This is a genomic window from Methylocaldum sp. RMAD-M (genome assembly GCF_017832375.1).
Lineage (GTDB): Bacteria > Pseudomonadota > Gammaproteobacteria > Methylococcales > Methylococcaceae > Methylocaldum.
The window spans coordinates 1-57,671 of record NZ_JAFIBZ010000028.1; the positions used below are offsets into that span (position 1 = coordinate 1).

General features: G+C 60.7%; 54 protein-coding genes, 1 tRNA gene and 3 pseudogenes (1 of these 58 running past the window's edge). 31 read left to right on the forward strand and 27 right to left on the reverse strand.

The genetic code is table 11. The annotated features are described in order from the left end of the window. Positions 1-124 precede the first annotated feature (124 nt). From JOD69_RS19780 to JOD69_RS19810, 9 genes are all read right to left on the reverse strand, one after another. Positions 125-628 (reverse strand): hypothetical protein, encoded by a 504-nt coding sequence (locus tag JOD69_RS19780; RefSeq protein WP_086132737.1) that lies wholly within the window; start codon positions 626-628, stop codon positions 125-127. Between the two features lie 167 nt (positions 629-795). Next, positions 796-1,074: a diguanylate cyclase gene (locus tag JOD69_RS24840; protein ID WP_240506734.1), complete on the reverse strand. Its 279-nt coding sequence runs from the start codon at positions 1,072-1,074 to the stop codon at positions 796-798. After that, positions 1,074-1,256, reverse strand: coding sequence for a hypothetical protein (locus JOD69_RS24845; RefSeq protein WP_245245695.1), 183 nt, complete (start codon positions 1,254-1,256; stop codon positions 1,074-1,076). Before JOD69_RS24845 ends, JOD69_RS24840 begins: the two co-directional genes overlap by 1 nt. Continuing rightward, positions 1,253-1,519 carry a hypothetical protein gene (locus tag JOD69_RS24850; protein ID WP_240506733.1) on the reverse strand — a complete coding sequence of 89 codons (267 nt, stop codon included), beginning with the start codon at positions 1,517-1,519 and terminating at the stop codon, positions 1,253-1,255. Before JOD69_RS24850 ends, JOD69_RS24845 begins: the two co-directional genes overlap by 4 nt. A 63-nt stretch (positions 1,520-1,582) precedes the next feature. Next, positions 1,583-2,146, reverse strand: a complete 564-nt coding sequence (locus JOD69_RS19790; protein WP_210024166.1) for a DUF1566 domain-containing protein — start codon at positions 2,144-2,146, stop codon at positions 1,583-1,585. A gap of 230 nt (positions 2,147-2,376) precedes the next feature. After that, positions 2,377-5,139, reverse strand: a complete 2,763-nt coding sequence (locus tag JOD69_RS19795; protein WP_210024167.1) for an endonuclease/exonuclease/phosphatase family protein — start codon at positions 5,137-5,139, stop codon at positions 2,377-2,379. A gap of 592 nt (positions 5,140-5,731) precedes the next feature. Further along, positions 5,732-6,382 carry a hypothetical protein gene (locus JOD69_RS19800; RefSeq protein ID WP_077732726.1) on the reverse strand — a complete coding sequence of 217 codons (651 nt, stop codon included), beginning with the start codon at positions 6,380-6,382 and terminating at the stop codon, positions 5,732-5,734. 12 nt (positions 6,383-6,394) lie between these two features. Continuing rightward, complete coding sequence (locus tag JOD69_RS19805; protein ID WP_086132733.1) at positions 6,395-7,393, reverse strand: UbiA family prenyltransferase; 999 nt, start codon at positions 7,391-7,393, stop codon at positions 6,395-6,397. A gap of 278 nt (positions 7,394-7,671) precedes the next feature. After that, positions 7,672-8,046: a VOC family protein gene (locus tag JOD69_RS19810; RefSeq protein WP_077732723.1), complete on the reverse strand. Its 375-nt coding sequence runs from the start codon at positions 8,044-8,046 to the stop codon at positions 7,672-7,674. Between the two features lie 145 nt (positions 8,047-8,191). Between JOD69_RS19810 and glyQ the strand changes: the two genes are divergently transcribed. The 4 genes from glyQ to JOD69_RS19830 are packed head-to-tail and all read left to right on the forward strand — an operon-like array spanning position 8,192 to position 12,508. After that, a complete protein-coding gene (gene glyQ / locus JOD69_RS19815) occupies positions 8,192-9,124 on the forward strand; it encodes a glycine--tRNA ligase subunit alpha (protein ID WP_240506732.1) in 933 nt (310 codons plus the stop codon). Then, positions 9,117-11,192, forward strand: coding sequence for a glycine--tRNA ligase subunit beta (gene glyS, locus JOD69_RS19820; RefSeq protein WP_086132732.1), 2,076 nt, complete (start codon positions 9,117-9,119; stop codon positions 11,190-11,192). The genes glyQ and glyS overlap by 8 nt, the downstream gene beginning before the upstream one ends. A 13-nt stretch (positions 11,193-11,205) precedes the next feature. Beyond that, positions 11,206-11,748 (forward strand): D-glycero-beta-D-manno-heptose 1,7-bisphosphate 7-phosphatase, encoded by a 543-nt coding sequence (gene gmhB / locus JOD69_RS19825; RefSeq protein ID WP_077732721.1) that lies wholly within the window; start codon positions 11,206-11,208, stop codon positions 11,746-11,748. A 7-nt stretch (positions 11,749-11,755) separates the two neighbouring features. After that, a complete protein-coding gene (locus JOD69_RS19830; RefSeq protein WP_240506731.1) occupies positions 11,756-12,508 on the forward strand; it encodes a lysophospholipid acyltransferase family protein in 753 nt (250 codons plus the stop codon). A gap of 298 nt (positions 12,509-12,806) precedes the next feature. On the opposite strand, the gene JOD69_RS19835 is transcribed toward JOD69_RS19830, so the two are convergent. Then, complete coding sequence (locus JOD69_RS19835; RefSeq protein ID WP_077732719.1) at positions 12,807-13,985, reverse strand: glycoside hydrolase family 57; 1,179 nt, start codon at positions 13,983-13,985, stop codon at positions 12,807-12,809. Positions 13,986-14,118: 133 nt separating this feature from the next. Next, complete coding sequence (locus JOD69_RS19840) at positions 14,119-14,304, reverse strand: hypothetical protein (protein ID WP_139840956.1); 186 nt, start codon at positions 14,302-14,304, stop codon at positions 14,119-14,121. A gap of 283 nt (positions 14,305-14,587) precedes the next feature. Here JOD69_RS19840 and JOD69_RS19845 point away from each other — a divergent pair. The 9 genes from JOD69_RS19845 to JOD69_RS19885 all read left to right on the forward strand — a co-directional run bounded on the left by JOD69_RS19845 (position 14,588) and on the right by JOD69_RS19885 (position 22,592). Further along, positions 14,588-14,663 (forward strand) — tRNA-Thr (locus JOD69_RS19845). A 96-nt stretch (positions 14,664-14,759) separates the two neighbouring features. Beyond that, a complete protein-coding gene (locus tag JOD69_RS19850; RefSeq protein ID WP_086132909.1) occupies positions 14,760-15,569 on the forward strand; it encodes a ParA family protein in 810 nt (269 codons plus the stop codon). Between the two features lie 5 nt (positions 15,570-15,574). Continuing rightward, positions 15,575-17,134, forward strand: a complete 1,560-nt coding sequence (locus JOD69_RS19855) for a ParB family protein (protein WP_086132908.1) — start codon at positions 15,575-15,577, stop codon at positions 17,132-17,134. A 15-nt stretch (positions 17,135-17,149) separates the two neighbouring features. After that, positions 17,150-17,752 (forward strand): STY4526/YPO1902 family pathogenicity island replication protein, encoded by a 603-nt coding sequence (locus JOD69_RS19860; protein WP_086132907.1) that lies wholly within the window; start codon positions 17,150-17,152, stop codon positions 17,750-17,752. Between the two features lie 12 nt (positions 17,753-17,764). Continuing rightward, complete coding sequence (locus JOD69_RS19865) at positions 17,765-18,943, forward strand: hypothetical protein (protein ID WP_086132906.1); 1,179 nt, start codon at positions 17,765-17,767, stop codon at positions 18,941-18,943. A gap of 111 nt (positions 18,944-19,054) precedes the next feature. Continuing rightward, positions 19,055-19,918 (forward strand): PFL_4669 family integrating conjugative element protein, encoded by an 864-nt coding sequence (locus tag JOD69_RS19870; RefSeq protein WP_168183694.1) that lies wholly within the window; start codon positions 19,055-19,057, stop codon positions 19,916-19,918. A 275-nt stretch (positions 19,919-20,193) separates the two neighbouring features. Further along, positions 20,194-20,733, forward strand: a complete 540-nt coding sequence (locus tag JOD69_RS19875) for a sugar transferase (RefSeq protein ID WP_086132904.1) — start codon at positions 20,194-20,196, stop codon at positions 20,731-20,733. A gap of 277 nt (positions 20,734-21,010) precedes the next feature. Beyond that, the gene (locus JOD69_RS19880) at positions 21,011-21,175 is read left to right on the forward strand and encodes a hypothetical protein (RefSeq protein ID WP_205780943.1); all 165 of its coding nucleotides are present in this window, start codon (positions 21,011-21,013) and stop codon (positions 21,173-21,175) included. A 223-nt stretch (positions 21,176-21,398) separates the two neighbouring features. After that, on the forward strand, positions 21,399-22,592 hold the full coding sequence (locus JOD69_RS19885; protein ID WP_168183693.1) for a PAS domain-containing sensor histidine kinase: 1,194 nt from the start codon (positions 21,399-21,401) through the stop codon (positions 22,590-22,592). A 67-nt stretch (positions 22,593-22,659) separates the two neighbouring features. Here the strand turns inward: JOD69_RS19885 and JOD69_RS19890 are convergent, their stop codons facing one another. Further along, a complete protein-coding gene (locus tag JOD69_RS19890; protein WP_086132902.1) occupies positions 22,660-23,319 on the reverse strand; it encodes a response regulator transcription factor in 660 nt (219 codons plus the stop codon). Positions 23,320-23,520: 201 nt separating this feature from the next. Here JOD69_RS19890 and JOD69_RS19895 point away from each other — a divergent pair, with 201 nt between their 5' ends. The 10 genes from JOD69_RS19895 to JOD69_RS19940 all read left to right on the forward strand — a co-directional run bounded on the left by JOD69_RS19895 (position 23,521) and on the right by JOD69_RS19940 (position 39,878). Next, on the forward strand, positions 23,521-23,907 hold the full coding sequence (locus JOD69_RS19895; RefSeq protein WP_168183692.1) for a response regulator: 387 nt from the start codon (positions 23,521-23,523) through the stop codon (positions 23,905-23,907). Between the two features lie 368 nt (positions 23,908-24,275). After that, positions 24,276-29,273 (forward strand): hypothetical protein, encoded by a 4,998-nt coding sequence (locus JOD69_RS19900; protein ID WP_086132900.1) that lies wholly within the window; start codon positions 24,276-24,278, stop codon positions 29,271-29,273. A 66-nt stretch (positions 29,274-29,339) separates the two neighbouring features. Further along, positions 29,340-30,563 carry a multicopper oxidase domain-containing protein gene (locus JOD69_RS19905; protein ID WP_168183691.1) on the forward strand — a complete coding sequence of 408 codons (1,224 nt, stop codon included), beginning with the start codon at positions 29,340-29,342 and terminating at the stop codon, positions 30,561-30,563. Positions 30,564-30,579: 16 nt separating this feature from the next. Next, positions 30,580-31,893, forward strand: coding sequence for a multicopper oxidase domain-containing protein (locus JOD69_RS19910; protein ID WP_086132898.1), 1,314 nt, complete (start codon positions 30,580-30,582; stop codon positions 31,891-31,893). Positions 31,894-31,909: 16 nt separating this feature from the next. Then, positions 31,910-33,793, forward strand: coding sequence for an Ig-like domain-containing protein (locus JOD69_RS19915; protein WP_086132897.1), 1,884 nt, complete (start codon positions 31,910-31,912; stop codon positions 33,791-33,793). A 24-nt stretch (positions 33,794-33,817) separates the two neighbouring features. Further along, positions 33,818-34,321: a hypothetical protein gene (locus tag JOD69_RS19920; protein ID WP_139840968.1), complete on the forward strand. Its 504-nt coding sequence runs from the start codon at positions 33,818-33,820 to the stop codon at positions 34,319-34,321. A 5-nt stretch (positions 34,322-34,326) separates the two neighbouring features. Beyond that, positions 34,327-36,558 carry an Ig-like domain-containing protein gene (locus JOD69_RS19925; protein WP_077732151.1) on the forward strand — a complete coding sequence of 744 codons (2,232 nt, stop codon included), beginning with the start codon at positions 34,327-34,329 and terminating at the stop codon, positions 36,556-36,558. A gap of 13 nt (positions 36,559-36,571) precedes the next feature. Continuing rightward, positions 36,572-37,183, forward strand: a complete 612-nt coding sequence (locus tag JOD69_RS19930; RefSeq protein ID WP_086132895.1) for an SCO family protein — start codon at positions 36,572-36,574, stop codon at positions 37,181-37,183. Between the two features lie 128 nt (positions 37,184-37,311). Then, entirely contained in the window at positions 37,312-38,883 is a 1,572-nt protein-coding gene (locus tag JOD69_RS19935; protein ID WP_086132894.1) for a c-type cytochrome, read from the forward strand. A 119-nt stretch (positions 38,884-39,002) separates the two neighbouring features. Beyond that, positions 39,003-39,878 (forward strand): transposase, encoded by an 876-nt coding sequence (locus tag JOD69_RS19940; protein WP_086132893.1) that lies wholly within the window; start codon positions 39,003-39,005, stop codon positions 39,876-39,878. A gap of 35 nt (positions 39,879-39,913) precedes the next feature. On the opposite strand, the gene JOD69_RS19945 is transcribed toward JOD69_RS19940, so the two are convergent. The 8 genes and pseudogenes from JOD69_RS19945 to JOD69_RS19975 all read right to left on the reverse strand — a co-directional run bounded on the left by JOD69_RS19945 (position 39,914) and on the right by JOD69_RS19975 (position 45,914). Further along, positions 39,914-40,240 (reverse strand): hypothetical protein, encoded by a 327-nt coding sequence (locus JOD69_RS19945; RefSeq protein ID WP_086132892.1) that lies wholly within the window; start codon positions 40,238-40,240, stop codon positions 39,914-39,916. Between the two features lie 32 nt (positions 40,241-40,272). Further along, entirely contained in the window at positions 40,273-41,913 is a 1,641-nt protein-coding gene (locus tag JOD69_RS19950) for a CRTAC1 family protein (RefSeq protein ID WP_139840966.1), read from the reverse strand. A 67-nt stretch (positions 41,914-41,980) separates the two neighbouring features. Then, positions 41,981-42,889: a spondin domain-containing protein gene (locus JOD69_RS19955; protein WP_086132890.1), complete on the reverse strand. Its 909-nt coding sequence runs from the start codon at positions 42,887-42,889 to the stop codon at positions 41,981-41,983. A 433-nt stretch (positions 42,890-43,322) separates the two neighbouring features. Then, positions 43,323-43,505, reverse strand: a complete 183-nt coding sequence (locus JOD69_RS24855; RefSeq protein WP_240506747.1) for a hypothetical protein — start codon at positions 43,503-43,505, stop codon at positions 43,323-43,325. A 184-nt stretch (positions 43,506-43,689) separates the two neighbouring features. Beyond that, positions 43,690-43,854: a hypothetical protein gene (locus tag JOD69_RS19965; RefSeq protein WP_205780863.1), complete on the reverse strand. Its 165-nt coding sequence runs from the start codon at positions 43,852-43,854 to the stop codon at positions 43,690-43,692. Next, positions 43,854-44,020: pseudogene (locus JOD69_RS24860) on the reverse strand (mononuclear molybdenum enzyme YedY); the annotation flags it as partial. The pseudogene JOD69_RS24860 and the gene JOD69_RS19965, both read right to left, overlap by 1 nt. Before the next feature lie 36 nt (positions 44,021-44,056). Further along, the gene (locus JOD69_RS19970) at positions 44,057-44,602 is read right to left on the reverse strand and encodes a cytochrome P460 family protein (RefSeq protein WP_077732158.1); all 546 of its coding nucleotides are present in this window, start codon (positions 44,600-44,602) and stop codon (positions 44,057-44,059) included. Between the two features lie 112 nt (positions 44,603-44,714). Beyond that, positions 44,715-45,914, reverse strand: coding sequence for a beta-propeller fold lactonase family protein (locus JOD69_RS19975; RefSeq protein WP_240502631.1), 1,200 nt, complete (start codon positions 45,912-45,914; stop codon positions 44,715-44,717). A gap of 417 nt (positions 45,915-46,331) precedes the next feature. Between JOD69_RS19975 and JOD69_RS19980 the strand changes: the two genes are divergently transcribed. From JOD69_RS19980 to JOD69_RS19995, 5 genes and pseudogenes are all read left to right on the forward strand, one after another. Continuing rightward, positions 46,332-48,248: a sigma 54-interacting transcriptional regulator gene (locus JOD69_RS19980; protein WP_077732159.1), complete on the forward strand. Its 1,917-nt coding sequence runs from the start codon at positions 46,332-46,334 to the stop codon at positions 48,246-48,248. Between the two features lie 533 nt (positions 48,249-48,781). Next, a pseudogene (locus JOD69_RS24865) lies at positions 48,782-49,063 on the forward strand (transposase); the annotation flags it as partial. An 18-nt stretch (positions 49,064-49,081) separates the two neighbouring features. Continuing rightward, positions 49,082-49,222, forward strand: a pseudogene (locus JOD69_RS24870) (transposase); the annotation flags it as partial. A 31-nt stretch (positions 49,223-49,253) separates the two neighbouring features. After that, positions 49,254-49,457 (forward strand): hypothetical protein, encoded by a 204-nt coding sequence (locus JOD69_RS19990; protein WP_077732161.1) that lies wholly within the window; start codon positions 49,254-49,256, stop codon positions 49,455-49,457. Positions 49,458-49,547: 90 nt separating this feature from the next. Continuing rightward, positions 49,548-49,943, forward strand: coding sequence for a hypothetical protein (locus tag JOD69_RS19995; protein WP_086132887.1), 396 nt, complete (start codon positions 49,548-49,550; stop codon positions 49,941-49,943). A 105-nt stretch (positions 49,944-50,048) separates the two neighbouring features. Here the strand turns inward: JOD69_RS19995 and JOD69_RS20000 are convergent, their stop codons facing one another. From JOD69_RS20000 to JOD69_RS20015, 4 genes are read right to left on the reverse strand one after another with little or no spacing between them, the layout of a single operon-like run. Continuing rightward, positions 50,049-51,602, reverse strand: a complete 1,554-nt coding sequence (locus tag JOD69_RS20000; protein WP_086132886.1) for a conjugal transfer protein TraG N-terminal domain-containing protein — start codon at positions 51,600-51,602, stop codon at positions 50,049-50,051. A gap of 11 nt (positions 51,603-51,613) precedes the next feature. Then, positions 51,614-52,507, reverse strand: a complete 894-nt coding sequence (locus JOD69_RS20005; RefSeq protein ID WP_086132885.1) for a DUF3262 family protein — start codon at positions 52,505-52,507, stop codon at positions 51,614-51,616. After that, on the reverse strand, positions 52,504-53,103 hold the full coding sequence (locus JOD69_RS20010) for an Ivy family c-type lysozyme inhibitor (protein WP_210024176.1): 600 nt from the start codon (positions 53,101-53,103) through the stop codon (positions 52,504-52,506). The genes JOD69_RS20005 and JOD69_RS20010 overlap by 4 nt, the downstream gene beginning before the upstream one ends. Positions 53,104-53,163: 60 nt before the next feature. After that, positions 53,164-53,409: a hypothetical protein gene (locus JOD69_RS20015; protein WP_086132884.1), complete on the reverse strand. Its 246-nt coding sequence runs from the start codon at positions 53,407-53,409 to the stop codon at positions 53,164-53,166. Positions 53,410-53,672: 263 nt separating this feature from the next. Here JOD69_RS20015 and JOD69_RS20020 point away from each other — a divergent pair, with 263 nt between their 5' ends. The 3 genes from JOD69_RS20020 to JOD69_RS20030 all read left to right on the forward strand — a co-directional run bounded on the left by JOD69_RS20020 (position 53,673) and on the right by JOD69_RS20030 (position 54,810). Beyond that, positions 53,673-53,846, forward strand: a complete 174-nt coding sequence (locus tag JOD69_RS20020; protein ID WP_168183689.1) for a hypothetical protein — start codon at positions 53,673-53,675, stop codon at positions 53,844-53,846. Between the two features lie 83 nt (positions 53,847-53,929). Then, positions 53,930-54,274, forward strand: a complete 345-nt coding sequence (locus tag JOD69_RS20025; protein WP_086132883.1) for a helix-turn-helix transcriptional regulator — start codon at positions 53,930-53,932, stop codon at positions 54,272-54,274. A gap of 8 nt (positions 54,275-54,282) precedes the next feature. Further along, positions 54,283-54,810 (forward strand): RES family NAD+ phosphorylase, encoded by a 528-nt coding sequence (locus JOD69_RS20030; protein WP_156881721.1) that lies wholly within the window; start codon positions 54,283-54,285, stop codon positions 54,808-54,810. A 213-nt stretch (positions 54,811-55,023) separates the two neighbouring features. Here the strand turns inward: JOD69_RS20030 and JOD69_RS20035 are convergent, their stop codons facing one another. The 3 genes in view from JOD69_RS20035 to JOD69_RS20040 are tightly spaced (at most 13 nt apart) and all read right to left on the reverse strand, a layout consistent with a single transcriptional unit that may run on beyond the window. Beyond that, entirely contained in the window at positions 55,024-56,784 is a 1,761-nt protein-coding gene (locus tag JOD69_RS20035) for an integrating conjugative element protein (protein WP_210024169.1), read from the reverse strand. 13 nt (positions 56,785-56,797) lie between these two features. Continuing rightward, positions 56,798-57,073, reverse strand: coding sequence for a TraU family protein (locus JOD69_RS24875; protein ID WP_245245696.1), 276 nt, complete (start codon positions 57,071-57,073; stop codon positions 56,798-56,800). Beyond that, positions 57,042-57,671, reverse strand: partial view of a TIGR03756 family integrating conjugative element protein gene (locus tag JOD69_RS20040; protein WP_245245697.1) — the 3' portion only. The gene runs 183 nt beyond the window's last position; the window shows 630 of its 813 coding nt (coding positions 184-813); the start codon falls outside the window, past its right edge; the stop codon is at positions 57,042-57,044. The genes JOD69_RS24875 and JOD69_RS20040 overlap by 32 nt, the downstream gene beginning before the upstream one ends.

Consider the following 57,671-nt stretch of genomic DNA (forward strand, 5'->3'; position numbering starts at 1 on the left):
TCTTGCCCAGCGTCTGGGTCCGATGATCAGTCGGAGATTCTGCCTCTTGTGGAATCCAGAATCGAGATATAAGGTCGGCAATCCCTTGCCGACGAAGCCGATGCCGTCCATGCCGGTTTGTTCCTCAGGGAGCGACCAGTGTGCGCTGGACCGCGGGAAGGAAGACGCCGCTCGTCTTGCCGGTCGAGCTGTCGATCAGGGTCATCGAGGCGGCTATCGCCGGGCTTGCCCCGCCTATTTCATTCGCCACATCCGGATTGCCGGTGTAAACCACGATCCGCACCTGGCGCCGGTCCAGCGTCATGCCGGGTCGGAAGTGGAAGTCCTGCTTTTTGCTCTGGCCCGGTTCCAGGAAGCCGGTTCCGTCGGTTTCGAAGAGGCGACGCGGGAGGCCGGTTTCGGGATCTTGTAAAACGGCGACGACATGGTACTGAACCGGCCTGTCCGTGACGTTCACCAGGTTCAAGCGCGCCGACTGCGCTCCGGCGAGCACGTCGACCACGGCGAAATTGATCGCCCATGGCCGGTCTCCCAACTCGGACGGGCTGAAAGCGCAAGCAGTGCCCGAAGCCACGAGGTTGACCGTCAGGGCGGAAGCCATAACGAGAGTCTTGAATGTGAGTTTCATGGATGTCTCCTCCGCAAAAGTTTGTTTAACGCTTGAATGTCCATCCGCCTCTGCATCGGCGGATGGGTGCTTATTACGAAGGAAGAGTGTTTCTGACTGATTTCCGAATCTGTCTTTTTTGTTTCATTTGTAACGAACGGACTGAATTGTAGCCGCCGATAGGCGAGTTACGGCAGGTTCCGCGCCGTTCCGGACAAACGATACGGAGCGGAGCTGACAGCGGCGATGGGTGCGGTTCGGAAGGCCGCATGGGGCAAGGTCGAGCCAGCAACCCGGTTGCGCGACTGCTCGGCGACTTCCGGAGCCCCCTCCGGGTCGGTTTCCGGCAATGGAACAGCGAATTCCTCGCCGCCCCGGCGCGCCGCGACTTGGCCGGGGGCAATCTCCTGCAAGCGGCGGTCGCCCCCGGCGTGGCCGTAGTGATGCTTATAGGCCTTTCGGCGCATCACCGTCCTTCCAGCCTTTTCACCCATATCGAAAAGGGAAGGACGGAGCCGTTCCCTCCCCGTGCCTGAGCCGACGAATAGGCGACGCTGGCGCCGAGAAAGACTCGGGACATCTCGGCAGAGAAGAGGGTCTCCGGCCGCTTGTCGACGTGAGACGAGAATACTTTTGCCCGATGTTTCATGGGTGACTCGAGGTTGCGGTTTGCGGGTGATGGGGAGCTTTCTCCATTGGGCCATGGTTGCGGCGGGTGGCGGGGAGAATGAGGCAATGCTCGCCTTCGGGATCGACGATCCAGGCATAGGGCCGGTCCTCCAGCGGCCGGGCGATGAATTCCGCCAGCGGAAGTCCGCAGAATTTCAACGAGACAAGGCTGGCAGAACATTCGACGGGCAGTTCCACCCGCAGTGGCACGATCTGTGATAATCGGGCCAGTACTTCCCGCACGGGGCGGATGCCGAAGGGCTGGCCCGCGAGTGAGCACGGGCTCGAACCGCCCGCGCCGACCGCTCAGTATTCCGCCAGGGGCGCGCCGCTGCGCACGCAAACGAAGCGGTAGTCGGAATACGGCGAGCCTTTGCTCGTGTTGCCGGTTTCCAGATCGACCCGCCAGACTTGGGCGTACGTCGCGCCGGTGGCATTGAGCACGGAAATCTTGTCCCAGGTGGCGGTCCAGTAGGGCACATAGCCCAGTCCGTTTTGCGGCGCCGAATTCGCGAAGGGATGTCCCTGCGGCAGCTTGGTGTCGCCGTTCGCCGCCGGAACGACGTTGGGATCGATCAGGCTCATCAGTTCGTGCAGATAAGGCAGCCGCCAGCCCTTGCGTCCCCCGACGCTGCTGTTGGCGCAGGAGTCGCGGGCGGAGTTCCATTCGGTCGTGGCGTTCGGCCAGGTCCTGAACCAGACCAGTTGAGTCTCCTTGTCCAGCACCGCCGCATTGCTGAACTCGGACAGCACCACGAAGCGCTGGGATGCGGAGTTGTATTTCTTGCCCCAGTCGCGCAGATCGAGCGCCTGCGCCTGTCCGGAAACGGCCGCGGCTAGTGCGGCGACGATGAAGGTTCTTTTGTTCATGGTTCTGCCTCCCGTGTTGGTTGATAACGTGTATGACTTGCCCCCATGCCGGGGGCTCGGGAAACACTATGAGGCGGGTTTGTTTCTGAAGGATTTCCGGAAGCCGGGAGAATTATTTCAATTGTTTCGGCCGGGAACACCGCCGAGAACCAGCAAATCACGCAAATCGGAGGCTCGCTCAAAACAGAGGGCGGCCGTCGGCCGCCCTCTATGGGGTTGTGAGGGATGGATTACTCGTTCGGTACCGCCGGCAAGCCGTTCGGCATGCCCAGCTCCACGTTGAGATAGTATTCGCCTTCATCCGGGCCGTCCGGATCCCAGAATCCGGTCCGATAGGCCTTGGACGCCGAGAGACGCTTGAACTCCAGGGTTTCCACCTTGGTATTGCCGGATTTCACCTGGACGCCCCAGGGTACCGAGTGGAAGTCCAGTGAACGGCCGAAGTGATTGCCGTTCTGGTAAACCCTGAACCATTCGATTTCGTTCGGGTTCCAGGTATCGGCGTCGCAATCGCAGGACTCCTCGCCCAGTTCCCAGCCGATGTGCGTGCGGAAATACGCCTTGTCGACCAGGCCGGCGGAACCCTGGCCCCAGACCGGGAAATGGTAATGCCAGCCGGAAACATCGGTGTGGCGGTCGATGGTCTTGACGTACCAGCCGACGATGTCGTCCAGGCCGAACCCGCCGACGACTTCATCGCCGCCCGAGGTGGCGCCCCAGTCGCCCTGCTGGGCGATCCCCACCTTGATGAAGCGGTAGGAGCGGACGTCCGGGGTCAGGGCCAGGCGGAGGGTTTCGGTGTTGGCATTGTCCGAGCGTTCGATTCCGAGCTTGATTTCCGCTCCGGTGGGCACGGCCAAGCCGGGATTTGCGCCGCAATCGAACACCGCCTGGAAGGGTTTGGCGCTGCTGCCGGCATTGGTCGGTACATAGTTTCCCCAGTTCTGGTAAACCGCATCGCCCTGCTGCACGCGGATACGGAACGAACTGTTGCCGGATGCCGCCGGCGGCTGAATCCCGCCCTGGAGGATGCGCAAGGCAAAGCAACTGCCCTTGCCGTCCTCGCCGGGCTGATTGTTGAACTCGAACCACTTGACCTTCTGGCCGGGGGTCCCGTTCAGGCTGGTGCCGGGCATGTCGGTCGGTTCGGACCAGGACTTGGACCAGTTCTCGCCATAGCGCGCATGGGATTTGTCCACGTCCAGGAAGCCGCCCGCGCCGATCAGGAGCGCCGTGTCCGGCGTGAGGCCGTCCATCCTGGTGATCATGATTTCGGCCGTGCCGATGGCGCCGTAACTCGCCGGCGTGATCCGCAAATAGGCCGGAACCGGGAACGAGACCTTGACGGACTTTTTCAAATCGCGCTTGCCGAAGCCCAGCCGGTACCGCTTGTTGAAGGTTTCCACCGGCATCGACAGATCGGTGGACAGGAAGGCCGTGACATCCAGCTCATACTTGCTGCCGTCCACATGGGTCAGTTTTTCGGCGGTGATGGCCAGATCGGTGTCCGCCGGCACGCGTATCCATTGCACCGCGCCCGGATTGTCGAAGGTCAGCACTCTGGTGGTGTTGAGATTGGCCGAGTTCCCCGCATCCAGCGCCTTGCGCGGGGCGCAATAGCCGGAGTCGAAGCTGACCGCCATTTCCACCGGGAAGTGGTCCGAAGCATCGGTGGCCGGATTGGGTCCTCCCAAATAGAGGTTGAAATCGCGGCGCGCGCGGGCATGCTGCATGCAGTAGCCGTTCCGGTTCCAGTCGCTTTTCCAGCGGGACAGAATGTAATCCAGCCGCTGGGGATACGGGTCCGCCGCGTCGTGGCTGTTCCAGATGGGGTGCCGGGTGAATCCGCCGTCGTTGTCTGTGGTTTTCATCTGGCCGCGATAGACGTCCTCGAACCCGTCCTGGGCCACGAAGATGTCGGTGATCCAATCCTTGTACTCGTACTGGTTCTGCGACGGGTTGACGCCGATGAACTTCTTGCCGTCGCCCAGAACGTTGAGATCGCCCATCACCATGACGTCCTCGTCCGCGGAAGCCATGGAGTTGATGAAGCTGCGCAGATGCTGCAACTGGGTGGCGCGGACCGCGGAATACTCCTCCGGCGGATTGGCCTCCGGATAATCGGCCTGGGTATGGGTCACGAAAATGTTCAAGGGACGGCCGGTCTTGGTGTTCTCCACTCGAGTCCAGAGAATGCCCTTGACCGCACCCGCGTCCGCTCCCTCCGCTTCCGTGTACCAGGTATAGGCCGCCGCGCAGCCGGGAGCCTGGTTCATATTGGTTTTGTACCAAGGTTTGCTTTTCACCCACGGAAAGGGGCTCGCCGGCCCGCCCGCAAGGAATTGAAAGCTTGCAAGTTTTTCCGCGCCCTCCGAATTCAGGCAGTAATAGTCCACACTGATCCCTTGAGGGTAGGGTTGTCCGGGCAGCGCCATGAAGGCGGGCTCGAGATCATTGCGGGGCGCTGGCGGGAACTGGGTGAACAGGCCCAGGCCGGCGTCGCCGACGGTGGTCATATGGAAGCCGGGCGACCAGACGTAGTAAGGATACTGGGCCGGCGGCGCTCCATGGGGCAGGTACGAATAGGAAATATCGGTGTTGCCGATATCCGAGACCCCGGTATCGATGCCGGTCATGAGGTAAATGAACTCGTCGTACTGGCCTTTCTGGTCCGGCGATCCGGAAAACAGCTCGTTGATCGATACGATGTCGTATTTCTGCTTGTTCAGGCGCCCGACGATGTGGGGTACCCGGTGATCGTTGTCCAGACCTGCCGCGTCGGGATGGACGATGTCGGGATACATCCAGACGTTCCAGTGCAAGGCCCGGATCACTTCGGGATGGTCCGCGACCGCCGGTAGTTTGATGGCCGGCGGTTGGTCCACCGGGCTCGGCTTATTGGGACTGTCGGCAAGCACAGCTTGCCCCGAGCAGAGCACTGCGGCGACCAGCGCCCGCCAGATAGCTCGCAAGGGCGATTTGATTGGTTTCATGGTTGGTTCTCCTCTTCGATTGTCGAATTCCCCGGCGAAGGCGCCGAGGTCGGGAACCAGTTTCAATGAGCCGTGTATCTCGAATATTTCCGGCGGAGCGGAGATTTGTTTCAATTGTTTCGCCCGTCAGGGTAACCGCCGAAGCCCCGGCGAATTGGAAATCGGCGATTTCCCACAGGCTCAGTCAACGTACTCAAGGACGCCCGTCGCGAGACTAAAGCGTTTCCATTCGCACGCAAGGATTGATTGCAAACGGCCTCAGTATAGGTACGGGCTAAGTACATTCCGCAAATATTTGCGGAATCTCGACTGATTGGCTTGATTGGCGGGGTTGTCCTGCAGGTTGCCTATGCCGCAAGACTTCCCTGAACGTACTTAGAACGTTTTTTACCGCGGTTTTGCGGTGAGAATCGGGAAATTCGTAGGTCGGCAATCCTTTGCCGACAATGCCCCCGCCGACCGCGCGTGTCGGCAAAGGATTGCCGACCTACTTCTGCGCCAAACCGGAAAGTGCTCTAAAACCCGCTCCCGCATTCCGCGAATCAATCCGAGAATCGCCCTGGACTCCACGGCTCTGCTCGCGCTTCTATGCTCAAAGACGCCGCCACGGATTGATTCCGTCCGAACGGCATCGGCGCAGATAAAGGGCGATGTAGAGGAGATCGAAAACGATGAAGGCGATATAGACGTAGGCCAGGAAGAGAGAGTCGGGCGTCAGTACGTACTGGGCCGGAATCAGCGCGATGCTGCCGATCATTCGCGACAACGCGATATAGACCGACTGCCCTTTGACGCTTTGCCTGCGCACCAGCAGGTACGGAAAAGAAACCGAGATCAGCAGCTGATCCCCCCATCCGGTGTAATTGCCGTGCCAATCCTGAAATTCGAAAGTGATGGCCAGGATGCCCGCGAATGCGGTGACCAGCGCCAGACCGAACGCCGGCAGGAACCACCGTTGCGGCAACGCGGACGGAAACTCCTTTCGGCCGAATCGCAAGTACTGGTAAGCAATCACCAGATCGATTAGAAACCAGATGCCGTTGGCGTAGTTCAGCGGCGGATCATCGGGCAGAAGAAAGGCGAAGATGAATTCGTAGGAGAGATTGGTGCAAAGCGGCAGCAACGGCATGCCGTAGGCGCGGTCCTTGAACGCGCGGCGGATGATGAGCAGATAAGCGACGCCCCACAAACCCAGACAGGCGATCGAGGAAACGTTGTAGACGAGCTGTTCCGTCGGACTCATGATTTTCCTCCTTTAAGCCAAGCCGAGGAACGCCGTCATCCAGGACCCGAGCAAGGCGCAGGGCAGCCATAGCGCGAATTCGGCATCGATGGCGGCATCGCCGGGGAGACCGCCCCTCGCCATCACCCTCGCACCGTGGCGAAGAATGGCCGATACGTATCCGTGCACCAGCGCCAACCCGGTCGTCCACACCGGAATCCAACCGGCGGCCACGAAAGCGATCAGCCAAGCGAGAGCCGCGGCATTCACGATGTGGAGCAGCCGCAAGGTATTCGGAATGCCGAGCATCAGCGGCAGCGTGACCACGCCATCGAAGCGGTCGCGCTCCAGATCCTTGAAATCGCAATAGACGGTATTCAACAAGAACGACAAAAACGTGTAACCGAAAAAGAACGGGACCAGGGACGGCTGATTTCCGCCGACGAAACGGTCCGCGTAGACCATTAGCAAGCCCCAGAAAAAGGCCGTGTAAAACGCCTTGAACCCCGGAATGTCCTTGAGCCGCCGATAGCGGAAGAGTCCGCGGGTGAGACTGCCGAACCATGGCGTTCCGTAAAGAATCACCGCGATAGGGAACGAGACGAGCAACAGCATCGCAGCCGGACTGCTCGCTATTCCGGTAATCGTCACGGCCGCCGCGAGCGCGGCGGCACCGAGCACTGAAAAGAATCGTTTCCAACGCCCCAAGGCCAGACTGCGTTTCGAAGCTTGTTCATCATCGAAACGGTCGACATCCGCCAGATGGTCGATCAGATAGCTGGCGTAGACCAGCAGAAATACGGCTGCGGCCAACGCAGTCGAAATCCGCCCGGTCCCGGCCAGCGCAACCACCGAAACCGCGCTGGCGGCACCGGCGGGCAATACCAGTCCCAAACGCGCCATGCATTCGACTCCGTAAGACATGAGCCGGCTCAGGCGGGCCATGTTTGAACGCAGCCAATATTCCCCGGACACCCGGCCGGGTACCGAAAATACGCTGCTGAGATCGAAAATCGGGACGAACTTGTTCATGGAATTCCTCCTCGGTTTGAGCCGGCGTTTCGGCACGGCCCGGTTGATGGTCAGTTCGTCGCGGGCTGATCGGTGGCTCTCGCGTCCCGCAACGCGACGCTATTTCAGGGGAGGAACGTTTCTGAAGGATTTCCCGAAATGGGAGATTTGTTTCGTTCGTAACTCGATCGTTTCGGACTTATTTCGGGCGGAGGGCGCTGGGCGCAAACCCTTGCGCCCGACAACGACAGCCGCCCGAAGAGATCGATCTCCCTTCTTGGCGGCTCGGGATAAGAAATCTAGACCGGTAGTTCGATGAGCTCGAAGGTATTGTTGTCCGGATCCCGGCAAAACAGCGCCGGGCGGCCGGATTTACTCACGCTATAGCTCACCCCTGCTTGTTCGAGGTCGCGTTTGATCGCCGCCAGGTCCGCGACGTTCAAAGCCACGTGGCGGTCGAGTCCGCCGTGTTCCGGACGCTCTGCCGCTGCATCGGGATTCGGTACCTGAAGCAAATGGATCTGCTGCGCGCCGATCTCGTACCAAACCCCGTCGAAGGGCATACGCGGACGCTTGTCGCTGGGCGTCAATCCGAGAACGCCCTCGTAGAACCGCCGCGAGGCATCCAAATCGCTGACAATCAATGAGGCGTGATTAAAACCGATGACTTTCATAGGCCCTCTAAACTAAGTTCGCGAATTCTCAAGACGGGGTATTTTGTCGCCGACATCCCGGCCGCACAATCCGTTACCGCAATGATCGGTGCTATCGTCATTTCGGGATATAATCGACGACTTTGATCAACCATCCGAAACCGTTGTGGCCAGTCAAACCATAGCTAAACGCGACGTTTCCACTTTTCAGGGACTGATTCTGGCGCTGCAGGAGTACTGGGCGGCACAGGGCTGCGTCATCATGCAGCCTCTGGACATGGAGGTAGGGGCAGGCACTTTCCACCCCGCGACATTCCTTCGGGCCATAGGCCCGGAGCCCTGGAACACCGCCTACGTGCAACCCTCCCGCCGGCCCACCGACGGCCGCTACGGCGAGAACCCCAACCGGCTCCAGCATTATTACCAGTTTCAGGTCATTCTCAAACCGAATCCGCCCGATATCCAGGAGCTGTATCTGGGGTCCCTCCGCTTTCTCGGCTTCGACCTGCTCGAACACGACGTTCGCTTCGTCGAGGACAATTGGGAATCGCCGACCCTGGGCGCCTGGGGCCTGGGTTGGGAGGTCTGGCTGAACGGCATGGAGGTCACGCAGTTCACGTATTTCCAGCAAGTGGGGGGGCTGGACTGCCGCCCGGTCAGCGGCGAAATCACCTACGGATTGGAACGCATCGCCATGTACCTGCAAGGGGTCGAAAGCGTGTTCGATCTGGTCTGGACCCGCGGACCCAACGGACCCGTGACCTACGGCGACGTTTATCACCAAAACGAGGTGGAAATGTCGTCTTTCAATTTCGAGCACGCCGATACCGAATTTCTGTTCGGCTGCTTCGATACTTACGAGCGCGAATGTCAAAAACTGATCGCGCAGGATTTACCCCTACCCGCCTACGAAATGGTGTTGAAAGCTTCGCACTCCTTCAACCTTCTGGACGCGCGCCGGGCCATATCCGTCACCGAACGCCAGCGCTACATCCTCCGTGTCCGTGACTTGGCCAAATCCGTCGCGGAAGCCTATTACCAGCGCCGTGAAAAACTCGGTTTTCCGCTGCTGAATTCGAGGAGTGCCGACGATGAGTGAAGCGCGCGATCTGCTGTTCGAACTGGGCACCGAGGAATTGCCGCCCAAGTCCCTGCTCGCGCTAAGCCGGGCGCTGAAAGACAACGTCGAGAGCGGTCTCGCCAAAACCGCGCTGAGCTTCGATGAAGTCGTGCCTTATGCCGCGCCGCGGCGGCTGGCCGTGTGGGTGAAAGGCTTGGCGACCGCCCAGCCCGATCAGACGGTCGAGAGGCGTGGTCCCGCGCTCAATGCCGCCTATCAGCCCGACGGCTCGCCCTCCAAGGCTCTGGAAGGCTTCATGAAAAGCTGCGGCGCCACGCTCGAACAGCTCACGACCATCGAAACCGACAAGGGCGCTTGGGTCGGCTTTCGCCAGGAAGTCAAGGGCGCGCGGACCGAGGATTTAATCCCTGATATTCTGCGCCAGTCGCTGGCCGCCCTGCCGATCGCGAAACGCATGCGCTGGGGGGCCGGAACCGCCGAATTCGTGCGCCCGGTACACTGGATCGTGCTGCTGTTCGGCAGCGAAGTGATCGACGCCGAAATCCTGAGCGTACCCGCGGGCCGTGTGACTTACGGCCACCGCTTCCACCATCCGGACGGCCTGGTTCTGAACGAGCCCGGCGAATACGCCGAAAAGCTGCTCGAACAAGGTTTCGTCATCGCCGACTTCGAGACCCGCAAGACCAGGATCCGCGAGTCGGCCGAAGCCACCGCGGTCACGGTCAACGGTTGCGCGCATATCGAGGCTGATCTGCTGGACGAAGTCGCATCCCTGGTCGAATGGCCGGTACCGATTCTGGGCGGGTTCGATGCCCGCTACCTCTCCCTTCCGCCGGAAGTGCTGATCACCACCATGCAGGCGAATCAGAAGTATTTTCCGGTGAAGGATAAAGAAGGCGGTCTGCTGCCCTACTTCATCACCTTCAGCAATCTGGACAGCCACTCCCCGGACACCGTACGCGCCGGAAACGAAAGGGTCGTGCGCCCTCGCCTGTCCGACGCCGAATTCTTCTGGAACCAGGATCGCAAGCAAACCCTCGAAAGCCGGGTGCCCGATCTGGCGCAGATCACCTTCCAAAAAACCCTGGGGTCGCTGCTCGACAAGACCGAGCGGGTCAAGAGCGTGGCCGTGATCATCGCCGAGCGTCTCAACACGGAAAGCGCCTGGGTCGAACGCGCGGCTCTTCTTGCCAAAGCCGATCTGCTGAGTCTGATGGTCGGCGAGTTTCCCGAGCTGCAGGGCACCATGGGCCGCTACTACGCCCTGGCGGAGGGAGAGCCGGAGGAAATCGCCGCCGCCATCGAGGAACAATATCTGCCGAAGGTGTCGGGCGGTCCCGTGCCGCGAACGGGCACCGGCCTGATGCTGGCTCTGGCCGAAAAGATCGACACCTTGACCGGCATCTTCAGCGCCGGCCTGATACCGACCGGCGACAAAGACCCCTACGCTTTGCGCCGCGCCGCCTTGGGCACCATCCGCATCCTGCTCGAAGCCGAGCTGGATCTGGATCTTCCTGAGCTCCTGGATTCAGCCCTGGCGCAATTTACTCACCCGTTCGACGCCGAAACGGTACATGCGAACGTTTACGACTTCATCCTCGAAAGACTCCGCGGATACTGCCTGGAGCGCGGCGTCCGCCACGACGAGTTCGAGGCCGTTCTGGCGGTCAAGCCCGGCCGCTTGCCCGATTTCGACCGACGTCTGAAAGCGGTGCGCGAATTCCGCCGCCTGGCCGAGGCCGAGAGCCTTTCCGCGGCCAACAAGCGGATACGCAATATCCTGCGCAAGGCGGAAGAGGAAGTCGTCGCCAATGTGGATGACCACGTGTTGACGGAAACGGAAGAGAAACATCTGTTGGAGGCCGCGCGGCAAGCCAAGGAAGACATTCTTCCGCTGCTGCACGAAAGGGACTATACGGCGGCCTTGTGCCGTCTGGCGCAGCTCCGGGAAACGGTGGACGCCTTCTTCGACAGCGTCATGGTGATGACCGACGATGCCGAACTTCGCCGCAACCGGCTGGGCCTCTTGGCGATCGTCGAAGGACTGTTCCTCAACATCGCCGACATCTCGAAGCTTCAGGGATAAGCGGTCCCGCGGCATGTCGAAATTCGTCATTCTGGACCGCGACGGCGTCGTCAACGAGGACTCCTACGCCTACATCAAGTCGCCCGACGAATGGGTGCCCATTCCCGGCAGCCTCGAAGCGATCTCGCTTCTGACCAGCGGCGGCTTTCGCGTCGTCATACTGACGAATCAATCCGGCATCGCGCGCGGATTGTTCGATCTGGCTACGCTGGAAGGTATCCATCAAAAGATGCGCGATGCGGTCGAGTCTGCCGGAGGACAGATCGAGGAGATTTTCTTCTGCCCGCACGGCCCGGAAGACGGCTGCGGCTGCCGGAAGCCCGAGCCGGGCTTGTTCCGCGCCTTTGCCGAAAAGTATCAGGTTGATCTGAAGTCCGTACCCGCGGTGGGCGATTCCTTCCGGGACGTTCAGGCCGCACAGGCGGCCGGGGCGCAACCGATCCTGGTTGAAACGGGCAAAGGCATGCGGACTTTGGCCCGCCATCCGGATCTCGACCTTCCTATTTTTCCAAATCTCTATGCAGCGGCCCAATATATCCTTTTTAACGCTGATTAGCGTTTGTTTGCGTTCGACTCTCTATTTCATCGGCCAGGTCTTGTCTACCCTCCTGCTGGGGCCGGTGCTGCTGACGGCCTATCCGCTCCGGTTCGAAACCCGCTATGCCATCGCCGGCCTATGGGTACGGTTCAACTTATGGATGTTGGAAACCGTTTGCGGCTTGAAGTATGAGGTGCGCGGGCTCGAGAACATCCCGGAGCGAAGCGGCATCATACTCTGCAAACATCAATCCGCCTGGGAAACTCTGGCTTTGCAAGCCATATTCCCGCCCCTGGTGTTCATTCTGAAGCGCGAATTGCTGCGCATCCCGGTATGGGGTTGGGCCATGGCTACCTTGGAACCGATCGCCATCAACCGGCAGGCGAAATCCGCCGCCATGAAGCAGATCCTGAGGGACGGCGAAAAACGACTGAAAGAAGGGCGCTGGGTCGTTATTTTCCCCGAAGGGACCCGGGTCGCGCCGGGACAGAAAGGACGCTACGGGACTAGCGGCGGAATACTCGCTCATCGCGTCGGCTGTCCGGTAGTCCCCGTCGCCCACAATGCCGGCGAATACTGGACACGGCGGGCTTTTCTCAAATTTCCCGGTGTTATCCAGGTGCGCATCGGACCGCCGATCGATGCGACCACGCTGAGCTCCAGCGAAATCAACCACCAAGCGGAACATTGGATCGAAAGCCGAATGGCCGAAATCAGCGGCTTCGGCCCGTACGCGGGGACCTTTCCACCGAGCGGCGCGCCGACGGTATCGCAGTAGTCCCGTTTCGGCTTCCGGGCTGAATTGATAGGTCGGCAATCCCTTGCCGACGAACCCGTTGGCCCACCTGCACCGTCGGGAAGGGCGGCTTCGGCGCTCCCGAAGACGCCGTTTGCGATTGGGAAGGATTCCCGACCTACTCGCCTGAATCCGTAGGTCGGCAATCCCTTGCCGACGAATGCGGTCTGTCCGGTCTCTCCGATGGCAAACGGTCGCATTAGAGCTCTGTCGGCAAGGGATTGCCGACCTACAACTGGGCTTGGACAAAGGGAAGGCAGCCGTTCCGGGCTATCGAGTGCTAGGAAGCGCGTGCTCTGTAGCGCTGCAAACAAGCCTCGGCTTCATCCAGGTCGTTATGACAGCGGTGCACCCAGTCTTCGCCCCAATAGAAGTTGCAGCTCGTTTCGGCACGCAATAGCCGCCAGAAGGCTTCGTTCAGTTCAGCCTGCTCCTCTTCTGTCAAATCCTTGGCTACAGCGGCATTTCGGGCTTGGTGTACCGCCATGCTTACGGCCTGCAATCGCGCCAGAGAATCTTTTTGCGTTTGCGAACCGGTCCATTGCAGAAAATCCCGTCCGTGATGCCAACCGGTATTCCAGGCTCCGGTTCTTACCGTAACTTCACCGTACGCGCCGAACCGGTCCAAATAATCCTTGATAAAAGCCGGTTGAATTAAACTTTTCTTGCGGGCTTCATCCAACAATTCCCGGTAAAACGCACCCCAAAAATTCACCTCGTTGGTCGTGTTCCGGAACCAACCCCCGTTCTCGCCGTCCGTGCAGGTCGTGACCAGCGGTTCGAAATCGCAGCATTGCGTTCGCTGAGCCAGTTCTTTCGCGAACCAAACGTAGTCCATGCCCGATTCCTGAGCGTCCGAAAGCTCCCGGTCGCGTACGATGACGATGATTTCCGACCCGTTATGGCGAGCAATATGGGGCCGATACCGGAGTTCGTGCCATTGCATAGGCGTCACCGGCTCCACGTGCTCGCTGTCGACGATTACATAGCGATAGCCAAATTTCTTGAGCAGCGGAATCAGCTCCATGGAAAATCCCATCTCGGGAGGCCAAAACCCTTGGAACGAATTCCGCCAAAACAGATGGCCGGCAATGGCCTGCCAGCGTGCCAGATGTTCGTCGCGATCCGCCTCGGGGATGAGCGGCAACACCGGGTGGTAATAGCCCGTACCGAGGATGTCGATGATCCGCTCGTTCTGGAGGTGCCAAATCAGCGACCCGCAATCGACGATGCCGTAAACGCGACTCTGGAACTCCGGATTCGACAAGGTTTCGAGGAGCGTCCCGGAAAGCGACAGATGGACCCGCGCGATGTCGTCGTAATCCCATAGGAATCTCGGAATCCGATCGTAGGCATAAAGAATTTCCCGAGCCTCCCAGGGCTGCTCGGAAAGGAGATGGCCCAGATTGCCGGGCGGCTGATGCAGGTTCAATACCAGGGCGTGATGAATGGCAGACATAATCCCTCGATGTGTTCAACTCGATCACGAACTCGCGAGGCTTATTATGCCTTCTGGCGAGTCCGTTTGGGACACGCGGGCGTGGGCGAGTTTCGCTTCAGAATGGCGGGCGAGTGGGATTAAAGCGCTGCGTTCAAGGATCGGCCGATCTTTCCACTCCATCGACGAACAGCTTCTTGACGGAGCCGTTGGCGATGTATTTCACGACCGAATTCTTCCCTACGGTGCCGTAGGACACGCCGTTCCACGTCAGTCTGCCGTCCTTGACCTCCACGCGATCGCCGTTAATCGAGATGATCCCCTGTTGACCGCTAATCACGGCCTGCGCGTGGGAGCCTCCGAGCGAAACGGAGGAGACCGAACTGGACACGGTTGAACTTGAAACGTTGGCCGCGTAAGCCGCGGTGCCCTGTCCCGTCGAACACATAAGTAGGAGCGATGAAGCGAATGTCAAGAACTGTTCCTTGTTCATAATTCCTCCCGATCAAATAAAAGGTTCCTCATATCCTAACGCCGTCGCTCACGAGGCGCCAATGCGCACATGGTTACTTCGATGCCTTGTGTAAGCGCATCAAATTTTCTTATAATGGGCAGCTCTCATCGCCGGTGTAGCTCAGTCGGTAGAGCAGCACATTCGTAATGTGCGGGTCGTAGGTTCAAATCCTATCACCGGCTCCAACGCCTTTTAGGCGCTGGCGCTCTGTTTTCACTTCCTTCGGTTCATCATCGTCCCCCGGGACTCCATCCCCGGGTAACATGCCGGAGAAGGGCGCCATGGCCATCTGTATCACCATCACCAGCACCAAGGGCGGCGTCGACAAGACCACGCTGACCGCCAATCTCGGCGCCTATCTCGCCGATCTCGGCCAGACCGCCCTCCTCGTCGACGCCGATCCCCAACCCACCCTCTCCAGCTTTTTTCCGCTCCGACACCGCGCCTCGGGCGGTCTCACCCGGCTGATGGTCGAGGCGGCCACCGCGGACGTGATCAGCCAGACCACCCTCGAGCGGCTCGATCTCGTCTATTCCGACGATCCGGACGGCAAGCTCCGCGACGCCGTCGACGGGCGGGTGCGTCTCAAGCACCTCCTCGGCCGTCCCCCCTTTGCCCAGTACGATATCATCCTGATCGATACCCAAGGCGCGGTCGGTCCTCTCCAGGACGCCGCGGTCGCCGCCGCCGATATCCTCCTCTCCCCTATTCCGCCGGAAATCCTCTCGGCCCGCGAGTTCGTCCGCGGCACCGTCACCATGCTGGAACGGCTACGGCCCATGGCGTTCCTCGGCGCTCCCATCGGTCCCTTGCGCGGCATCCTCTACCGCCTGGACCGCTCGCGCGATGCCCGGCGGATTGCCGAGGAACTCCGGCGTGAAGCCTATCTGCCGAGCAAGGGAGCCATCACCATCCTCGAGACCGCCATTCCCGCCTCGGTCGTCTATCGCGAGGCCGCCACCTATCGCACCCCGGTGCACCGGTTCGACCGTCGTCGCGGGGCCACGCCCTCGGCCCTGGACACCCTCGAGGCCCTGGTCGCGGAGCTGTTTCCGCATCTGAAGACGTCGCCGACCTCATCGGGGGAGTAGACCGTATGGCCAAGCGCACACCCGATGTCCGCGCCTTGTTGCAGGAGGGGTCCTTCGGTCCCCATCGCGACGGGCACCTGCCGCCGGCCGACCCGGTCGCGCCCACGCCGATGATCCTGCCGGTCGCGGCCATCCGGCCTTACGACCGCAATCCGCGCCGTCGGCCGAATCCCAAGTACGAGGACATCTATCACTCGATCAAGGCCAAACCCGGTCTCGCCGACGATCCGCTGACCGTCACCCGGCGGCCCGGCGATGAGCACCTCATCGTCAAGGCCGGCGGCAATACCCGCCTCGACATCCACCGGACCCTGTGGCAGGACACGGGCGATCCCGTCTATCGGGACGTGTTTTGCCTGTTCGTGCCCTGGGAGTCCGAATCCGAGGTGCTTAGGGCGCACATCGTCGAGAACGAGGCCCGTGGTGAACTGAGCTTCATCGACCTCGCCCACGCCGTGATGGACCTGAAGCGCCAGATCGAGACCGAGACCGGCGAAACGCTCAACCGCAGCCAGTTCCAGCGGCGCCTGGGCAGCCTCGGCTACGTGATCTCCCGGCGCCAGCTCATCCGCTACGAGTTCGCCGCCGAAGTCTTGGAGCCCCTGATCCCGAAGGCGTTCGCGGCGGGACTGGGCGGCTGGCGCGTCGACCTGATCCGCGACCTTCACCGCGCCTATCGGCGCTACCACGAACAGCTAGCCGGGGCGCCGCCGTTCGAGGCCCTCTTCGCCGAGGCGCTCGCCCAACACGACGGCGAACTCCTCGACCTGGAGGACGTGCGCGCGGATCTCGACGCCCGCTTCAGCCGCTACGGTGGCTTGCCCGCCAACCGGGTCCACCTGGCGGTCGAGGCGCTCCTCTACGACGGCCGCCATCAAGCGGATACGGATCCGACTCCGGATCCACCGCCCTCGCCCACCGTGCCGCACGGATCGACCGATGGGGACGGGGTTTTAGAACGGGAGGAAGCTGGCCTCGCTTCGGCCGACCTCGAACCGAGCCTACCCTACCAGCCAACGACCCCGGCAGAAAAACACGAAGCGCCGTCGCCCGGTTCACCCAGGAACGATACGCCCGTGAGATCCGGACAGGATCTCGCCATCCGGCTCGCCACCGCCCGTGCCCGGTGCCGCGAGGAAGCCCGGCGTTTCGCTGCCGCGCTCGGGCTCGAGGTGCTGATCGTCGACAACGACGAGGGTTTCGGCTTCTGTATCGACCTCCCGGCCGGCCCCTTACCCGCCGATCCCTGCCTCCGTGCCGCCTGGTGGTGTTTGTTGGGCCTGTCCGAAATCACCGTGTCACCGTACCGGCTTCATCTCGCGCCGCCCGGCCTGGCGCTCCAGCCGGTCCTGCTCGAGGACCGCGCGGCCGAGCTCCACGCCCTGGCCGGCGCACCGCCCGCCGTGCCGGAGCTGGCGTTCCGCTTCCTGTCCTCGGAGCGGTTGCCGGAGGCGGCCTATGGCGCCCTGATCGACCTCGTCGGGTGTTGCCGGCGTATGCGTCGGCACTTCTCGGAGACCGAGCTCTGGCATGCGCCGACCGTCGATCAAAACCAACCGCTTTAGAGGACTTAGGACTTGATGACTCAAAGGGGGATACCCATGACTCCGCACGACGTTCAGAGGGATTTTGCGCTCCAGGTGCTGTTACAGGCGATTCGCCTGACCCACAGCGGCAGGCGCAGGGCGGCGATCGAGCTGGGCTTTCGCCCGGATCAGCTCGACCAGCTCGTCCGGCTGCCGGTGGAAAGCCTCGTGGAGCTCGCTGCCTGCGCGAAAACGAAACTCATTGCCCTCTCGGTGGACGCGGAGGCGCTCAATGCGGCGTTTACGGTGCTCGATCGGCGCCAGAAGGAGAATGACTTGAAGGACCAGCTGATCCTCGCCGGCGCGTCCTACACCGTGATGCACGAGCTGTTCGCCTTCGATACGGTGGACTATGCCGAGGCGCGAAAGCGACTCGCTCTGTCCGAACACGCCGGCGGCCGACCGCCACGGCCCGAGCCCGCCTGCCAGGGCCGGATTTGGGCGTTGTGGCAGCGTGAAACTGGGTCCGTGCCGGAGCGGCTGCTGGCGATCCATCGCGCCACCGGCGTCGAGATCCGGGCGATCTGGCGGCTTATCGTGGCGTGGGATGCCGGCGAGCCGCCGCCCGACGTCGATCCGGCCGATGCCGTGACCTGAGCGGGGTCGCCCATGGATGTGCTGACGCTGCTGGACCGACCCATCGCGTTCCACCGCTGCTTCGTCGACCTCACCGGGTCGATCACCGCGGCCCTGTTTCTGTCCCAGGCCGTCTATTGGCAACGCCGGGTGCCGGAGGACCGAGCGGGCTGGTGGTTCAAGAGCCAAACGGAGTGGACGGAAGAGATTGGGCTCAGCCGACGTGAGCAAGAGACCGCACGGCTTCGTCTCAAGCAGATCGGGGTCCTTCAGGAGGAACGCCGGGGCGTGCCGGCGAAGCTTTGGTATCGCATCGACGAGGACACGCTGAGTGTGCTATTGCGTGACCTTGCGTCAAGGATCGGTAAGAGAACCGAAGACGGTCCGGATGAGCCTGATCACGGGTCCGGAGCAACCAATCCGCTCAGTTTGGCGGAAAACGCCAATCAAGATCGTACCAACCCGCCAAACGGCCGGGCCGCCCCGGAAAACCCCAGATTGGCGGAAACCGCCCATCAAGATCGCACGATGCTGCCAGCCCAGGTTGATCCCATCCAGATTGGCGCAATACGCCCATCTGGATTGGCGGAAGTCGCCCATTCAGATCGGCCGGTTCCGCCAATCTCTAAAAGGAAACAGAGATTACTTACAGAGACTACAACACAACCACCACCCCAAACCCCTCCTCCTTTAGCTGCTAGCGGATCGGGTCGTGGTGGTGTCGAAACCGTTGCCGAAATCTCATTGGGATCGGGCACTGAGGCCATCGAGCCGCGCCCCCCGCCCCGGAACAACCTGGTGTACCCGAACGGCTTTTCCGGCCCGGAACGAGAGGCCGCCGCTCGGCTGCTCGAAGAATGTCCCGCGGATGCCCGCCAGGCGGTACTGGACGTACTCGCAGCAACCCTGCAGGCCGGCGAGATCCGGAAATCGACGCTCTCGGTCCTGCGGGGCCTGGTGCGCCGCGCCCGCGACGGCTCGTTCGACCCCGGTCCCGGGCTGCATCTCGCCGCGGAACGGGAGCGCCAGGTGCGCGTCCTGGCCGCCATCGCGGAGAGCCGTCGGCAGAGCTTGGCCAGCGCCCCGTGGCCCTTCGCAGCCCCGGAGCGGGCGCCGCCGTGGGACCACATCGAGGCGCTCAAGCGCGCGCTGCATGGCCGTGCACGCCCGGGGGCGCCAGCCGTTCACGACGATCCCGGCGGCCTGGCATGAACCCGAGGTTGACGGTCACCGATGTGAGCGTCGAACCGATCGCGAACGGGCGCGGCGTGCGCGCCCGCCGAACTGAAACCGACTCGTATGACTGACCCGAAAGGAGCGGCTATGACCACCCCAACCACCCCTGACCGACCGATCGCCCGCCAGGAATCGCCAAGCCCCGCGCCCCTACGGAGCGACGCCGTACTCTGCGTCCAGACCCGCCAGGCGCAGAAACTGGTGACCGGCCGATCCGGCACCGCCGACGGCGGCACGACGGCGATCGTCGGCCTTCTGGCGTTCGGCAACCGGATGCGGATGCTTTGGCTCGCCGCCGAGCAGGACGACCCCTACGCCGACGTTACCCTGCTTCGAATCGAGGACGAGCTTCAGACCGCCAGGGCGTTCATTCAGGAGAAAGCCAAGGAGCTTCGTCGCATCCTGTCGGGCATGGACGGCGTCCGCGTCGACCTCGCCTATTCCCTGCAACCCATCGAAGTGCCCTTGCGCTTCTCGAATCCCTACGGCTACATGGGGGCGTATCTCATTGCGGATTACGATGAGCTTGCTCGCACCGTCCTGACCGCCCGCCACGTCGGTCTCATCGATCGGGACAAGGCGCAGGAAATGCTCAACGGCGCCGGCCGGGCCATCCGTCGGACTTTTCAGCTCGTCACCGCCTGGCGCTATACCGGCGTGACCCGTGACGATCTTCGCCAGATGACTCAGGCGGCAGCCCGTGCCCGGGCACTCATGGGTGAACTGCCCCAGGACGTCGTCGAGGGCGAAAGGCGAGCACGGCATGCCCCGGCTATCCGACCGAGGTCTCAGTCGACGTCCGTTCCGACGCCGTCCGAGCCCGAGGCGCCGCCGTCTCCGGAGCGGCGGGTCAAGCCAAAGATCACCCAGAAAGCCCAGGCAAACGACATCGGCGAACCCGACGGACCGCCTCGTGGCGGTGTGCAGGCTGCACAGGGGGAACTCGGATAAACGTCTTAACCGTACCGTGATATGGCGCGGAATTCCCCCTAAAGGTAACCCTTAAGAGTTATTACCTTTTACGGGTAGGGGGCGATCGCACGAGCAGGCACACGGCATGCCTCGCTCAAGCACTTCTTTTATGCAACGGGCTGGAAGAAATTCGAGCCGCTGTGGGATTACATCATCAGGGCAAAGAAGCTTGGACTCATGCTGCCGTTGCTCGAAGGGGTGCTATCCCCTGTCACGCTGGTGTCCGACAACGCCGAGTCCGAGACGGCTGCCCCATGAAAAGGCTGACCGATATCGTTCTCTCGCTGGTCGCACTGGTGATTTTTACACCGCTCATGCTGTGGATCACGATGAGCATCCTGCTGGAAGACGGCGGGCCAGTTATCTTCGCTCAGGAGCGGGTCGGACGGGGCAAGTTGCCTTTTCGTATTTATAAGTTCCGGAGCATGCGCGATGGGCGCGTGCTGCGGATCGGGAAATGGCTGCGAGCCACGGGATTGGATGAGTTACCGCAGTTCATCAACGTTGTGCTTGGTCAGATGAGTATTGTCGGTCCCAGACCGCTGACAAGGCAGGATATCGACAGGCTCGGCTGGGTCACCGAGGCCCATGAGATCCGATGGCATCTGCGCCCCGGAATCACGGGGACGGCACAGGTGTTCGGTCGCGGCAAGGGGAGGCGCGTCAGCGCCTTCCTCGACCGACGCTATGCGCACAGCCACTCGCTATGCGGCGATCTTGTGCTCATACTGCTGTCGTTCGCAATGAACCTGTTTGGAAAGAATCGCGTTCAAGCCTGGTTGGGACGTCGTTGATCGTTCATGAACGGGTTCTGTATGAGCCGACACGCGTTCTCGAACTGCCCGCCCCTGGTGCGCGACCGCCCAGGATCGGCCGCCGACCATTGGCGCAGGCATGTTTGCGATCGGCAGTGACTCGGCGGTCGGGTTCAATCCTGTCCGGGCCGCGATCCAATCTCGATTCGATACGTGGAATCGGACGACTTCGGCGCGCCGCAAAACGCCTTCAATATCTGCACTTTCTGGATGATCAGCGCTTTGGCGGCCATCGGCCGAAAAGACGACGCGCGCGATGTTCGAGGAGATGCTCGACTGCCGCAACCACCTGGGACTCTTGCCCGAAGACACCGACCCGCAAACCGGCGAAATGTGGGGCAATTTCCCGCAAACCTATTCGATGGTCGGGATCATTCATTCGGCCATGGTCCTATCCAAGCCATGGGAAGAGGCGTTCTAGCACAAGGAACAGCAAAGGGTACTATGGAGGGCGCGGCGGAAACGGCATCGGACCGGCCGATGCGAGTAGCCGGATTGTCCAAGTTTCGTTTATATTCCGCCTAGAACACCAGTTGGAACGATCCGGAGAGGATGTCGTCCGGAGTTAATGGAACTGCGCTATTGGCGGAATGCCGAATCCGCTGATTGTCAGAATATCTTATGAATTCGAGCGGAGAGCAGGGATGATCGAAAGGAAAAAGGCCGTCGAATGGTTTCGCCGAATGGTCGAGACCGTGCATCAAGGGCTTTTGGTTCAGCACGCTGGCGGCTCCCTCCCCTACCCCTATCGGCAAATTTTCGGCGCCAAAGACTATCCACGGAATATAACCAATACCCGCAAGACGTCGGAAACGTCGCCGCATGCGGCGGTTAAGCATGCCTTCGACGATTGTTTGCTCGTCGGCATCTACATCGTTCAGGATGGAGAAGTCGTCTATGCGAACGAAAAGTTGGCCAAAATCCTCGGCTATCCGAAAGATCAACTGATCGGTATGTCACCCGGGAAACTTTTTCAGTTAGATCATCGGCGTTCGCAGAAAGCGGCCGCCATACCACCGGTGCATGAGGCGAGAGGCATCAGGAAAAATGGCAAGGTGATCTGGATCAGACGGAGCGAGATCTTGATCGCACATCGCGGATCTCCCGCCATCCTGGGGAACGTCATCGACCTTACCCCGAAAAAACGGCTGAAAGACGTCGTTTGGCAGTCGAAACATGAGCTTAGACTCTTGTCCGCAAAGCTTCTCGGCGCTCAGGAGCAAGAGCGCAAGCGGATCGCCTCGGAGCTTCACGACACCGTGGGACAGTACCTCAGCGCCATCAAGTTCAGTTTGGACAACGTCAACGCGCTGCTCGAAGACAATCAGATCGCATCCGGCCAGAGGTCCCTGCGAGCCGTTATCCCTGTCATCCAGGAGGCCATTTCCGAGGTGAGGCGCATCTCGATGGACTTGAGGCCGGCGATTCTGGACGATCTGGGGCTTCTTGCGACCTTGAGCTGGCACTGCCGCACTTTTCAGGACATCTATGCCTGCATCACGGTCGAAAAACAAATAGAACTGCAGGAAAGCGATGTGCCCGGCGGATTAAAAACCGCGATCTATCGGATCATTCAGGAAGCACTGAACAACGTTGCGAAACACGCCAAAGCCGATCGGATCGTCCTTCGCCTGAGAAAAATCGACACCGCAGTCGAGTTGATCGTCACCGACAACGGCTGGGGATTCGACGTCAGCGAGACCGTGGAACGAGAATTACGGCAACGCGGCCTGGGCCTCGCTAGCATGCGCCAACGGTGCGAGGGTTCCGGGGGGGCCTTCTACATCGATTCCGCGCCCGGCATCGGCACGATCGTTCGCGCGGTCTGGGCCGAGTAGAAGACTCGTGACCGCCGCATGGCGGCGCAGATTGGAAAGCCGCCCCGCGCAACCCGCGTGTCGTTGTCTATCGCAGAACCAGCCCTTTCTCTATCGCATAGGCGGTCAGCGCCGCAGCACTGTGGAGATCCAGCTTCTTCATCAAGTTCGCGCGGTGGGTTTCCACGGTTTTCACGCTGAGATGCAGATATTGCGCGATTTCTTTGTTCTTGTGGCCTTCACCGATCAATTTCAGGAGCTCTCGCTCCCGATGGGTCAGGCTGCCCCAGGTTGACCGAGGTTCTTCCGTACTTTTGATTTGCAGATAGGCTTTTATGATTTTTCCGGAAATACTCGGACTTAAATAAATTTTCCCCATTAACACGCTGCGAATCGCGATACGTAATTCCGCATGGGTGGCATCCTTCAAAACATAGCCGTCTGCCCCGGATCTCAGGGCTGCGAGGATGTATTCTTCGACGTCGTGCACAGTGAGTACCAGGATTTTCAGCTGCTGCGATACACGTTTCTTGATTTCCAGGATCGCTTCCAAGCCGCCCAGCCTGGGCATGGAAAGATCGAGCAAGATTAGATCCGCTATGCCGTCGCGGCAGCGGCGAATGAGTTCCAGGCCATCATGGACCTCGCAGACGACTTCGAACTCAGGATCTTGCGACAACAGTACCCGTAAACCTTCCCGCAAAATCGTGTGGTCCTCGGCGATACAGATTCGTTTTTTTTCTTCCATGGCGCGATGCTACTTTGTTTTTGCTGATCTTCTACGGCTGGGCGCGCGAACCAAATAAGCAAAAATCCTTAGTGCCTGAAACAATACGAGCGTGTACGGTCAAATAACCGGGTAAGCGGCGTGTTCGATGATTCGGCCGGATGCCTCTTCGTCACGCACGGGAATGAATGCTTTCCGCTTTTATCAAGGAACCCAGCGACCGTGCGCAAAATATTGATTGTCGATGACAACGCCTCTTTTCGGCGCTCTCTTAAAGCCTTCTTGTGCGACCAGTTCGCGCACTTCGCTATCGCGGAAGCCGAAAATGGCGCATCGGCGATGAGAACGATCGATCTCGCGCGGCCCGATCTTATTTTCATGGATATCAAGCTGCCCGGCGAAAACGGTCTCGTACTGACCCGCAAGATAAAGACAATTTATTCTCCCGCCATCGTCATTCTGACCAGCTACGACGCGGTCGAGTATCGTGAAGCCGCCTCGGCGTGCGGCGCGGATTATTTCCTGGCCAAGGATGCGGCAAGCGCCGCGGAGGTTTCAAGGCTGGTCGAGTCTTATCTTCCGGGCTCGAGTTCTTCGCCGCCGATCTAGTCCCTGACTCGTAGCTGCCCCGAGTCCGGTCAAACAAAGAACGATTTGCGACTCGCCCCATCGAACGATTCAGCGTTGCGAACCGGTACGACCGGCCGCTGACTTCCGGATCACGAGAGTCTCGGGTTCCTAGCCCTCGCAGTCGCCTGTCATTCGGCTCTTGGCGCGTCTCCCGCACCGGCCTCTACCCTATCTGCTCATTCAGACTACAGTATCGACGAGCTACCGAATACAGTATCCGCTGTAGTTCTTACTCATCCTCCTTTCAGTACGCTAGTTCCAACGCCAGGTAAGGACGCCGAGCGAAGGGTCGTCGCGCTGGCGCTCGCCCAAAAAAAAAAGACATCGCGCTCACAAGGAGGAGGATTATGAACGCTCGAGTTTCGTGTCGTGACGCGTCGATCAAAAGCGCAAAGCGCTGTGTGCTTTTTCTTGCTTTGGTGCTCGGGCTTTCCGTTCATCTCGATGTCCAGGCGGTCGACATCACCGTGGTCGGTTCCGATGGAAGTCCGGTGGGCAGTTTCCGCTGGCTGATCGAGGAGGACGCCACCAAGGTTTCTCAACCGGGCGTGCCCGCCGAGCCGGGAACGAGCCTCGCGCTCGGCTTCCATACCAGTTATATGCCGCTGGTGGCCAAAGGCAACCAGGACAATGCGTCGAACATTCCTCTGAACCCTAGCAAGCGCTACTTCGTTTCCGTACTCCCGGATTCCGCTGCCACCAATCCCGGTTACACCATAGGGGGCGCTCCGATAGCGCCGGGCCAGTCCGCGGTAACCGTTTACGTCAATCGGTCGCCGATACCCACCGCGCAGATTTCGGTGTTCGTCTTCAACGATAACCGCCCCATCAACAACGCCCCCGACCTGCCCGAAGAACAGGGACTGGCCGGCTTCACGATCAAGGTCTACGAAGCAGGCGGAACCTATGGCCAGTCCGGAGGCGAGGTCACCCAGGATGCGTTCGGAAACCCGCTCGGCGCCATCCAGACCGATGCCAACGGTGTGGCCCTCATCAAGAATCTGGTGCCCGCCAAGTACACCCTCTTTGCCATACCGCCGACCGGTTCCGACTGGCACCAGACAAGCACGATCGAGGGCACAAAAGGGATCGATGCCTGGGTCAAGGCGAATGAACCGCCCTTCTTCACTGAATTCGGGCCGCCTGGGCACCATGTCTTCATCGGCTTCGTCAACAAGATCAACGATACGACGGTGCTCACCGGCGGCAGCACCATTAGCGGTCGGGTGGTCAACCTGCACACCTCGCGTCCGCCGGAATTCCCGTTCTACAACGGACACCCCTTTCCCAACTGCTGGGTGGGCCTGAACGACCTCGCCGTCGGCGAAGGCCAAGCCATCTTCGCTCAACCCTGCAATGCCGACAGCAGCTTCTCCATTCCCAATGTCCCGCCCGGCAATTATCAGTTGGTGGTCTGGGACGAGGCTCTGGATATCATCTTCGCTTCGCACGGCGTCACGGTGAACGGCGACGGTAGCTGCAATACCCCGGACGGAAGCTGCGACCTCGTGGAAGTGCCGGTGTTCGACTGGTTTTCCCGACTGGAAGGCAGTGTGTTCTACGACGCCAACGGCAACGGTTATCGCGACGACGGCGAAGTCGGCATGCCGGACCAGGCCGTTAACCTCCGCTTCCGCGACGGCAGCATTTACCAGTCCTTCCCCACAAAAGCGGACGGTTCGTACGGCTTCGAGGAAATCTTTCCCTTCTTCAACTGGCTAGTCGCGGAAGTGGATTTCGCCCGCTTCAAGGCGACCGGCGCCACCGTCACGGTCGACGCCGGAGGAGCGATACCGGCCAGTACCGAAGCGCGGGGCAAGCTCAATCCTCAACCGCAGTTCTGCACCGCCGCCGACGCCTTTGAAACCGGGTGCACAGTAGGCAACGAACTCGTGAATCCGAACACCGGCCACAATCTCTCGCGCACGGAAGCCGGACCGGTGCTGCTGGAAGGCATACAAGGCTTTCTCGGCCAGACCAGCGTGATCGACTGGGGCAAACAAGTCTATCCGATCGGAGAAAACGGCGGCGTGAGCGGCATTGTCCATTATCCGACCACTCGTGCCGAGGATGATCCGCGTTATGCCGCGGCCGAGAACTGGGAGCCGGGCATTCCGAGGGTGCAGGTCAATCTCTACCGGGACTGCAACGACGACGGCGTCATCGATAAGCCCGACTGTTCCGCCCTCGGCGCGCCCGGAACCTTCGTGCTGGCCGACGTAGACAACTATCCGTTCGGCTGGAGTGAAGGCAACGCGGCCAAGGGGCCTGAAGACATCGACCGTAATTCCAACGGGACTTTCGATTTGGGCGACGCGGTCGATTTCACCACCACCGACAGCTGGGACGACAACCTGCCTGCCGGCTGCCAGGGCGATATTTTCCTCTCGTCCACAGGCCAGCCGACCGACTGCTACGACGGTCTCCGCAACTTCAACCAGGTGCGGCCCGCCCTGTTCGATGGCGGCTATGCCTTCGGCGGTCCTGCCGGAAAACCCGAGCTGGCGGCCGGCACCTATATCGTCGCGGCGGTCACTCCGCCCGGCTACGAGCATCAGAAGGAAGAGGACAAGAACGTCGACTTCGGCGACGAATACACGCCCAGCCCCTTGCTTCTGCCGCCGGTGTGCGTCGGCGACCCGCACCTGGTACCGGCCGAGCTGAGTCTGTTTCCGGGCGTGCCCGGAGCCTACGCCGGGCAGACACGGCCTCTATGTGATCGCAAGCAGGTTCGCGTCGCTCAGGGCCAGAATGCGGCGGCGGATTTTTTCATGTTCACCGAAGTACCGATTGCGGGGCATATGGTCGGCATGATACTGGATGATCTGTCGAACGAGTTCGACCCGAACGCGCCAACGTTCGGCGAGAAATATGCCCCACCCTACCTTCCGGTCTCGATTCGCGACTGGACCGGCCGCGAGATCAACCGCGTGCACGCGGACCAGTGGGGCCGGTTCAACGCCCTGGTGCCCTCCACGTTCACCATCAATCCGCCCATACCCTCGGGGGTGGCGCCGAACATGCTGACGGCGTGCATGAACTCGCCAACCATGCCGGATCCGAACAATCCCGGCGGACACACATTGGACCCCTACTACAACCCGAGGTACAGCCAGTTCTGCTACACCTTCCAGTACATGCCGGGCAAGACCACTTATCTGGATACCCCGGTGCTACCCATCGCCGCGTTCGCTTCGCAGGACAAGTTTCCGCTCGATTGCGAGCAGCCCATTCACACGCCCATGATCTATTCGGTGACCGGCACCGCCAACGTCGGCCCTTACGTACCCACGCCAATCAGCAACACGGGGAATAACCGACGGTATCTGATCATCCGCTCGATGGGCTTGGTCGAAGTGCCGAATCCGGCCTATGACGGCACCAACGCGAAAACCATCGTGCGCGACCACGGTTTCGGCGATGCACAGGGCTCCGTATGGATCGGCAACACGATCCTGTCCTTCACGAACTGTACGCCGGCTTGCAGTTGGACCGACGATCAGATCGTCGTACGGGTCCCGCAAGGTACGACAACCGGGGAATTGGTCGTTACCCGCGCCAACGGCGGCGCATTCTCCGTGACCGGCGTCACCGTCACCGTCGGCGGGGCGGCCCCGATCGTCGTGAACGCCGGACAGTCCATCCAGGCGGCGATCGACACGGCCCCGAACGGCGCGCTGATCACGGTCGCTCCCGGCGAATACGACGAACTGCCGATCATGCACAAGAAGGTTCGCCTCCAGGGCTGGGGAGCCGGGTCAACCATCATCAACGCGGCCAAGTTCCCGTCCGAGAAATTGCAAAACTGGAGAAACAAGCTCGCCGAGCTTCTCGACACGAACCAGTTCAGTCTGCTGCCGGGACAGGAAGCCGGTCCGCCGGATCCCCAGGACAACGAGCCGATACTGTTCAACACCGAGGAAGGCGCGGGCATTACCGTGGTGGCCAACGTCGGCGAATTTGCCTCGGGCCCCGCGGCTCAAAGGGCGCGCATCGACGGCTTCACCATCACCGGTGCGGACCACAGCGGCGGAATATTCGTCAACGGCTATGCCCGCTATCTGGAGATCAGCAACAACCGCATCATCGGCAATAACGGCATCTACGGCGGCGGAATCCGCATCGGGAACCCGCAATTAATCAACGGCACCACCTATACCGACAACGAGAACTATGACGTCCGCATCCACCACAACCAGGTGGTCGAAAACGGCGCCAGCGGCGGTCTTGGCGCGGGTGGAATCACCGTCGCCACGGGATCGCGAAACTATGAGGTGACCGACAACTTCGTGTGCGGCAACTTCTCCACCGGAGACGGCGGCGGCATCGCGCATTTGGGACTCAGCAGTTCGAGGCTGGTGGATAATGGGTTGATCGCCCGGAACACCGTCGTTTTCAACCAAACCTTCAATCAGGGACAGAACGCTTCCGGCGGCGGCATCTTCATCGGCGGGCTGCCCGCCCTGGCCGCGGGCGAACTGAGCGCCGGCGCGGGTAACGTGACCGTGGACGAAAACCTGATCCAGGGCAATATGGCCGGCGCGGGCGACGGCGGCGGCATCCGGACCCTTTTCGTCAATGGCGCGGATGTTCTGGCGGCAAGAAATAACGCCGGCAGATGGTACCAAATACAAATCCGAAATAATCGGATCGTGGACAACATCGCCGGACTGGCGGGCGGCGGAATTTCGATGCAGGATACTGCCCGGATCGAAATTTTCCACAACACGATCGCCCACAACGACAGCACCGCGACGGCCGGCGAGGCCTTCAGTCCGGGCAGTCCGAACCGGTCCAACGCGCAACCGGCCGGAATCGTCTCGCGTGCCCACAGCACCGCGCTAGCGGCCGCGTTCGGTGCTCTGACCAGGAATCAGTACGGTGTCTTCTCCAATCCGGATCTCCTGAACAATATCGTGTGGCGGAACCGATCGTTCTTCTGGGAGATCGACAATAGCACCGACCCGGCCAGCTTCGGCCTGAGACCGGCGGTGGAGGCGGATGGCGTCACCGGGGCGGTATTCCACGATCTGGCGGTCCTCGGAACGGCCAGCACGGCCTGTCTGAATCCGCGGGCCAGCACGCTGACCTCGCTCAGCGGGCCGGAGGGATGCAGCTATCCCGGAGGTCTCCTCACTCCCAATAACACCAACAATCCGGGCTTCCTGGCCTCGTACTTCAACAGTTCGCCCGGACAGACGATCCAGCAACCGGAAGTCACGACGGCCTTGGCCACGGCACCGGCCTTCGACGAAGGCGGCAACTTCATCGATGTGCACTTCGGTCCGCTGACCCTGTTCAATCCGGCCACGGGCGAACCCTTCGGGGACTATCACCTGCCCTGATTCAGCTCGCCAATCCCGCCGGGCGGACGCCCGGCGGCACACCCAGACCCCATGGAGGAGGCAATCATGGATACGTCCGATCTTCGCATGCCCGTGAGGCTGCTGGCAGCCTCGATCGCCTGTGCCCTAACGCATACATCCCACGCGGGCGTGTACGTCCAGTGTCCGGGCGACATCAACGGCGACGCGGTCATAGACAATCCCGATCCCAATCATCCTCGCGCCGTATGCAAACATCTCGCGGCCGGTGACGGCTTCATCCGGATGGGCGACGACATCGAGAAACTGCAATACATTTTCGGCTTCAGCGACGTGACCGGCGTCCCGTCCGACCAAGTGATCGATACCGGGCTGCTGGCGGCAAATTTTCCGGCACCGACCATCTCGCTAAGGGAAGGCGACGAGTTTTACCTCACGCTCACCAACGTTGCCCTGGCGATACGCCCCGACCTGTTCGATCCCCATTCCGTCCATTTCCACGGGTTTCCCAATGCCGCGTCCGTGTTCGACGGCGTTCCCGAAGGCTCGATCGCCGTCAACCAGGGCGAATCGCTCACCTACTACTACAACATCGTGGAACCCGGCACCTTCATCTATCACTGTCACGTCGAGGCGGCGGAACACATGCAGATGGGGATGCTCGGCAATCTATACGTGCACCCGAGCCAGGACGGCACTTCCAAGACCTACGACGGAAAGACTTACACCAAATTCGTCTACAACGACGGCGACGGCTCGACCGGGTACGACGTGGAATTTCCGCTGCAACTCGGTTCATTCGACCCCGTCTTCCACGATCTCCACCTGAAAATACAGCCGCTGCCTTTCGCAAACATGAAGGACACCTATCCCATGATCAACGGGCGCGGCTATCCGGACACCGTCAACCCTGCCCAGTTGCCGACGCCCATCGATCCGGAAACCGGGGAAAGCGCCAACAACGGGAATCAGTCGCAGAAGGTTTCCTCGCTGGTCACGGCGAGCGCCGGACAACGCATCCTGCTGCGCATCTCCAATCTCAATGTCACCAATTTCTACACCGTGGCGGCGCTGGGGCTCCCGATGACCGTGGTGGGAACCGGCGCCCACATCCTGCGCGGTCCGACCGGCAAGACGCTCTACTACGATACCAGCTCCATCACCTTGGGCGGGGGCGAGGCCGTTGACGTTCTGATCGATACTCGCGGAATCGCACCCGGAACCTACTTCCTCTACACCACCAATCTCAATTATTTGAGCAACAACACCGAGGATTACGGCGGGATGATGACCGAGATCGTGATCAATTAGGAGCAGGAGCAGGACCATGAACCAGTCAGCTTGCATACTCGAAAGACTCTCCGTGGCCTCCGTGGCGCTATTGCTCGGCATCTTCGGGCATCCGGCGATCGCCCAGATCGACGGCATTACCGGGCCGACCTTCGACCTCACCGCCAAGGAAGACTACATCAGCACCGCCGACGGCAATACCATCCTCGCCTGGGGCTACGCCAACGGGAACGGGACCATGCAATATCCGGGACCGACTCTGATCGTTAACCAGGGCGACGTCGTCACCGTGACGCTGCACAACGCGCTGCCGCCGCATGGCGCCGACGCGCCCCTGCCGGTGTCCATCGTGTTTCCGGGACAGGAGGGCGTCACGGCCGGCGGCGGAAAGGAGGGATTGTTGACCCGTGAGGCCGATATCGCGGACAACCCGGCCACACCGGAAAACGAAGCGGTCGTGACCTACACCTTCACCGCATCCCGCCCCGGAACCTATCTCTATCACGCCGGCACCAGGATGGACCTGGAGGTCGAGATGGGGCTGATGGGCGCGCTCATCGTTCGGCCCAATTCGAACAACCAGGCCTACGGACACCCGGACAGCGCTTTCGATCAGGAATACCTGTTCCTGCTGAGCGAGATGGATCCGACCATTCACAGGCTGGTCGAGGCCGGCCGTCGGTCCGAGATCGACACCGCGGCTTACCACCCGGTGCATTGGTTCATTAACGGACGCAATAATCCCGACACGATGCTGAAAGCGGGCAACGAAACGCCCTGGCTACCGACGCAGCCTTATAACTGCTTGCCCAGGATGCATCCCGGCGAAAAACTCTTGCTTCGCATCATCAATGGCGGCCGCGACCTCCATCCGTTCCATCATCACGGCAACAACTCATGGTTGATCGCCCGCGACGGCAGGCTGCTGGAAAGCGCGTCCGGGACGGGGCCCGATCTCGCGGTTTCGGACTACACCATTACGACGGCGCCCGGGGAAACCTACGACGCGATCTTCGAATGGACCGGAAAAGGGCTCGGCTGGGACATTTACGGGCACCAGCCGGGCGATCCCCTGCAGCCGAACGAATACGCGCCCGACCACGGCAAGCCGCTTCCGGTCGCGTTGCCGGATCCCCAACTCGCCGTGACGATTGGCGAATTCTGGAGCGGCAGCCCATATCTGGGACAGTTCGGAATATTGCCTCCCGGTGCGGGCGGCAAGAACCTCAATGCCGGCTATTTCCACATGTGGCACTCCCATACCGAGCGGGAGCTTACCAATGACGACATATTCCCGGGGGGGATGATGACCATGGTGATCATCGAGCCACCCGGCGTGCCGATTCCTTGATCGAGGGAACGAAATCATGAGCAGCAAAAAATGGAAACTGGTATCCGGTATGCGTCTCCCGCCGTTATCGGTGCTGGCGATCGCCTGGAGTTCGGCGTTCGGCGCGGAATACTGGCTGCGAGCGGACACGGTCGACGTGATGATGCCGGATGGTGCGACGATACCCATGTGGGGATTCGCGCTCGACAACGAAACATTCGATTCGGGCAACCCCGCGACCGTGCCGGGACCGACGCTGACGGTCCCGCCGGGCGATGGAACCCTCACCGTTTACTTAAAGAACAATGGATTGCCCGAGCCGGTCTCGATCGTCATACCGGGGCAAATCGCGAGCATGGCGCCGGTCAAGGTCAACGACGCCAACGGCAGGCCGCGCGTCCGTTCGTTCACGGACCAGACTTCGGCCGGCGAAACCAAGACCTATCGCTGGACCAATCTCAGGCCGGGGACTTATCTCTATCACAGCGGCACCCACCCACAGGTGCAGGTGCAGATGGGGCTGTACGGGGGGCTGAAAAAAGACGATGCGGGCGGACGGGCTTATCCCAACGTCGACTACGACAACGAAATCATGCTGCTCTACAGCGAAATCGACCCGGCGCTGCATGCCGCCGTTGCCGGCGGCACCTATGGCGGTCCCGCCTATCCCAGCACGATCGATTACAAGCCAAAATACTTCCTGATCAATGGCGAGCCGTACGACGCGAACAGCCCGCCGCCGTTTTCAGCCGGGGCAGCGGGAGAAAGGACTCTGATCCGATTCCTGAACGCCGGCTTGCAGACGCATGTTCCCGTACTCCAGGGACTCGACATGCAACTGGTGGCCGAGGACGGCCATCCTTACCCTTATGTCAAGACTCAGTACTCGGCGATGCTGCCCGCCGCCAAGACGCTGGACGCCATGCTTACTCCGACCCCGGGCCAGGACGGCCAATATGCGATCTACGACCGCAGGCTGAATCTGACCAACGGCATGCAGCCCGGCGGCGGCATGCTGGCTTACCTGACGGTGGGCGCGGCTGCGCCGGGCGCGCCGGTTGCCGCTAACGACGGCCCCTATACGACGAATGAGGATACGCCTCTTTCGATCGCCGCCCCGGGCGTACTGGGCAACGATACCGGGCCATCGCCGCTCGCCGCCGCGCTGGTGAGCACCACCAGCAAGGGCACTTTGAGCCTCTCGGCCGACGGCTCGTTCACCTATACGCCGACCGCCGATACCTCGGGCATCGACAGCTTCAGCTATAAAGCCATCAGCGGGAGCATAAGCAGCAATGTAGCGATGGTGAGCATCAGCGTGACCCCCGTGAACGATCCGCCGCTGGCGCGGAACGACGCGTACAGCATGATTCAGGGTGGAACGCTGAATATCGCGGCCCCCGGGGTGCTGGCTAACGACAGCGATCCGGATGCGGGCGATACGCTCACGGCGGTGAATTTCGGCACGGCGTCGAACGGCACGGTCACCGGCAACACGAACGGCGGTTTTACCTACACCCCGACCGCCGCTTTCACGGGTACGGCGACGTTCGCTTATCAGGCGCGGGACAGCAGCGGGGCCGCCAACAGCACGAGCGCCCCGGCGACCGTCTCGATCACGGTCAATCCCAATCAGGCGCCGTTGGCGCGCGACGATACGGCGACCACCAGAACGAATACGACGGTGCTTATCAATGTCATCGCCAACGATACCGACCCGGACGGCAGTATCAACCCGAGCACGGTCACCATCGTGACCCAGCCCAACCGGCGCGGCACGGCAACACCCAACGCCAATGGCACGGTGACCTACACGCCGAGACTCAATTTCAGGGGTAGCGACGCGTTTACCTACACGGTCAGGGACAACCTGGACACAACGTCCAACGTCGCGACGGTTCGGGTGAATGTCACGCGGTAGGAAATGATTCATGGGAGGAGTGTCATGAGAACACAGGGGCGTGTTTCTGTGCGTCGCTATCGGATCGGCTATCTCGCTTCGGGAATGCTGGTCGTCATGAGTTGTGCCGCCGTCATCGCTGCCCGATGGCCGGGCGATTCCGCGCCGGGGGTCGCCGGTCGGGGGCTCAAACCGGTTGCAGAGATTCCGACTGAGCTGGAGAAACGGTGGGGCATCCGGCTCTTGGGCATCAGACTTTCGGCGGCGGGCAATATGCTCGATTTCCGCTACCGTATCATCGATGCCGGAAAGGCCGCTCCGATGGCTGACCGGACGCTTAACCCCTACGTGGTGGATCAGAAGACCGGCAGCCGGCTTTTGGTGCCCACCGCGCCGACCGTCGGCTTTCTGCGCCAGACCAGCGCAGCTCCCCTGGAGAACCGAACCTACTTCGCCTTGTTCGCGAATCCCGGCAGACAAATCGAAGCCGGCGATAAAGTCACGGTGGTGATTGGTGACTTCAGAGCAGAAAATCTGGTCGTGGAGTGATCGCGATGCGTGTTTCAAATCTCCGCAGACCAGTCAATCGCACCGTCTCGATTCTACTGCTCGCGACCTTTGCCGGCCCGGTCACGCACGCCGGCGCCATCGATCCCCGGCTCGATGCGGTCTTGCGAACGGCAAAGCCGAATGAGTCCATCGCCGTGATCGTTACACTGTCCGACCGAGTCGAGTTAGGCGACTTCAAGGACAAGGACAAACGGCTCCGCAGAAGTAAAATCACCAAAGCGCTCAAGGCCAAGGCGAATCAAAGCCAGAAATCGCTGAAAGCCTTTTTGCAAAGCCAGGGGGCTCAGCGCGTCCGGCAGCTTTGGTTGATCAACGGGATGTCGTTTGCCGCCAAAGGGAGAGCGGTTCTAGAAGTGGCCAGGCGGCCGGAGGTCGAGCGCATGAGTCTCGACCAGACGCTGGAAGCGCCGACGGCAAGCGCCGGCACTCAGGCCGCTCCCGAATGGAACCTAAACGTCATCCATGTTCCGGAACTATGGGCGATGCAGCACACCGGACGTGGGATCGTGGTCGCCAACATGGATACCGGAGTGGATGCGAATCATCCAGACCTCGGCAGTCGCTGGCGGGGCGGCGCGAACAGTTGGTACGACCCGCACGGCGAGCACGCCACCCCCTACGATGGCCACGGACACGGCACCCAGACCATGGGCATCATGGTCGGAGGGAGCGCCGGCGGCACGGCCATAGGCGTCGCTCCAGGGGCCGAATGGATCGCGGCCAAACTGTTCGACGATGCCGGACAGGCGCAATTCAGCGATATCCACCTGAGCTTTCAGTGGCTGCTCGATCCGGACGGCAACCCGGATACGTCCGACGCGCCCGACGTCGTCGCTGCCTCGTGGGGCTTGCAAGGCACCACGGACCGGTGTGTCCTCGAATTCGCGAACGACATCCAGGTCTTCAGGGAGGCGGGTATCGGCCTCGTGTTCTCGGCCGGGAACGAAGGTCCGATCTCTTCGAGCAGCGTGAGTCCGGCCAATAATCCCGAAGCCTTTTCGAGCGGTGCGGTGGACGACACATCGGTCGTGGCGAATTTCAGCAGCCGTGGGGCTTCGGCCTGCGATGGCGGCATCTATCCTCAATTGAGCGCTCCCGGTGTCGACGTCAACACCAGCGATTTGTCGTTCGGCGGGCTGCCTATTTACGCCACCGTCTCCGGCACGTCCTACGCCGCTGCTCATGCCGCGGGCACGATGGCCTTGCTGCTCGAAGCGTTTCCGAATACGGGCATAGCGGTCCTGGAATCGACCCTGCGGCAATCCGCCCAAGACCTGGGCGAGTCCGGTGCCGACAACAGCTACGGCTACGGGCTGATTGATGCCAAGGCCGCGCATGATTACCTGCTCGATCATCCGCCCGGCGGCGGCCACGCGCCTGCAATTACCTCGACCCCGGTGACGACGGCCACCCAAGGGCAACGATACACCTATACCGTAACGGCCAGCGACCCCGATGGCGACACGTTGATTTTTTCGCTCGACAGCGCGCCGACGGGCATGAGCATCGATGGCGGGACGGGGCTTATCTCCTGGATTCCGAACGCCGATCAAGTGGGCGCCAACAACGTGACCGTGAAGGTCGCCGATTTCGGCGGGCTATCCACGACTCAGACCTTTACGATCAACGTGGCCGACGTTAATGATCCGCCCGTCGCGTCAAACGATGCCTACAGCACGGTCGAGGGCGGGACCCTCTCGATCGCCGCGCCCGGCGTGCTCGGCAACGATAGCGACCCCGACGGCGACTCGCTCAACGCTGTTCTGGCCGGCGGCGTTGCCCATGGAAGCCTGAACCTGAATGCCAATGGCAGCTTCAGTTATACGCCGGCCGTCGGCTTCACCGGCACCGACGGCTTTACCTATCGAGCCAATGACGGCACATCGTCGAGCACGCCGGCGACGGTATCCATCACCGTGGCCGCCAATAAACCCCCGGTGGCGGCGAACGACTCGGCAACCACGCGCAGAAACACCGGCAAGCTCATTGCCGTACTGGCCAACGATTCCGATCCGGACGGCAGCCTCGATCCCGCGACGGTAACGATCTCCGCGAAACCCGATAAAGGCGGGTCTGCCGTCGCCAATGGCGATGGCACGATCACCTACAGGCCGAGGCTGCGCTTCACGGGCACGGAGGTTTTCAGGTACACGGTCAACGACAACCGGGGCGCCGAATCCAATGCGGCTACCGTTACGGTGAACGTCACCCGGTGAGGAGGCAAAGGACATGAACGGAACAGATTGTCGCCGCCTCGTTTCGGTTTGCCTCCTTCTCACGGCGGGGACGGCGTTTGCTCCCTGCGATGCGGGCTCTTACGATAGGGCTGCTTCCATTTCCTTTCAGACCGGCTTATCGTACGTGATTCCGGAAATCACGCTGGTCGATCAGGGCGGCCGGCGCGTTTCCTTATCTTCCCAGCTCGATATCGATAGGCCGGTCGTCCTCGATTTCGTCTTCACCAGCTGCACGACGGTCTGCCCGATATCCACGGCGCGCCTGTCCAAGCTTCAGGCGCAGCTGACCCGCCAGCGAGCAAAATTCCGCCTGATTTCGATCTCCATCGATCCGGAGCACGGTACGCCGGAAGCGCTTAGGCAGTATGCCCAAGAGTTCGGCGCGGGTCCGGATTGGCGTTTTCTTACCGGCGATGCGGCCAGCGTTCTCGCCGTTCAGAAGGCTTTCGACGCCTACCGGGGCGGCAAAACCTATCACCCTGCGTTGACGTTCATGCGTTTTCCCCACGACCCGCGATGGCTCCGTTTCGAAGGGTTGGTGAGCGCCGACACCCTGCTCCATCACTTCTTGACCCTCGCTCCGGACAACGTCGCGGCCAAGTGATGTTCACGCTACGGCAACGCCGCCCGATCGACGCCATGAAAGGAAGCTTGCTGACGCTTCTTGCGGTCCATTCATGTGTCGCATCTGCGGCTGCCACACCAACGCAGACCATTGGGATAAACTTGGGGATGGTCGAATGGGGCAAGCGAATCTATCGCGAAGGAGTTCTTCCTTCCGGGCGTCCCCTGCATGCCTTGGTTCAGGACGATGTGACGCTGACGGGGAGCCGCGCCGCGTGCGTCAATTGCCATGGACGCAGCGGGTTCGGCTCCGGCGAGGGACAAGCCGTCGCGCGGCCGATCACCGGACCTTCGCTTTATAACCCTGCGTACCCCCCTCACCCGAAGATGCATGGCTCCGGGTCTCAAAGCGCACTGAGCCGCCCCGCGTACACGGACGAAACGCTCGCCACAGCCCTCCGAACCGGCATCGACATGACGGGACGCCGACTCAACCCGCCCATGCCGCGTTATACGTTGACCCGGACCGAGTCCGACGCTCTGATCGCTTATTTGAAAACGCTGTCGACGGCCCCATCTCCCGGAGTCAACGATCAAACGATTCATTTTGCGACGGTAGCGACCGAGGATGCGGAGCCGGCGAAACAAAAGGCAATGCTAGATGTCTTGGAGGCTTTCTTTCGGAACAAGAATGCCGAAACACGACGCGAGACCCTGCGGGCCGAGCGTGCCCCATGGGATATGGAGCGTGAATACAAGGCCTACCGAAAGTGGCGGCTACACCTGTGGACGTTGACGGGGCGTCCGGAAACCTGGCGCGCTCAACTCGAGGCCTATTACCGCACACAGCCGGTCTTTGCGCTGCTCAGCGGGATCGGGGCGGGGGCTTGGCAGCCGGTCCATGATTTTTGCGAGCGGCACGAAGTTCCCTGCCTGTTCCCGAACGTGGACTTTCCCGTCTTCTCCGAAAACGGCTATTACGCTTTCTACTTTTCTCGCGGCGTGACCCTCGAGGCGGACGTACTGGCCAGGCATCTCAGCGAAGCATCCGAGAGATCCCTGCCCGGTCCTATCGTCCAGATTTTCCGCAACGACAAAACCGGCAGAATCCCCGCCGACGCCTTTCGGAAGGCGATGAAAGCTAACGGAAACGCTAGGGTCCGGGATGTCGGTCTCGACCCAGCCGCCAAACCGACCGCGGATTTTTGGCGCACTTTTCTGAAACGCGAGCACCCTGCTCTGCTCGTCCTCTGGCTCCGAGATTCGGATTTGAGAGGCCTGGAGAGCCTGGCCGCGTCTGTACTGGCCCCCGACCGGATCTATCTTTCTTCAACCCTGTCGAACAAAGCGTCCTCCTTCCTTGCGGCCGATTCGAGAACCAAAATTCGCTTCGTTTATCCGTTCGAATTACCGGAGGCGCTTGATCGGCGGTTGTTGCGACTCAAGGCGTGGCTGAAGCGTAGGAAGCTCGAGCCCATCGACGAACGCGTTCAGGCGAACACTTATTTTGCCGTGACCAAGGCGGGAGCCGCGTTGATGCATATGGTCGATCATTTTTCACGTGACTATTTCGTGGAAAAGATCGAACATGAAGTGGATACGACCATAGCCACGTCGGTTTACCCGCATTTGAGCCTCGGCACCGGCCGGCGCTTCGCATCGAACGGCGCTTATCTGGTCGAGCCTGATGTGGAAAGGAACGAGACACTGGTACCCGTCAGCCGCTGGATCGTTCCTTGATCCGAGGTTCTGTAGTCGAACGCAGGCTCACTTAAATGCGAATTAAGGGCTAATTGAGCAAGCGCCAGCCCGATGGTGTCTCCTGAGGGGGGGCCGCAACACCCCTTGGAGACACGACCATGGACTGGCAAACCCAACTCATTACGGTGTATCTGACGGTATGCGAGCTCTATCGCCGCGAGCTCTGGATCCATATCCAACGCTTCGCACCGTATGCCGATCTGCGCTTTACGGATGAAGAGGTCATCACCCTCTATCTGTTTGGCATCCTGCAGAAGCAGCGCGAAATCAAAACTCTCTACACTCATGCCGACCGCTATTGGCGCGACTGGTTTCCGCATCTGCCCAGCTACGGCGGCTTCGTCCAGCGCCTGAATCGGCTCGCCGACGTGTTTCCCGCGCTGTTGGAACGCTGGAGTCCAGCTGGCGCGCCCGCCACCCCGATCGGGGTCGCCGATTCCTTCAAGGCGGTGCTGGCCCAGCAGGCCCGGCGGTATACCGCCAAGGTTGCCAAGGACCTGGCGGCGAGCGGCTATTGTCCGACCAAGACGCTCTACTACCACGGGGTGAAAATCCACGTGATCGGCGATGAGCGGCCGGGCACCTTACCCCGGCCCCGCTATATCGCGCTGACGGCGGCGAACCTGAACGACGGCCCGGTGCTCGAACAGATTGCCCCGAGCCTGGGCTATCGAAATCTGTTTGCCGATAAGGCTTACGAATACCTGTCGCGCCAGACCTCGCTCCCGTTCACGGTCTTCACGCCGGTGCGAAAGACGCCGGGACAGGCGCATCTCGATGCCGCCGACCGGTTGTATTCCACGGCCGTGTCGCGGGTTCGCCAACCCATTGAAGCGCTGTTTAACTGGATTCAGGCGAAAACCGGTATCGAGGCGGCCAGCAAAGTCCGTTCCTCGCGGGGACTCCTCGTTCACGTCTTCGGCCGCCTCGCGGCTGCCATGTTCCTGTTGAACCAGTGGCCGGACAGCCCTTAATTCGCATTTAAGCGAGTGTCATTGTCCGACCTTTCTCACGTGACCCCGTCACTGCGATGGATAATCCGCAATCGTCGGCTGATCCGGTCCAAAATCAGAAAAGCCCCCGCGAGGATCAAGACATGGATGAATCCGGAGATATTGGACCTTGAAACGAGGAGCCCGGATTGGATAAGCAGCACGCTCAGGAAGGCCGATGCAAAAATCGATAATGCGCCGGTCAAGGGATCGAACGGGCGGCGGCGCAGCAGCCAGAGCGGAGCGAGAAACGCAAATCCAGTCAGGCCGACCAAGCTGGCGCGCACCAGATTGACTTCAGGGTACAGAATGCGAAAACGCCGATCCAGCAGGAACAGCAGCAACGTCAGGCTACCGATCGAGAGTAGATTTCGTTTCAGTGCGGATGCCCCTTGGCCGATTTGGCGGCGGAGTGGGTTTCGGAGTCCAAGGTAGCGCCTGTGACGGGACCGTCAATCCGGAACGGCCGGTTCACGGGCGGATGATCGAAGACCGTCTGGCTCCCGTCTGCCCATGCGATCACAAGCCGCTCGGCATGCGTGCCTCGACCCAGGCCAAAAACAAGAGCTGAGGTCTGATCGGTGCCCAGCCCCGAAGCAGAAGCGACCTCGCGGGTGTATTTGGCCCCCGAGCCTTCCAACGACGCGCGGGCGCCAAGCGAGCGAACGGTATCCGGCAGGATCACCGTGACCCGGTTGTCGTCGCTGCGGTTCAAGTAGGCCCGGCTCGGGCTGTCATTGTTGAGCCAGAACAGGTCCGGACGGCCATCACCGTCGAAATCGGCGATGACGGGCGAGTTGCTGAACGCAGGGTTCTCGGCTACCGGCGCAGGGTAGAAATCCGGCGTCGTGCCGACACCGAGGAGCACTTTCCCGGGAAACTTGAACAGGTGGTGGACCGGCCACTTGACGTAGTTTTGGGATACGAGGAGGTCCAGCGTCCCGTCGAAATTGACGTCCTCGAATACCGGTCCCCAGGCAAAACCAAGTCCTCCGAGTCCCGCCGCCTTCGTGACATTGCTGAAGCGGAACCCGCCCTCGTTGCGCAGCAACAACCAGCCGCCAGCGTAAGGCTGGTCATCATGGCGGTCGCCTTTGGCAGCAAAAGCAGGGAACGAATCGCCGACGTTGGAGAACACGAGATCCTGGTCGCCGTCGCCGTCCATGTCGCCCGCCGCGACGCCCATCCAGAAGCCATAACCCGACGCGAGCGGCACGGCCTCGAAGCGGCCATCGCGGAGGTTGCGCAGGATTTCGACCTGGCCGGTGTTTTGCGCGAGGACCAAGTCTTGATAACCGTCGCCATCCAGATCGACGAAAATCGAGGTGAAGGTGTTCTGCTTCGAGGCGGTGACTGGTGTTGTGATGTCCGTGAATCGGAGATTGCCGTCGTTGCGCAGCAGGCGGTTCGTCTTGGCGTGCTCGGGCACGTTGAATGTGGCCGAGACGAAGTGAGGGCGGTCGACGAAATCACTGATGTAGAGGTCACCGTCACCGTCATGATCGATATCGGACACGGCGATCGCCAGCGGGACTGAATTGACGGGTAATGCGACCGGCAGGGGTTGCGGCTGGAATTTTTGGTTCTGGTTTATATAGAGTGTGACACCATCATCGCGTGCCACGATCAAGTCCACGTCTCCATCGCCGTCGAGATCAATTGCGCAGGACCCGTAGGTCGCAGGTTTCGGGTCCGGAGACGAAATTCCCGTGCCGGCGATGCGGTCCACCAGCCGCCCATCTTGCAGCGCAAGCAGCGCGTCCGGTTGGCCGGCGCCGCCGCCCACGAAAATCTCCTCGCGGCCGTCGCCGTCCAAATCCAGCACGGCGGCTCCCGTGAGGTGGTGGGATGTCTCGCGGTTCCAGCGATGCGAGAAGTCGACAGCGATCTCCTCGTAGCGAGGCAGCGCCACGCCCTTGGGCAGGGCGCGCAGCGGTTCGCTGGGGTAGATCCACACGCAGCCCGGAAAGGCCAGGCCGGCAAGCACACAGGCCGCGATTCTGAGTGAATTTTTCACGGTAGTATCCTCCAGGTAGCCCGCCGCAGTGAACGTGGCGGGCAGGTGTGGAAAATTGTTAACCGCACTACTGACGGACAAAGGTGACCTGGCCGACCGGATTACGCTTGCCGTCCTTTTTCAAGAAATACGCTGCGTCGCTCAGCTGGACAGTTCCGCGTGGCTCGGCGTCGCTATCGAAAGCCCGATAGCTGGTGCCCGAGTCCGTGCCCGTGTCCCAGGCGTAAAGCGTGACGGACTTTTTGCCGACCCATTGGCCGTTCTCCATCAGCATGACGTCGGCAGCAAAGCCGCACCAGTCCGGGCTGGGCGCGATCATCGCGCCGATCGACACCATTGGATGACTTGGGTTGATCTCAAAATTCGCAACGGCCTTGCCCGGGACGTCCCGTATCGGATCCGGCGTTTCGATCAATACCCCGGCGGCACCGGCCGCAATGGCCGAGCGGATTTCGTCATCAAGCGGCTGGTGCTTTCCTTCCTCACACAGATGCTCAACGCCCGGCGATGCTGTGCCGCCGGCCTTGAACGGCGAGTAATCGGCGTTGTGAGTTACGCCGATGACCGGAGAAAAGTGCGCGAGCAACGGGAAATCCTTTGGATGCGTCTTGGAACTCCAAGTCCGCTCGAAAGAGACCTGGTAGCGCGCGGGCGCGGGTTCCGCATGGGCAGCGCTACAGGATAGAACTGCCGCCGCGAGGGCCGTGCCGCTGATCCAGCGCTGGCCGCGAATGGCGGAAATCCGCGAGGACACAGGGGTTCCGATGTGCTGGCGGGGGGCCAGATGACGGGATTGGGCCGGAACTGAATTAGGGAAGCGCATGGTCGATTTCATGGTGTGTCTCCTAGTGCAGTGATGTGTTGTGGTTGCTGCGATCGCTTCCGGAACCAAACTCCGGCGGATCGTGAAACTGTTAAAACAATCAACGTGCCAGTATTGGATAAGGGTAAAAACAACCAATAAAATCCATGACATATGCACTACACGGAGATACGGCCATAATTCTCGGCCATCGTCCCCACTGCCATTTGCAGGGAAACCTCAACTATTCGTGGGCCTGATCGGGCATATCCAGCGTAGCCTTGGTGATGGGTACCAACCCGCGTGATTGGCCACTCTGGTCGTCCACTTCACGGCTACAACCCTGTGGTCTTTTGTGCAGACACGCCTCCAGGACTGAGATCCAAGGGTTAAGGAGAACGTGATGTTCGCGGAGGTGAAAAAGACGAAAGTCGCGTGCAATCCAGGCATGAGATTTCACCACTCGTGTGGTATCCAAGGACGCTGTGGGTAGGCAATTATCCCGCCGGCAGCTTCTACCCATCCCTTGTCCGGCCATCATGCGGACGCGCCTTTGGATCAGCAGCCCGCAAGACACTGGCCTTTGGCAGACGGACCGCCGGCAAAATCAGCGGAATCCAAAAAAATAGATCACCGGTGTTTGCGTATCGGCCTCGACCAGCCACAAATAGTGGATCGCGTCCAGAAGCGCCGCGGGATAGATCGGCTTGTGCAAGGGCTTCCAATCGTGCTTGAGGCGGCGTTGCCAGCCATTATCGAGGTGATCGCGAGCGGCAGCAGCATCAGCCACGCGGCGAAGCCGAGCGTGATGGGGGCACGCTTGATCAAGTCATCTCCGAGTTGCCGAAGCGAGAACTCAAGATCGAAGACGAGGTAGATGGGAAAATCCAGGCACAGGTAGGCGTACGCCCACAGGCCCAGCGCGCGGTGTACGCGAATCGGCTCGGTCAACCCCGTGAGCCTGCGCAGCGGCGTCATCCCAGCGTCACGAGCAGCAGCCGCAGGGTCCAGTCGCCCGTGTAGTGCTCGAGGAATTCGGCGGAAATGGGCCCGCGCCTACTGGCGATCGTCCACTGGATGGCGAATGCGAGCGTCCATGCGGCGAGCCGCCAAAGCCAGAGCTTGAACGTCGCAGACATCAGAAGTCGATCCTGAGGTCCATGCCGGTGTAAGGGACGCCACTTCAGAGCAAGCGTTGAACATCAGCGTCTCGCGCTTGAAGAGCTCGAAGAGGCGCCACTCGCGCCTCCGGCTCCAGCGCGGATGATCCACTCCGGGATTCACGTTGGCATAGAAGCCGTACTTCCGGCAGTGTGTATGACCCGATTTCCACGAATCAGCTCAAGGCTTCAGGGTGGGATAACCTTCGACGAACACCCAGTCCGTCGCCCTGGCAGGAATATGACAGCTCTGACAGGTCTCGGTGAAGCTCTTTGACGTATTTAGCGCCGGGTTGCTCGCTTCGTACATCGCCCAGCCCCAGCCCTCTGCCCAATGCGGGTGGTTCTTAAAACGACGCTTGTCGTCCTTGATCATGACAAACCAGACTGCGTTTTCCCCGGCCCATTGCGCCGGACCGGTGGTCTTGAACCCGGTTTGCAGTGTGCGGATTTCCTTGACCAACACGGCTCCATCCGGGAAGCGACCGTGCTGGCGATAGTAGGCGGCGGCTTCGGGTTGCGTGTAGACATCATGAAACCCCTTGCCTGGCGCCTTCTCGTCGGCGACCACCCAGGATCCAAGGTGGGTCCAGGTCGTGCGGTAATTTTCCGGCAGACGGGTTTCGCCTTTGTCGTCGACCCAGCGACTGTAAGTCTCTCCGGACATGTCTGCCATTGCCGGAACGGCGACCATCAGGGCAAGCGGGATCGTAAACAGGTGTTTCATGGCGTGACTCTCTAGTGAGCGGCTTGCATTCGTTCGAATCTGTTGTCATCAACTGTCGGCAAGCACTGGGTTGAAAGCCCCAGCGCTTGCTTGCTGACCAAAAGCAACCACTTCAGCGAACGACTAGTCCGGTGACGCCGGCGGGCAGGGAGTCGAGGCTTTCCAGTTTCTCGAGCGCACCGCCCCTGCGGATGCGGTAAATGCCAATGCTGTGATCGCCGCCGCTGAGGGTGTACAACACCGTGCCATCCGTAGAAACAGCGAGGTCGGTCGGCCGGTTTTCTTCGGCCGCTCTCGTTTGCAGCAGCGACAAGCGCCCCGCAGAGTCGAAGGCGAACGCGGAAATGGCATTGGCAGGCGTGTCCGCAGTGAATGCGACACGCCCATTGGGTGTAATAGCCAGCCAGCAAGCGGCGGTTTGACCGACCGCAACTTCTCCATCGATCACTTGCACCCTTCCATCCTCCAGCAATTGATAAGAGGAGACCGTTGCCCCGCCGACAGCACCACCCTGGGCCTCGGAGACAAAGAATTGCTCGCGCTTGCCGAAGGCGAAACCGAACGGCGTGGTTCCGGCTGAATCGATAACATGGCGGTTCGCCGGTGTGCCGTCTTCGCTCAGGGAGAATGTGGTGATTTTGTTGGTCACTTTTTCCGTGACAACCAAGGCGTCGCCCTCCTGGCCGAAACTGATTTGAGCCGGCGCTGTGCCCTCCCCGCTGAGATTCCAATGGGACCCGGGCAAGGGATGCAGCTTCCCGGCGCGGGGATCGAACCGGAAACCGTAGATGGAATCGTCCCCGGCGTTGACCACATATACCCGATTGCGGTTAACGGTTATGCTGATTGGGGTCGATCCTTCCTCGGCAACGCGGTCGACGAGCACTAGACCGTCGCGTTTCACCCGGAACACCGAAACGTCGTTGCTGCCCGCGTTTACAGCAAACAAATAGTGCTCGTTGTGACTCAGTGCGAGCGCACCCTGATTGCCCAGGCCGGAACCGGTTCCCGTTCCGCCCGTGGTAAAACGACCTGCCGGTTCCATGTGGCCGTTGCCGTAGCGCCGAAAGGCGAGCACTTCATTCTGGATAGCGTCGTTAGACAGGGTATACACTGTTTCCTGGGCATCGTTCCGTTCATGGTCGGGGCGCTCGTCCGAATCGGCCAAGCCGATGGCCGGGATGAACGATGTGAAACAGAGCATGATGAGCGTAAGCTGTGGCATCAATAACGCAGTGGCCAGGTCGGATGATAAGAAGGGTTTCACCGCCCTCCCCAGCCCACAGGCCCGAATAGATCTTGTGAATGACATGTCGCTACCCTCCTCTTGCAATGGGTTGAATCGAGCGCTTTCCCGTCATCGGGATGATGAACGGATATCGCCCTTTTTCCTTCACAAGAATCGTGCCGACCTCTGTTAACCCGTGTAAGCCGCAGAAATCAAAGCTCTGGATAAGAAGGGCTACCGGTCAGGACCGCCGCAGATCTCCAGAGAAAGCCGCAACATCTGGTGGGGGTCGCAAGATATGGTGGCTACCGCGGTCTTCATTCGCCAATCGACATGCGATCCGCATGCTCCGGATGCCGTCGGGCGATGATTGGGCCTTCGGCATCGACTGGCCCTTGAAGCCGGGTACTACGCGAGGTAGATTGGGTCGCTCGGCTTAGGTGCTGCGCATCGAGCTGGGGTCGTACCTCCCTTGGGAAATGACAGGGGCCTTACTTCCGGATGCCGAAGAATTCCACGCCTACGACACTCTCCCCCTCAGAACCGCCAGGACCGACCGATGCGTTGGAACTGGCGGCGTTGCGCGCCATCGTGGAAGGGACCGCTCATGCCACGGGGGAGGCGTTCTTCCGCGCGCTGGTGCGGAACCTCTGCCTCGCCACCGGAGTCACCAATGCCTTCGTCGCGGAATTCGCCGATTCCGAGACTCGGGTCCGCTCGTTGGCATTCTGGAAGAACGGCCGATGGATCGAAACCCAAGAATGGGAGCTGGCAGGCACGCCTTGCGAGGACGTGCTTCGCGGTGGGCTATGCCATTACCCCGCAGGGGTCTCGCAACGGTTTCCGAAGGAGGAGGGAGTCGAGAGCTACCTCGGTGTGCCGCTCCGGGACGCTGACGGCGGCATTCTTGGCCATCTGGCGATCTTCGATCACCGGCCCATGCTGCCGGAACCACGGCTGTTATTCACGTTCCAGATCTTCGCGGCCAGAGCCGCGGCGGAGCTGGACCGCATAAGGCTGCTGAAGCAGCTTCGCCAGAGCGAGGAACGTTTCCGCGATCTGTTCGATGAAGCGCCGATCGCCTATGTCCACGAAGATTTGCAGTCCAGATTCATCCGGGCGAACCGAACCGCCATGCGCATACTCGGCATCACGCCCGAGCAAGTACCCGGCACCCTGGGTATGTCGTTCGTGCCTAATACCCCGGAAGCCCAGCGCCGGGTGAAAGAGGCCTTCGCGTCGATCGGCCGGGGAACGGATACCAGCGGCGTGGTGCTCGAACTCCGCCGTCGGGACAACAATCAGCCAATCTGGATTCAGTGGTGGTCGCGGCCGGACCCCAGTGGACAGTTTACCCGTACCATGTTCCTGGACATCACTGATCGCGTATTGATGGAGCGGGAACAGGCCCAGCTGAAGGCGCAGAACCTGTATCTGCAGGAGGAAATCAAATCGGACCACAACTTCGAGGAGATCGTCGGGAGAAGCGCGGCGATTCAGTCGGTGTTGTCCAACGTCCGCCGCGTGGCGCCTACGGACGCGTCGGTGCTGATCCAGGGCGAATCGGGTACGGGGAAGGAACTGATCGCCCGCGCGATTCATTCCGCCAGCCATCGGCGCGACAAGCCCTTAGTCAAAGTCAATTGCGCGGCCTTGCCGACGGGCCTCGTGGAGAGCGAGTTGTTCGGCCACGAAAAGGGCGCCTTCACCGGCGCCATCGCCAGGCGCATCGGGCGATTCGAACTCGCCGACGGCGGCACCATTTTTCTGGATGAAATCGGCGAAATCCCGCTGGAAGTCCAGGTCAAATTGCTGCGAGTCCTTCAGGAGCAGGAGTTCGACCGGGTAGGCGGGAAAGCGCCGATCAAGGTCGATGTCAGGGTGATCGCCGCAACCAACCGCGATCTGCTGAAGGCGGTCGCCGACAAGACATTCCGCGACGATCTGTATTATCGACTGAATGTGTTTCCCGTATTCACGCCGCCCCTTCGAGAGCGAACAGAGGACATTCCACTGCTGCTGCGTTTCTTGATCGAGAAGTTTGCACCCCGGATAGGTAAGAAAATCGAGGGTATCAGTAGCAAATCCCTGCAAAGACTGCAGTCTTATCGCTGGCCGGGCAATATTCGCGAACTGGAGAATGTGATCGAGCGCGCCATTATTCTGGCGGATGGGCCACTCCTAGAAATCGACGCGGAAATGCTGCCGGGATCTACCGACCCTGCCCCTGACGCAGGGTTTGCCGTGACCAGCGGCGCCACTCTGGAAGCGGTCGAACGGCAACATATTCTGGCAGTGCTTGAAAAGGTTGGGTGGGTAATCGAGGGCCCCAATGGCGCCGCCCACATTCTTGACCTACATCCCAGCACCCTTCGGTACCGCATGAAAAAGCTCGGTTTGACCCAGGAGCGCCGTTAACTATCGCGGGCTCCTCGAATAGTTGAGGACGATTTACCAAGCCCATTGCGCTGCACGAATCGCGGCTTTGCGGTTGCATCGCCGGTGCCACGGCCATCTAACCAAAGTGTTCCTAGCCGGACGGCGTCTTGGCGAAGAAATGGCACGACATTCGCTATTCTCCTCGTGATCACTCACAAAATGCAGCGTTCATGCTTCGAATCACCGTCCAAGCAGACTCCAGGACCCGTGTTCGCCTGATCGTGGAAGGTAGGCTAATCGGGCCGTGGAACCCAGCGCTGGAAGCAGCGGTGAGTGAATCTCGCGCGGCATATGAGCATGTGCACCTTGACCTTTCCGGACTCCAGTTCGCCGATGAGCAAGGACTTAGCCTGCTTCGCAGATTCGTTAGCGAAAATGTGGTGTTGGAACGAGTATCCCCTTTCATCCAGGAGCTCCTGACCACTCGCCTCGAATAATCACCGGCTGAAAGCCGGTGGCTTAGGGTTAGAGCGTGTTATGAACTTTTTGCTGGAGAAGTGGTTATTACGAGCATGATGACTCGTAAACCTTATCCTAGCGATGTGTCGGACGACGAATGGATGTTCGTCGTGCCTTATTTAATCTTGATGAAGGCGGACGCGCCCCAACGCCAGCACGATCTGCGTGAGATCTTCAATGGTCTGCGCTGGTTGGTGCGGGCCGGTGCGCCCTGGCGGCTGTTACCGCATGACCTGCCGCCCTGGGAAGCCGTCTATCAGCAGACCCAGCGTTGGCTTGCGGCGGGCTGTTTCGAAGCGGTCGTCCACGATCTCCGAGAACTTCTGCGCCAGGCCCAGGCCGGATCGAAAGCGTTGAAGCGTGTAGAAGGTCGGCTAGCGGTGCCGGAGTTGTGCCGGGAGTTGGGGGTCAGTTCGGCGACGTTCTACAAGTGGCGCGCGAAATATGGAGATATGGACACATCCTTGATAACTCGGATGGAGGAATTGGAAGCCTAGAATGCCTGCCTGAAGGAGATCTACGCCGATGACCGTTGAAGATACCCCAATCCATTACCCGGTAATGATTCCGCCCGAGCGAGCAATCGATCCGGCAGCAGCCAACCTCACAGATGACACGGAGCCCGCGCTTGAATGCGGCGGACGAAATGCCAAGCACGCCATTGATCTGATTGGCCGGCCGATTATCGGCCAACATCTTGATGAATTGAGCGAGATCGACGGCTTGTAGGTGTCTCTCACGCTGGAACTTGCGCCATCGGCACTGCCGTGCGATTTTTATGTCTATACGTCCGCTGATCCCCGGCATGGAGGAATGCCGATGAACACCATCCTACTCACCATTGGCCTTTTTTGGATCACTGTGGCTGCCTACGGCCTGACGCGGCAGCGTCCGGCCGAATTCTGGCGGACGGTAACGACCGATGTGGTCATCACGCGAGAGCTGTGGGGCCGCTGGACCATTCCCGTTCGGGCAATGCGCCTCACGTTTGCTCCAACGGTGTTTGTCTGCGCGGTGGCCGTCGCGTGTGGCTGGATGCTGCTGCAACTGGTTTTTGGCTCACTGGACGATGCTGAAGAAGATGTTTCTTTTGACAAACGGGATGAGTCTGAATATAGCATGGGCGGGATTTATAACTACGCTACAGGCAAGTGCGACAACGGCTGCCAACCTGGTGGTATTTACGATTGGGACCTGCGGCAAGGAAAAAGTTGAATAACTCGGTCGTGGCTGGCCGAATTTCTGCCAAAAAATGGGCCTGAAATCACGCTGATTCCAGTCCCGGTTTACTTTGAACTTAGAAGTACTTGGGGTGAACGATCACTTCTTGTTAGGGGGTTTTAGCTCGCGAAACCGGTTCTTCACAAGGCTGAGCGCGTTTCCAAAGCCGCTGCCGGTGGCGGCCGCACTAGAGTTTGTTCCCTCTAGGAAGGAATTGAGTCCAACGCCCGCGTGATATCCAGCCCAACCCAACATGCCTACCCATAAGACCGGCACGATCGTGAACATCGTGCCGGTAACGAGATCGATCACCACTTCGCTCACGGTGTAGTCCATCTTATCGGCAGCAAAGTCGAACCAGCCGGTGGGGTTGAGTGCTTGTTGGAGCGTATTATCGAGCCAGACGGCCGCCGCCCACAGGAATGTCAGGAACCGCACGGCAAAGAGAGTAATCGTCAAAGTCAGGAGCGTGCCGACGGAAAACTCGCCGAATAACAGGACGAACGGCATCAGCGCAAAGATCAGCATCAGAAGAACCGCCTGGCCGACAGGCGCCGCTTCGCGAATGGCGTACATCTTCGACTGAAAGAAGACCGATTCCCACCACCCTCCAACGGTTGCGCCTGCTCTTGCCAATCGTCCGCCGGCGGCATCCCCTAACCCGGCTGTCACCGGCATGCTCAACCTGCCGTCCTCGATGGTCCACATTGACCGAAGGGCAGCGTCTTCGGTCTTTCTGGCGTCCCAGCCGAACGCATTCATGAGTTGGGTCACCCACCCCTGGGTTTGCGCCCACGCCTCCACTTCGATCTCTTGGATCAACCGGTCTCTGATCCCGTAAGTCTGTGCCTCCCACCAGTCCTTGCACTCGGGCCGGCCCCACTGCGGCGCCGGATAATGCTCGGTGTCGTACTCCGTATCCCGTTGCGGATCGAAGGGAAAGCCCGGTATTTCCTCGCTCGCCCTTGTCGCAAGGTTAATGTTGTTCACTCCGTAGTAGCTACTTGTGTCCAAGAAGAATTGCGAACCCGGCCAGTCGATGTCCGACGGGTCGTACCCGCTCGGCAGCGGCTGCTTGCTATCGAAGAGCCTCATCCGGGCGGGATACCAGCAATCGTGCGTGAAAAGTTGAAGCTCCCGCCGAAGTTGCGGGTCTTTGATCCGGCTGTTTTCAAGCTTGTATTGGTACAGCCGGAAGTCGTTCTGGCAGGGAATCGCGGCGACCGCGGCGTTAACCACTCCGCCCGCGGCCGCCATGACGCCATACCACCACACCGGCACGTGACCGGTAATCCCGGAGATGCCAAGATTGGTAAACACGCTGTCGTAGGTCGTGTTGGAGGCGCCGCCCTTCGGCGCATCGTTTGAGCACGGCCGAGTATAGACGAGCCCCGAGGGTTGAAGCGGAATGAAGGGCGAACCCGCGAGCATGACCACCGTGAACATCGTCGCGATCGAGACTTCGGCGGCACGGATGTTCCGTTCCGCGCCCTCGGCCCCGGCGGCTTCGTAGCTTTCGATCCAAGCCCTGACCGCCATTGCAATGAAAGGGATATAAAGCAGCCCGATATTGAGCAGCGAACTCCAAAGCGTCTCGTAGAAATGCCAGCCAAGTGCAGCGAGATACAATTCAAGATACGACCCAACGCTCATAAGCCCTCCTCCTATACTGCAAGGAAGACAACCAGCATCAGGGATACCAATGCCGCCGCGCGGACGATGCTGTTTTGCATCTGCATGACGGTGATGACGCCGTTCCGCCAGTTCGAGTATTGGGCAAGCGCGATCCAGGCGAGCCAGAGCAGCAAGATGACGGATAGCGTTTCGAGGATTACCTGTCGCATTTGTGACATCGCAATCCCGGCGCCGCGGTAGAAGGCTTCGTTGCTCGACGGCGGCGTGTAACCCGCGAGCGGATTACCGGCATGTCCGCTTCCTGAACCAACCCCGCCTCCCCCGCCGGCACCGCCGTTGCCAGAGCCGACTGAACCGCCGGACCCGGTCCCCACGATGCCGGTGATCGAGGCTACGTCATAGCCGCCGAGCATCGTCATGTAGCTCATCGCCTTGGTCCCATTGCCGTCGGCGCAGCCCGTTCCGGACGAGAGGCACTTCGCAAGGCCATGGGCGCCGATGAGATGGGCGCCGACGAGAAGACCCGAAGGAGTTACCGGGGCACCGTTCGCCGTCTGGGAGATCATCTGGTCGAGGCCTTCAGCCTCGATATAGCTCCAAAGCTTGTGATGATAAGCCTGGACCGCGTTGTTCTGCGCCGTGGAACCGTTCAGGTAGTCGTTTTTGCTGTAGATACCGTCCTTGCCCGTCCATTGGCCGCTCCAGTCGTTTGTGGTGGTGCCGTCGGGCCGGTAATAGCCGGCTTCGATGAGAGCGGCTTCGCTCATCTGATACAGGCCGAGGTGCCCCGATTCATTTGTTTTCGTCGGATCTCCACTCGATTCGCGTTGCGCGAGGGACGCGAGGAAAGCTTGATACATATCGGCGATCGCCCACGCTGACACCGCGGCTAGCACGACGAATAGCCATGCCCGCACATTCATTGCGATTTCCTTTTGGCATCCTCTGCCTTGGCGCAGGTGATGGCCGCCTCGGCAACCGAAATGGATGTCCCGAGTCGACGGCCTCTTCCCTTCTCGTTGAGTTCAATGACATACGTCTTCGAACCAAGATCGAAGGCCGCGTACAACGCGTATTCGTTGCACTCGTGGGACTTACAAAGGTCCCATACGAGTACGCGCTGTCCATTTCGCTCATATCGGCGGACGTAGTAAGCCGGACCACTCATGTCCTGAACCCACTTTTCTTCGGCGCGGGTCACGGCGAAGTGCCGCTCGCGGATTTCCGGAACGGTCGCGACCAGATGCCACGGATGGCCGCTGTAAGCCGGATCGCCCGCGATCCGAAGGGTTCCGCCATCGGAGCAGGATTCCACGCGTTCCAACTCTCGATCGCTCGGTTGAAGGTTAACCCGCTCGTCCGCATAAACCCCTCCAGCCGTCAGCAGCCCCAGCACCGCCAAAATCGCCAGCGGCCGTCGCCGGCCCGCACTCGCCATGGCCTCGATCAGCGGATTCCCGCATTGTTCGCAGTAGCGTTCCGTGTTCGGATTCGATGCGCCGCATTTGGGGCAAACCATAGTGCTTCTCCTTGAAATTGAGTCGGCTATCGGAATCGAACGTCGAGGCAGTGAGACCACTCACACATCTGACTGAACGTCCGGCGCGACGTCCGATTCGTCCACGGTTAAGGAAGCAGTGTGCCCGAGGCCCATCGCGCCTTCGATCCTCGCCACGCGATCGCCTAAGGTCTGGAGTTGCCGGCAGAGCTCTTCGTTCGAACGCCTGAGGTTCTCGCACAGTTCGAGCAGACGCTTGCTGCGTCGGGAGATGCTGCCCAATTGGCTCAGGGCAAAGATGAATAAGAGCGCAAACAGTAAAGCCACGGTCGCTCCTCACAAAAAGAACAGAAAGCGCGCGGAGGACGTTACGAATCAGCTAGAAGTCAACGCGCCTGGCGGCGAGTCTGCCCAAGCCAATAGACGGAAATCAAACGAAAACCCTTGTTTGGTTTTGAAAGGGTTTTTTGATGGCTTTAGCTTGGAGACGCGTGATCTCGGACTTGAAGCTCCCCCGTAAGTTGGCAATACTTCCAGGGCGACATGGTATAGAGCGCAGAGAGGCTCCCCGAGCATCGCAGTAGCTCGACATGGGCTTAAAACCCCGCAGCTTCTCGCAGTCGCCGGCGAGCTACTGTCCCGAGGGGCTGGCGGGTGTCCCGGAATCGACGTGCAACCTCGCCAAGATCCACCAAGACAGCATGATCGCCTGGCAGTGCCTTGGGCTGTTTTCCGTCCTGTCAGGCGAAATGCCGGTTGCATGAGGTCTAATTTTTTATCTGGACAAATGTCTAGACATTGCCTAGAGTAGTGGCTACTCATCCTACTACCCCCTATCGCGACGCTGATGAACGCCGTACGAGACATCAAGATCAATCCGCAAAAGATCCGCCAGTCCCTGCATCTCTCCCGTGAGGCGATGGGCCGGATATTGCGGGTGAGCGCCAAGACCTTGGAGCGCTGGGAAAAGCAGGATGGCGTGCGGAACCCGGACGCGATCAAGGATCTCGCCAAGATCCGGGAGATCAGCGAACTCGCCAGCCTGGTTTACACGCCTGAAGGCGTCGAGACCTTCCTCGCGACCCCGCTGCCGGAATTCCAAGGGCGAACCGCCCTTGACCTGATGAGCTTGCGGGAATACGACACCGTCATCGCGGCACTCGCCGCAGACGTCGAAGGACTCGGCTATTAACCCGCCCCTTGATCCAATCGCATCTCAAAGCCTGGCAAGGCACCGCCTATCGCCACCTGCCGCAAGGACCGCTGGATCCGCTGGACTTCAGCCGAGCGGGACTCGCTCGCGATAATCGCTGGAATATCCAAGGGGAGCCGACGCTATATTTGGCTCGCCATAAACATGTGGCACTAGCGGAGATGGCCCGCCATATCACCGAAGACCGTTCGCCTGTGTTAGCGCAGCAGGTCAAGCGCCGCCAGGTTTACCGCTTCGATCTCGCCTTCCACGCGACGTTGGATCTGACCCATCCCGAAGTGCTCGCCGTCTTATCGATCACCGACGCCCCACAGTGTTTTATCGACAAGTCCGTAGCTCGGGCCACGGCTGAGTTTGTCAGAAAACTCACGCCGGCCGAAGCCATTTTCGTTCCTTCACTGGCCTTTCTCGATCGCCCGGAAAACTGGGTACTGGTGGTCTTCCTGGAAAAACTTTCCGCAAATCCGGGCTTCATTTCGTCCGTGACGCCGGATGGTTCTTTTTCGATCGAGTAATGTCGGCCTGCTGCCTGGACGCACAACAGACAAAACCAGACTTCCGTTGAAGAGCAGGCGCCCGGTTTTATTGTCGATTGAAATCGATCTGGTCCTGGGTGGGCACGAGCACGACAACGTGCAGCAATGGCGCGGACTGCGGTTCGCGCCGATCTTCAAGGCCGATGCCAATGCCCGCTCGACCTATGTGCTGGACCTGGAATACGACACTGGTCAGCGGCGCCTGGCACCATCCCTCAAGGCCCCTCCTCTGCCGGCAAGAGCCAGTTCCGGGCAAACTCCCCGCCGACGTTCTGAACAAATAGCGCCTCGATGACGAGGAGCCAGGCTACGGCTCGCCAGCGGAGCGCCAATACCGCCCGCCGTTTCGCTTCCGGCCAGCGCCACCGCCGCGCCGCGCCATCCATCCACCGCGGCCACCCGCCGATCAGGATCAGAAACACCAGCAATCGCCAAGCGGCGAGATACGGCTTCGCCGCATCGAGCGCGCGCTCGACCGCCGGCAGGCCCGCTTGATACGCCCAAAGCCCCAGGACCAGGCCGACCAGCATCATCAGGGCGGCCAGCAGCGCGAGACCCAGCCCGAGCGTGGGCAGTAAGCGCCGCGCACTCATTTGCGTACCGCGCCGCCCGGCTCGATCGGCTTCCGGTCATGGGCGGCGGGCGCCTGCGTATCGCACCCGATTCGCCCCGCCCTTCGCGAAGCTCGATCAAGGTCGCGGAAGTCTGTGCGAACAGCTCCCGGCGGATCCGCGTCTCGAACAACATGGCGTCGATGTCCTTATCCAGGGCCGCGAGCATGCGTTCAATATCGGCATGCGCTGGGGAGGCGTAAATGTTCGGCTCCATCCGCCCGGACAAAATCAGGCGCCGCAAGAGAAGCGCCTTTTCGAGATTTCGGGCGACGGCGGCTTCGTTCGCCAGTTTGTGAACCGCCATCCCCTGTTCCTGAGGCGTCGATAGACGGCGTATGCCGTCGATGACCTCGCGCGTCAGCAGCGTTCCTGGCGACGAGAGCCTGGCCAGCGTGTCCGCCTCCGGCGCCGTCGTGCCGGTGACGATCTTCATCAAGTCTCCGAGAAGTTCCCGGGTCTCCTGCTCGATCTTGGGGGCAAGGCCGTGGCCGGGGGTCGCGGTTCGGGCCGTGTCCCTGTCGGTCCGGACGGCCACGTCGCCGAGGACATACTGGGCGTAGGCGACCGCCTCGTCCGGACTCGGCCAGACCTTGGCGAGAGGTGGCGGCGAGGGACTCACCACCGCGCCGGTGTCGGTCACCGGGCGGCCCAGCTCGATGTTGTAGCCGGCCCGCACGGTGTCGGCGGTGACCCGGATCGGTGCCTGCCCCGCCCCGCCCGCGCGCTGGCCGCCGATCCAGGGAACGCCGTTTTTACCGGCATTTGTCTCCACCGTATCCTTCGCGGTTTTTACGTCCACCGAGGACGAATTCAGACCGCCGGTCCCCATTTGCATTTTCCAGTCGTAGCCCTTGACCAGAGTGATCCAATCCTCGAAGGGATTCTGGCCGCGGGCGATCTCCGACTCCATTTGCTCGCAGCTCTTGGTGGCGAGGGAGATCGTCGCCTCGGCCTGGAGCAGAGCGTTCTGGAACAGGTCGTAGAGCCCAGGGTTCGCCCGTTGCAGGATCAGGGCGGGCAAGGAAGCGATCGCGTTGGTCGCGGCGTTGACCATGGAGCCGATCATGTTCTCGATTCCTTGGCTGACATTGTTCAGGATGTTGGAGACACCGAGCACCGGATCGAAGTTTCCGCACGAAAACGCCCGTCGAAGATCGAGCGAACCGCCGAGGGTAATCGAGTGGGCGTAGGGGTTCGCCGCGACAGTGATCGCCTCGGCCCCGCCGATCTCGTAGTACCAGCGGCTCGATCGGGCGGGTGACAGCGGCGCGGCGGATGATTGCGCGGTGAGTGACAGGGCGACGAACAGAATGAGAGGACGGCGGAGTGCGCGGACCATGGATCGTCGTCTCCTACGGGGTTCGGGTTGGCGTGGTCGAGCTGTCGGACGGATAGGACATGATGTCGATGCTGCCGATGAAGCTGCCTTTCACCTTGCAGCACTTGTAGGGACGCCGCAGCGTGAAGGCATAATTTCCATCGGCTGCGACCTTGCTGCCCGCCCAGCCCGAAAAACTCATGAGGTCGTTGCTGCCGAACACTTCGCAGCTTCCGGCGCGTTGGGGCGTCAGCATCTGCCAGGTGCCGGTCTTGGCGTCACCCTCTTTCAGGGACGGCGGATACCACAACCCTGTACTTTTTCTTTTCTTTCCGCTTGTCGCTCTCGAGCGCGATGTAGACATGCGGCTGACCCGTCCGCGTCACCACGTCTCCGGCGCGCTGCGCCACGACCGCGGCCGCGGCCGCCTTGGGGTCTTCGGCCTGGGTCACGAAGCCGCCTCTGGGATAAACCGCACCCCAGGTATTCAAGGGCCAGTCGCCGATCTCCCGCAGCCCGGGAATGAGCGACTGGGGATAAATGAATTCGGGAATCGCCCAACGCCAGGCCAAGGCATCCAGGGCCGAGACGAGATAGGGCTGAAACGGCGTCGACGCCGAGGGGCACAGGAAAAAGCCCGCGGCCGGATGGCCGATGGCGTCGGAGTCCTTGAAGATCAGGTTCTTGTGCGCCGGGTGCTCGCGAGCCGGCCGGCCGGCGATGCCGCATTCGGTCGTCGTGCCGCCGCCCAGAAGGTTCGGCAATTGGCCGCCCATGGCCGAAAGCACCGCGCCCGCGCCGGTGGTTTGAATCCCAGCCAGAAGGGCCTTCATCTCGGTCCAGGGATTGTTGGCGATACCGTTGTGGGCGCTGACCACCAGATCGGGATTGTAGTGGCCGTACTTGGC

Bases quoted from the DNA above. Each gene is read 5' to 3' on its own strand.
- JOD69_RS19780 (WP_086132737.1), bottom strand. From the start codon at position 628: ATGAAACTCACATTCAAGACTCTCGTTATGGCTTCCGCCCTGACGGTC.
- JOD69_RS24840 (WP_240506734.1), bottom strand. From the start codon at position 1,074: ATGCGCCGAAAGGCCTATAAGCATCACTACGGCCACGCCGGGGGCGAC.
- JOD69_RS24845 (WP_245245695.1), bottom strand. From the start codon at position 1,256: ATGAAACATCGGGCAAAAGTATTCTCGTCTCACGTCGACAAGCGGCCG.
- JOD69_RS19790 (WP_210024166.1), bottom strand. From the start codon at position 2,146: ATGAACAAAAGAACCTTCATCGTCGCCGCACTAGCCGCGGCCGTTTCC.
- JOD69_RS19795 (WP_210024167.1), bottom strand. From the start codon at position 5,139: ATGAAACCAATCAAATCGCCCTTGCGAGCTATCTGGCGGGCGCTGGTC.
- JOD69_RS19800 (WP_077732726.1), bottom strand. From the start codon at position 6,382: ATGAGTCCGACGGAACAGCTCGTCTACAACGTTTCCTCGATCGCCTGT.
- JOD69_RS19805 (WP_086132733.1), bottom strand. From the start codon at position 7,393: ATGAACAAGTTCGTCCCGATTTTCGATCTCAGCAGCGTATTTTCGGTA.
- JOD69_RS19810 (WP_077732723.1), bottom strand. From the start codon at position 8,046: ATGAAAGTCATCGGTTTTAATCACGCCTCATTGATTGTCAGCGATTTG.
- glyS (WP_086132732.1), top strand. From the start codon at position 9,117: ATGAGTGAAGCGCGCGATCTGCTGTTCGAACTGGGCACCGAGGAATTG.
- gmhB (WP_077732721.1), top strand. From the start codon at position 11,206: ATGTCGAAATTCGTCATTCTGGACCGCGACGGCGTCGTCAACGAGGAC.
- JOD69_RS19835 (WP_077732719.1), bottom strand. From the start codon at position 13,985: ATGTCTGCCATTCATCACGCCCTGGTATTGAACCTGCATCAGCCGCCC.
- JOD69_RS19850 (WP_086132909.1), top strand. From the start codon at position 14,760: ATGGCCATCTGTATCACCATCACCAGCACCAAGGGCGGCGTCGACAAG.
- JOD69_RS19855 (WP_086132908.1), top strand. From the start codon at position 15,575: ATGGCCAAGCGCACACCCGATGTCCGCGCCTTGTTGCAGGAGGGGTCC.
- JOD69_RS19860 (WP_086132907.1), top strand. From the start codon at position 17,150: ATGACTCAAAGGGGGATACCCATGACTCCGCACGACGTTCAGAGGGAT.
- JOD69_RS19865 (WP_086132906.1), top strand. From the start codon at position 17,765: ATGGATGTGCTGACGCTGCTGGACCGACCCATCGCGTTCCACCGCTGC.
- JOD69_RS19870 (WP_168183694.1), top strand. From the start codon at position 19,055: ATGACCACCCCAACCACCCCTGACCGACCGATCGCCCGCCAGGAATCG.
- JOD69_RS19875 (WP_086132904.1), top strand. From the start codon at position 20,194: ATGAAAAGGCTGACCGATATCGTTCTCTCGCTGGTCGCACTGGTGATT.
- JOD69_RS19880 (WP_205780943.1), top strand. From the start codon at position 21,011: ATGTTCGAGGAGATGCTCGACTGCCGCAACCACCTGGGACTCTTGCCC.
- JOD69_RS19885 (WP_168183693.1), top strand. From the start codon at position 21,399: ATGATCGAAAGGAAAAAGGCCGTCGAATGGTTTCGCCGAATGGTCGAG.
- JOD69_RS19890 (WP_086132902.1), bottom strand. From the start codon at position 23,319: ATGGAAGAAAAAAAACGAATCTGTATCGCCGAGGACCACACGATTTTG.
- JOD69_RS19900 (WP_086132900.1), top strand. From the start codon at position 24,276: ATGAACGCTCGAGTTTCGTGTCGTGACGCGTCGATCAAAAGCGCAAAG.
- JOD69_RS19905 (WP_168183691.1), top strand. From the start codon at position 29,340: ATGGATACGTCCGATCTTCGCATGCCCGTGAGGCTGCTGGCAGCCTCG.
- JOD69_RS19910 (WP_086132898.1), top strand. From the start codon at position 30,580: ATGAACCAGTCAGCTTGCATACTCGAAAGACTCTCCGTGGCCTCCGTG.
- JOD69_RS19915 (WP_086132897.1), top strand. From the start codon at position 31,910: ATGAGCAGCAAAAAATGGAAACTGGTATCCGGTATGCGTCTCCCGCCG.
- JOD69_RS19920 (WP_139840968.1), top strand. From the start codon at position 33,818: ATGAGAACACAGGGGCGTGTTTCTGTGCGTCGCTATCGGATCGGCTAT.
- JOD69_RS19925 (WP_077732151.1), top strand. From the start codon at position 34,327: ATGCGTGTTTCAAATCTCCGCAGACCAGTCAATCGCACCGTCTCGATT.
- JOD69_RS19930 (WP_086132895.1), top strand. From the start codon at position 36,572: ATGAACGGAACAGATTGTCGCCGCCTCGTTTCGGTTTGCCTCCTTCTC.
- JOD69_RS19935 (WP_086132894.1), top strand. From the start codon at position 37,312: ATGGTCGAATGGGGCAAGCGAATCTATCGCGAAGGAGTTCTTCCTTCC.
- JOD69_RS19940 (WP_086132893.1), top strand. From the start codon at position 39,003: ATGGACTGGCAAACCCAACTCATTACGGTGTATCTGACGGTATGCGAG.
- JOD69_RS19955 (WP_086132890.1), bottom strand. From the start codon at position 42,889: ATGTCATGGATTTTATTGGTTGTTTTTACCCTTATCCAATACTGGCAC.
- JOD69_RS19965 (WP_205780863.1), bottom strand. From the start codon at position 43,854: ATGTCTGCGACGTTCAAGCTCTGGCTTTGGCGGCTCGCCGCATGGACG.
- JOD69_RS19970 (WP_077732158.1), bottom strand. From the start codon at position 44,602: ATGAAACACCTGTTTACGATCCCGCTTGCCCTGATGGTCGCCGTTCCG.
- JOD69_RS19975 (WP_240502631.1), bottom strand. From the start codon at position 45,914: ATGTCATTCACAAGATCTATTCGGGCCTGTGGGCTGGGGAGGGCGGTG.
- JOD69_RS19980 (WP_077732159.1), top strand. From the start codon at position 46,332: ATGCCGAAGAATTCCACGCCTACGACACTCTCCCCCTCAGAACCGCCA.
- JOD69_RS19990 (WP_077732161.1), top strand. From the start codon at position 49,254: ATGACCGTTGAAGATACCCCAATCCATTACCCGGTAATGATTCCGCCC.
- JOD69_RS19995 (WP_086132887.1), top strand. From the start codon at position 49,548: ATGAACACCATCCTACTCACCATTGGCCTTTTTTGGATCACTGTGGCT.
- JOD69_RS20000 (WP_086132886.1), bottom strand. From the start codon at position 51,602: ATGAGCGTTGGGTCGTATCTTGAATTGTATCTCGCTGCACTTGGCTGG.
- JOD69_RS20005 (WP_086132885.1), bottom strand. From the start codon at position 52,507: ATGAATGTGCGGGCATGGCTATTCGTCGTGCTAGCCGCGGTGTCAGCG.
- JOD69_RS20010 (WP_210024176.1), bottom strand. From the start codon at position 53,103: ATGGTTTGCCCCAAATGCGGCGCATCGAATCCGAACACGGAACGCTAC.
- JOD69_RS20020 (WP_168183689.1), top strand. From the start codon at position 53,673: ATGGGCTTAAAACCCCGCAGCTTCTCGCAGTCGCCGGCGAGCTACTGT.
- JOD69_RS20025 (WP_086132883.1), top strand. From the start codon at position 53,930: ATGAACGCCGTACGAGACATCAAGATCAATCCGCAAAAGATCCGCCAG.
- JOD69_RS20035 (WP_210024169.1), bottom strand. From the start codon at position 56,784: ATGGTCCGCGCACTCCGCCGTCCTCTCATTCTGTTCGTCGCCCTGTCA.